Source organism: Candidatus Thiothrix sulfatifontis, assembly GCA_022828425.1.
GTDB lineage: Bacteria > Pseudomonadota > Gammaproteobacteria > Thiotrichales > Thiotrichaceae > Thiothrix > Thiothrix sulfatifontis.
This window is the reverse complement of sequence record CP094685.1, coordinates 1,718,556-1,776,226: the sequence shown is the minus strand read 5'-3', so window position 1 is coordinate 1,776,226 and position 57,671 is coordinate 1,718,556. Positions and strand designations below refer to the sequence as shown.

Genomic DNA, 57,671 nt, shown 5'->3' with positions numbered 1-57,671 from the left:
GATATTGTCACTAAAACCCGCCACGTCACGCCGGTTTTGGTCTGCTTAAATGGCGGGCGCACGACCACGTAAACACCCGACCATCCTTTACAATTAGCCATCCACGCTTGCGTTGGTAGCCAAATGACCTTGTTGAAGTTTAAGGAAAATTTGTTAGTGTTATCTTGCTCTCTCGTATGCCATTCGTAACCCAAAAATCTTGACCCTTGCCGCCGCTACCAACGCAACTGCCGAAGAGGTGTTTTCGTTGGATACCGTGGTTGTGAGTGCGTCCAAATCCGCACAAAAGCAAGGCGAAACCGACGGCACCATGAGTGTGGTCAAACAGGAAAGTATTCAGAAAAACATGGCGAATTCCGTGGATGAAGTGTTTAAGTACACCCCATCCGTGACGGTCAGCGGCTCCGGTATTCGGGGTGATTCCCCCATCAATATTCGCGGCATTACCGGCAACTAGGTACTAACCAACGTCGATGGCGTGCGCCAACCCAAGGCGCTAAGTTTTGGCTTCCTCAGCTCCAGCCGTCATTTTCTCGACCCGAATACCCTCAATGGAATCGGCTCAATGGCAGCATAACGGCGGCACACAAGCCTACCCACTGCACTGCGGGTGGGTAAATTCTGCGCAAGCGACGTGGGAAATAATTGCAGCACTGCATCAAGCTAACCAACCTTACAACCTGTTGTATCGGGGTGAAAGTTGTTACATCTTGCCACGCAAAGGACAAAGCACGGTGAGTTTACCGGACTGGCTGCAAGGCATTGGCTGGCATGAAGTGTGTGGCGTGTTTAACTTAATGGAACACCCTTCAGAACAGAGCAATAGCGCAACATTCACACACGAATTAGCGCGGCTGGCGTATTGATTCCGTTCAAGAAAAAGGGGCTTACGCCCCTAGCAAGGTTCAAAATTCCAAGAGAGGAACTAGGAGCCTGTCAGGCCAAGGTTATTTTTATCAAGGCTAACCCGACAGGTTGTACACACGTTAACTCAGGCACAATCACGCTGTGCTTGCACAGCCGTTGGTTTTGACCTGAAAGGAATAATGTCGGCGCTCGACGGACGCGGAAAAAAACTGTGGTAAATACTTTCCAATTGCTGGCTGACTTCATGCGAACAGCGAACCAATAACAAACATTTTACCAATTCGTGCTGCACCTGCTGACTAGGGTTGCATAGCTCATTCAGACAGAAATCACCTTGTTCAAGGCATTGCTGCAATTCGTGTTTGTCAAATCTGGCGACTTGTTCACCCGTCTGGCGATTGTGCAAGCTGATAAACGGATCAACCCGATCCAGCCAAGCATTTACATAAAACGTCATCACACACCTCACTATTCCTTGAAAATAAGAAATAATCTGGCTGGTGCGGAGTTACAACGTCATACACTGGCTTGACTACTTTTTGTTGCCGTTTTGAGGAGAGGGCAAAAACCTGTAAGATGGAACTAATGATAATGATTCCCGTTACTGAGTCAAGCATTTTTTTGAGAATTATTATCATTTCAAAAAATAACTGAGAAACACTTGTATTTGCAATTGATCATGATTATCATCACCGAACGTTTAAGAATGATTACTGTTTAGGTGATGCCATGTACGTTTGTATTTGCCACTCTGTGACCGACAAAGCGATCAAGAAAGCCGTTAAACACGGCCACGAGACGCTGGAAGCCATTCAACAAGAGCTGAAAGTCGGCACGTGTTGCGGGCGCTGCAAAAGTCATGCCTGTGAAGTCATCGAAGAAACCCTCAACCCTGATACTTTCCACTTTAACCTCAACCTGATGCAAGGTGCATTCGCATGATGACTGGAGCTTTGAGAATGACGGATGTCGAACCACACCGCGTCAATCTGGAAGAATTGATGCGCGGCTGCAAAAAAATTATTCTTCAGCACGGCAAGCGTCCTTATTGTTTGACCATTACCCGCCGGGGCAATTTGATCCTCACTTCGGCAGATGATGACGCAGACAAGCAACCTTCCCTTGACCGTTCCGCTGAAAAATCTGCCCAATAACGATTCATCAACACCTTTAACAGTCAAGCCAGTCAGCGTTACTGCCCCAGCCAGACGTGTTTTTTTTGGAGACTACCCATGAAAACCCTTTCCCACATCGTCTCAGCCGCCCTATTCGGTGGCGTATTATGCACCACACCCCTGTTAGTCAGCGCTGAAACCGTTACTGCCAAAGCGGTGATGGAAACCTATGTGAATATTGCCCACGCCAGTTTTAATGATTCATTCACCACCGCCAAAATCTTACAAGAAAAAGTCGATGCCTTCATTGCCAACCCCACCGCCGAAACCCAGCAAGCCGCCCAAGATGCTTGGTTAGCCGCACGTAAACCTTACAGCCAAACCGAAGCCTTCCGATTTAGCAATAAAAATGTGGACGACTGGGAAGGCCAAGTCAACGCTTGGCCGCTCGACGAGGGCTTGATTGATTACGTCAAAACTGACGCCTACGACCACGAGGAAGGCAACCAATTTGCCAGCGCCAATATCATTGCAGGCAAAGACCCAATCACGCTGGAACTGCTGAAATCGCTGCATGAAAAAGGCGGCTCCGAAGCCAACGTTGCCACCGGCTACCACGCCATCGAATTCCTGCTGTGGGGGCAAGATTTTAACGAAGACTCCAAAGATGCCGGAAAGCGCCCCCCCACCGATTACGCCAAAGGTGACGCTTGCACCAACGGCAATTGTGAACGCCGCGCCGCCTACTTGAAAGCTGCTACCGATTTATTGGTCGCCGATACGCAACAAATGGCGGATGACTGGGCAGATGGTAAAGCCGGTAACTACCGCAGCGGTTTCCTCGCACTCGATGAAAAAGAAGCGTTGCGCCGCATGTTATTCGGCATGGGCAGCCTAAGCCTCGGCGAACTCGCGGGCGAACGCATGAACGTAGCATTGTTGGCACATTCGCAGGAAGACGAACACTCCTGTTTCAGCGACAACACCCACCACGACATTGCTGAAAACGCCCGCAGCATCCAAAACATTTTCAACGGCACTTACACGCGCACCGATGGCACAACGGTAACGGGCGCAAGCCTCTCGCAACTGGTTGCCAGCAAGGATGCCAAAGCCAGCGCAACCTTGGTCAGCAAACTCGCTGATACCCAACAAAAAGCCGAAGCCATTGTGGAAGCGGCGAAAAACGGCGAAAATTTCGACCAGCAAATCAAGCCGGATAACAAAGACGGTAACAAACGCATCAAAGCCGCGATTGCTGCCTTACGCAGCCAAACCGGTGACATCGAAGCAGCGGCGAAAGCCGTGGGTATCGACAGCCTGAACCCGGAAACCAGCGACTCCTTTGGTGGATAAATGCAAGCAACTCTAGCCATTGCCCTTGGTGTGTTACTCACATCAGGGATAGCCAACAGCAGTTCCCTGAGCGTAGCCGAAGGGATACCGCAACAACACGAAGACTTCGCCATCGGTGGCGCATTCTTCCAGCAACCGTGGGTCAGTTCCCCCGCCTCCACCACTGCGCGTGATGGGCTGGGGCCGCTGTTCAAAGCCAATAGCTGCATTGCTTGTCATGTGCAGCATGGGCGCGGGCATCCGCCGCTGACGGAGACCGAAAACTTTCTATCGACCATTGTAAAGCTCAGCATCCCTGCCCACAGTGCTGCACAACAAACTGTTGTGAAAACATTGGGGATTGCCCCTGAACCGACTTACGGCGACCATTTGCAAACGCTAGGCATCAAAGGTTTACCGGGTGAAGGCACACCGCGTTTCACCTACACCGACATTCACGGGCAATTCAAAGATGGCGAAACCTACACGCTGTTACAACCGCATTTGCAGATTGACGGGCTAAACTACGGCGCATTGCACCCTGACACCCAATTCTCCGCACGGGTTGCGCCGCCACTGTTTGGCATGGGTTTGCTGGAAAGCATCCCCGAAGCAGAAATTCTTACCAATGCCGATCCTGATGACCGCAATGCTGACGGCATTTCCGGCAAACCTAATCAGGTCTGGGACATTGCCACGCAACAAACCACACTAGGGCGCTTTAGTTGGAAAGCCAATCAACCGAGTATTCTCCAGCAAACGGCGGATGCCTTCCGCAATGACATTGGCATTACTTCCACCCTCTTCCCAGAACAGCCATGTACCGCAGCACAAACAGATTGCCACGCCCTGCCAGAAGGCGGCAAGCCGGAAATTCCCGCTAATTTGCTAGAAAAAGTCGTATTTCACATTGCCCACCAACCCGTACCAACGCGCCGTGACACCGACGATACGCAAGTCATTCAAGGGCAGAAACTGTTTAATCAGGCGGGCTGTGTCGCCTGCCATATCCCAACATTTCCAGCCTTGGCAAACCAGCCACACCAACCCTATTCCGACCTGTTGCTGCATGACATGGGTGAGGGGCTGGCAGATAAGCGCCCCGACTTTGCGGCATCCGGCAACGAATGGCGCACCCCGCCCCTGTGGGGTATCGGTTTAACCGCAAAACTCAGCGGACACTCCCGTTTCCTGCATGACGGACGCGCCCGCAACCTGCTGGAAGCCATTCTCTCGCACGGTGGCGAAGCCGAAGCCGCCAAGCAACACGTATTGTCGATGCACAAATCCGAACGGGAAGCACTGTTACGTTTCCTCAACTCACTGTAATGAGAACGCTGATGTTTAAACAGATTTTTTGCTGCCTGCTCCTGCTGCCTTCGCTGTTATTTGCAGCCACACCCAATGTCGCCCCCGCCACGCCGCTGCCTGATGCCGACAAATTGCTGGCGGCTGTGGTTGATGGCGCAATCATCCCGCTGTATCGGGAATTGCAAGTCACCGCCAACACCTTAGAGCAGCGCAGCACAGCATTTTGCAGCGCCCCCACCGCCGAATCCTTCAAAGTATTGCGCGAAGGCTGGGGCGAAACCTTGTTGGCATGGCATCGCACCGACGCGCTCATGTTTGGCCCCGCGATTGCCGATCAGATAGATTTCACCATCAATTTCAATCCGCCGAAAAAAATGATCATCAGCCGCTTGCTGACCGATGACCTTCCCCTGACTCCCGACAGCATCGCAAAAGCCGGAGTGGGCGGGCAAGGCTTAAGTACGCTGGAATTCTTGCTGTTTGATCGTGACAAAAGCGAAGCCGAACAACTGGCAAGCTTCCAAGGCGATACGGGCAAACGCCGCTGTGATTACGTGCAAGCTGCCAGCACCTTGCTGCATACCCAAGTACAAACCATCGCGAATGGTTGGCTGCAAGACAGCAACGGTTACGCCAGCGCTTTCCGCGATGCGCACAAGGGCAATGCCACCTTCGCCAGCGCCCGCCAAGCGGTAGATTTGCTGGTAGGCAAGCTGTATCAGTCCGCCGAAAAGTTTTCCAAAAACCGCATCGGCAATCCCTTGGGCAAAGGCATTGACCTCAATACCGAAGGCAAGCAGGAAGTGCTGAATACCTCCAACGCTTACCAACTGGAAGCCTGGCGCAGTGGCTATTCCATCCAAATCATTCGCGCCAATGTGGAAGGGATGCAACGTATTCTGCGGGAAGGCGGTGTATTGCAATGGCTACGCGACCACAACGAACGCGAAGTGGAAAAGTTCGTCGCCGATGCCATGCAGCAACGCTTCGACAATTACCTCAAGTTACCGCTGCCCAGTGCTGACCCTTTCGAGCTAATCAAGACGGGTAAAGGTAAAGAACTCGATGGTTATTACTACCTCGGTAATGACATTCAAATGGGAATCCGCCGCCAGCTTGCCAAAGTGCTAGGCGTACAACTCGGTTTCAACGACAACGATGGGGATTAAACAATGAATCGCCGCCAGTTTTTGTTACTTGCCACTGCCGGAACGTTTGGTGCGGCATTAGGGGTCAACACCCTAATGAAACGCGCCGCAGGAACACCTGTTGAAGCAGATACCAACCTCACCCATTTATATTCCGCCAGCGACAACCCACACGGCGGACACTTTCTAACCCGCTTAGACATGGCAAGCGGGCAACTGCAATCCTGCGCTGTCCCCATGCGCGGACACGCCGTATTACCCTTAGCAAACGACACCGCCCTACTGTTCGGACGCCGCCCCGCCTTTGAATGCGCCGTCGTCATGTTCACAGAAGCTCAAAACACCCCCATTCCCGCAACAGCCGGACGACATTTCAACGGTCACGGCTGTTTATCCTCTGCGGGTGATGTGCTGTTCACCACCGAAAACGCTTACGATGAAAAACGCGGCGTACTCGGTATCCGCGACAGCAAAACTTTCCAACACCTCGGCGAATACGACACCTTCGGACTTGATCCGCACGATATACAACTCATGCCCGATGGCAAAACGCTGGTCATTGCCAACGGCGGTATTGAACAGCACCCCGATTTCGGGCGGCGTAAACTCAACATTGACACCATGCAACCTTCGCTGGTTTATCTTGATGCGCAAACCGGCAAAAAAATTGACGAATACCGCCTACCCGACCGTCATTTAAGCATTCGCCACTTAATCGCCACTGCGGATGGCAGTGTCGGCGTGGCGCTGCAATACGAAGGCAATTTATACCGCCAACAACCCGCCTCCTTGGTCGCTTGGCAGCCGCACGGCGGTGAGTTGCAATTGCTCGACATTAGCGCCGCTGATGTAGCGCTGTTCAACGGTTACATGGCGGATTTAGCCTATGACCCGCAGCAACAAATTCTGGCGGTATCCTCACCACGCGGCAATCACACTAGCTTTTGGAGTACCCGCGAACGCCGTTTTCTGCACGCGCATTCCGTACCGGAACCCAGCGGCATCGCGTTTTTGCCACAACAGCAGCAATTTTTAGTCTCGGATGCGACCGGCGGCATTCACCGTTTTCCCTCAACCCTTCAACCCGCACCAGCCAGCCTGTTGCACCAGTTTTCCGACCAACGTTGGGATAACCATCTAGTAATAACATAATGACAGACCAGCCACTGTTCCCTATCAAAATACCTGGAGTTCTAGTATGAAAAAGACCTTATTAAGCATCCTGATTGGCGCATCCTTAACCAGCCCCGCTTTTGCCGCCACCACCCTCAGCGGTGTGGTGGAAGTCGAAGCCGGTTTTGTCAGCAATGATGACGGCGATAGCAGCGACCTCACTGTACCCGCCGTCGAACTCGGCATCGACAATCAGATCAATGACAAACTCGAAGGCCACGTCTTATTCCTCTACGAACAAGGTGAAAACAACGACAATATTGCGCTGGATGAAGCCACCCTTACCTTCAAACCGCGTGAAGGGCTGGATGTCACCGCAGGGCGCATGTACGTGCCTTTCGGTAAATTCGACAGCCATATGGTGTCCGACCCACTGACGTTGGAAATGGCGGAAACACAAGAAGAAGCCGTGCAACTGGGTGTCAGTTCCGGCGATATTTCCGGCTCGGCCTACGTATTCAAAGATGACAAAGATGGCAGCAACAAAATTGATGATTACGGCGTGAATCTCGATTACAGCGCCGACAACTTCGGGGCTGGCGTGAGCTATATTTCTGATGTGAATGATAAAGCAGCGGCAGGGCTAGGTATCCATGCCTCCGCTACTGTCGGCAAAGCCAGCGTGATTGCCGAACACATTCAAGTCGATGCCATCACGCTGGAAGATGACAGCAGCGTCGAACCCAGCGCCACCAATCTCGAAATCGGTTTCGATATGGGCAACGACCGCACCGTAGCACTCGCCTACCAGCAAACCGACGCGGCTGAGTCGCTGGAACTGCCCGAAAAAGCAGCGGGTATTGCCTACAGTATGCCCGTCTACGAAAAAGCCAGTTTCGCGGCTGAATACATGAACAACGAAGCCTACGATGGCAGCAAAGAAGATGTAATCACGCTGCAAGTGGCTTACGAGTTCTAAGCACCGCAGGCGTTGCCTCACTCGTGGCGCAACGCCTCAATCGGGTCTAGCCGCGCGGCGCGTTTCGCAGGCATATACCCAAACAACACACCAATCCCCGCCGAAAACACAAACGACAGCAAGTTAATCCCCACATTGAAAACATACGGCACATTCATCACTTGCGACAAGCCGATGGATACCAGCGTTGCCAACCCAATCCCAATCAAGCCGCCGAGAGAAGCCAGCACCACCGCCTCGATCAGAAATTGCAGCAACACTTCACGTTCCAACGCCCCAATCGCCAGCCGAATACCGATTTCACGGGTACGCTCAGTCACGGACACCAGCATAATATTCATAATGCCGATCCCGCCGACCAGCAAGCTGACCGAAGCCACCGCTGCCAGTAAAGTAGTCATCACTTGCGTCGTACCAGACAAGGCTTCGGCAATCTGGCGGGTATCCTGCACGTTGAAATTGTCGTCCTTGTCATCACCCAAACGGCGGCGTTCGCGCATCAAGTTGGTCAATTGCTCTTTGACGCTGGTAATGTCGTTTTCGTCCGCGACCGACACTTGGATGCTGGAAACGTTTTGATTGCCGGTCAAACGCCGTTGCACCGCTTTGATCGGCATAATGACGGTATCATCCTGATCGCGCCCCATCGACGCTTGCCCTTTGGATACCAATATACCGATGATTTCGCAGGAAAAGTTATTCACCCGCAAGCTCTCACCCACGGGTTGTTGCGTGCCGAATAATTCACGGCGAATGGTTTCCCCGATCAAACACACGGTTTGCCCCGCCTTTTCTTCTGCTTCGCTAAAGGTGCGCCCTGATGCCAGTTTCCAGCTTCCGGCAATAAAGAAATCGTTGGTCGAACCCGTCACGCTGGTTGACCAGTTGTTGGACATGGAAACGACCGTGGCACTCTTGCTCACCTCCGGCGCAACCGCTGCCAGCCCCGTAATCTGATTGCGGATGGCTTCGACATCTTCCAGCGAAAACGGGGGTGAACCGCCCCCGCCACCACCGCCTGGCCCCATCATGCGTTGCCCGTTACGGATTTGCAGCAAGTTGCTGCCAAGGCTGGATACCTGATTTTTCACCGCTTGGGTTGCACCATTGCCCAGCGTTACCATTGTAATGACTGCGGATACGCCAATCACAATCCCCAGAATCGTCAGGAAGGAACGCAATAAATTGCGGCGGATTTCGCGCAGAGCGAGTAAAAAGCTGCTCCATAACATCAGGTGATCTCCCGTTTGCGCACGTCGCTGTCGATATTGCCGTCAACGAAGTGGATGATGCGTTTGGCGTATTCCGCCATATCAGGTTCGTGCGTCACCATTAGCACCGTAATGCCTTTGTTTTCGTTCAGGTCGGTGAGCAATGCCATGATTTCATTGCTGGTCTTGGTGTCGAGGTTGCCGGTTGGCTCATCCGCCAGCAAAATGGTCGGGTTGGTGACTAACGCCCGCGCAATGGCTACCCGTTGCTGTTGCCCGCCGGACAGTTCTGCCGGGGTATGATGCCCCCAACCTTCCAACCCCACCTGTTTCAACGCGGCTTGGGCGGCAATATGACGCGCTTCGGTGGATTCGCCCCGATACAGCAGCGGCAATTCCACATTTTCCTGTGCGGAAGTTCGCGCCAACAGGTTGAAGCCTTGGAACACGAAGCCCAGATAGTGCCGCCGCAACAAGGCGCGTTCATTGCGCGACAACTGTTCCACATGCACATCGCGGAACAAATATTCGCCACCACTGGGGACATCCAAACAGCCCAGAATATTCATCGCAGTAGATTTGCCTGAACCACTCGGCCCCATGATGGCGACAAAATCACCTTGCTCAATGGTCATATTGACCCCATCCAGCGCTTTGAAGCTCGCCTGCCCTTGCCCGTAGATTTTGGTGATACCGCGTAATTCGATTAACGCACTCATGGCTTGCCACCTGCTGTGCCGCCTGTGCTTTCGGTGATCACCGCCATACCCGCTTTCAAGTCGCCGCTGACAATTTCGGTTTGCTTGCCATCGCTAATGCCGGTTTTGACTTCGACTGCCAGGGGCGCGTTGTTGTCCAGTACCCAGATTTTTTGCATTCCATCGGTGCTGGCGACGGGTGGCGTACCGTTGGGGCGTTTTTTGGCAGTACCCATACCCGGCGGACGCGGCATCAGTTGCGAAATGAAGCTGCTATTGGCACTCGCCGCCGCAGGCGTAGCCGCCACCACGGGGGTAAAGCGCAGGGCAGTATTGGGAATGAGCAATACATTTTCCCGCGATTCGGTCTTGATGGTGGCGGTGGCGGTCATGCCGGGGCGCAAGGTCAGGTCGGTGTTTTGCACCGCCAGCACGGTGAGATAGGACACCACATTTTCAGACGTATCCGCCCCCAAACTGACGCGGGTAATTTCAGCGGGGTATTTGCGCCCCGGCCATGCGTCCACGCTGAATTCGGCTTTTTGCCCGGCTTTGACTTGCCCTACATCGGCTTCATCCACGCCGACTTCGACTTCCATTTGTGCTAAATCTTCTGCCAATGTGAACAAAGTTGGTGCGGACAAAGACGAGGCGACGGTTTGCCCCGGTTCGACGGTGCGGGTCAGCACTACGCCGTTAATCGGTGAGGTGATCGTGGCTTTGCCGAGATTGGTTTCGGAGGAGCGCAATTCGGCAGTGGCTGAGGTCACGGTAGTTTTGGCGACTTCGGCATCGGCTTGGGAACGTTCCAGCGTTGCTTCGGCGGTATCCAACTCGGATTGGGCGGGCAATTTGCCGCCGGAGGCGCTGTACAACTCGCGTAAACGGTTGAGCTTGGTACGCGCTTCTTTGACGCTGGCGGCAGATTGTTTGACTTTGGCGTGCGCGGAAGCCAGCGAGGCTTTGCCTTTGGTGATGGTGTCTTGCAACTGGGTGGTGTTGAGGCTTGCCAACTTCTGCCCTTTTTTCACCACTTCGTTGGCATCGACCAGTACCTCATCGACTGTGCCGGAGAGTTCCGTGCCAATATCGACCTGATTTTTGGGCTGCAAGTTGCCTGTCGCTGTCACCGTGACACTGAGGTTGCCGGTTTTGGCGGGAGTGGTTTTGTAGCTGGTCTGACTTTTGGTTTGGGATGACCCCATGAAGTAATAGCCTGCGCCGCCTGCGATGATCCCTGCGACCAGCAGTGCCAGCAGCCACTTGCCCTTGTTGCCTTGGGAGGTTTTTTTGCCGCCTGCTGCCAATACCGCTTTGACGGAATCGTTGGTGGTTGAATTGATTGGGTTGCTCATAAGGTTCTCCTACCAGGCGCCGCCGATGGCTTTGTAAAGGCTGATCATTGCCTGAGTGTTTTCTGCTTGTGCGGACAACTGGCTTTCTTGGGCGCTCAAGACGCTGCGTTGCGCGTCCAGCACATTTTGGAAATCGGCAGTGCCTGCGTCATAGCTGAGTTGCGCCAGATGTTCGGCGCTGCGTGCCAATGCGACGTTTTGCGCCAGTAACGGTTGGCGTTCGCGTAGCGATTGCAGGGTGGAAAAGCTGTTTGCCACGTCCTGCAATGCGCTCAGTACGGCTTTTTGGTAGCTGGCAACGGCTTGTTCACGGGCGGCATCTTTGGCTTCGACCTGTTGTTTCAGCCTGCCACCGTCAAATAAAGGTGTGCTGATGGAGGCGGCGAGGGAACGGGCGATACTGCCGGTATCCAGCAAATCCGCCAAACTCAGGCTGCTGAGGCTGAGTGATCCGCCGAGGTTGAAGCTGGGGTAGAGGTTGGCTTTAGCTTCGCCGACCCGCAATCCGGCGGCGGTGATTTTGTATTCGGCAGCGCGGATGTCGGGACGTTGGCGAATGGCATTGGCGGGGATGTTATTCAGCAATTGCCCGCCAGCGGTCGGAATCGGTTTGGCGGCGGCGAGGCGGCTATTGAGTGCGCCCGGTTCTTTGCCGGTGAGGATGGCGAGGGCGTGTTGCGATTGGGTCACGCTGTTTACCAATGCGGGGATTTGTGCTTGAGTTTGCCCCAAACTCAGGTTGGCTTGATCGGCTTCCAAGCCGCTGGCAAGCCCTGCTTGTTGTTTCAGACCAATCAGGCGCACGGTTTCATCGCGCGAGGCGAGGCTTTGGCGCGAAACGGCGAGGCGGGCTTGTGCCAGCCGTAAGTTGACGTAGCTGCTGGCAACTTCGGCGGCGAGCGAGGCTTTGACATCTTCCAAACTGGCTTGGGTGGCTTGCAAGTCGGCGGCAGAGGCTTTATCGGCTAAACGATTGCCGCCGAAAATGTCGGCTTCCCAACTGGCATCGAGGTTTGCGCCGTAGCTATCGCTGCCACCGCTGCGGCGGGCGGATGCACCACTGGAGAGGCTGGGGAGCAAACTTGCTCCGGCAATCGCACGTTGCGCACGGGCAGCTCGCAGGCTGGCTTGCGCGGTTTTGATGTCGGGGCTGGCTTGCAGGGCTTCTTGAATCAGCGCGGTCATGAGCGGGTCGTTGAAGGTTTGCCACCATGCGGCTTGGATGGGTTTGCGTGCCAGCGCATTGCTGGGCTGAATTTGAACGGTACTGGTGGGCGTGGGAGTATCGCGAATGCTGGCGGGCGTACACGCGACAGTTGCCATGCAAACAGCGAGGCTAATCAGCAGGCGTTGCGGAGTCGATGCCATGAACATAATCCTGTGAGTGATTTCCATGACAAGAGTGTGGCGCAGGCTGACGTAAAGGTGGGTAAATCGTATGTAAAGATAGGTAAAGATGCTGTATCAGCGTAATCCGGTGGAGAGATACGCCCTAAAACTCCCCGCATCCGTCCCCGCCGCACTGACCACGTAATCGTAGCCCTCGCCCCCTGCCAACACTTGCCAAGATTGCAAAGTGATGTTTAGCAGGGCGAACAAATGCAGCAAAAAATCGGTTTCCACCTGATTGTTAACATCGCCACGGCCCCCGTAACCGCTCTCAATTTTGATCAAATCACCTTGGATTTCGACAACGTTGTATACCCAAATATTGCGCGGATCGTTGCCCGTCAGATTACCCAAATAGGCATCCGCATTTGCGCTATCCATCAAAGTGTAGGGGGTATCGTTACACAAGCGGTAGCCATCGAGGGTAGTGTTTTCCAACGCCTGCGCCAATGCTGCAATACTGTCAGGGGTAACGTGCGCCAACAGCAACCAATCAGGCCCGTTACCATTCGCGGCGAGTTGCCAGCACCACGGTTTTACCTTCGTCATTCTTGTTCTCCATGTACGTCCATCGCGCAGTCAGTATACACTCTGCGCACTATTGACCCATCAGGAATCGAATCATGTTGTATTGCTACGGTGACTTATGCCCGCTACGCGCCGACTGCTATCGGCATACCCAACCGACACCGGGGCGGGACAGATTCGCCGCCCTGCCCTACGATGCCGTCAGCGGAACGTGCGACTATTTCCACAGCAATGAACCGACCGAAGCCCTGATCCGCGAAACGGCGTATTACTTGTGGCTGCGCGAAGGTTGCCCCGACAATCGCGCCAACGCACATTGGGCGCAAGCGTACCAAAATTTGTGCCTCAGCACTGGTCGTGTAAAGCCGTGTAAAAAATTGTAAAACCCCGCCCCCTCCCCACGCATTCGCCGTATGATTCCAGCCATATCATCACACTGAAACCCACACCATGAGCAAGCTATTACTGGTCGACGACGACATCGAACTTACCACCATGCTGACTGAATACTTGGAACGCGAAGGTTTCGACATCACCGCTGTGCATAACGGTGACGCGGCGGTGCGCGAAGCCCTCAACGGCGATTACGCGCTGGTGGTGTTGGATGTGATGATGCCAGGCATGAGCGGTATCGAAGCCCTCAGCCGCATCCGCACCCACAGCAAAATGCCGGTACTCATGCTCACCGCCCGTGGCGACGACATCGACCGCATTATCGGCTTGGAACTCGGCGCGGACGATTACGTCCCCAAACCGTGTATGCCGCGTGAATTGGTTGCCCGCATCCGCGCCATCCTACGCCGCACCAGCAGCGACACCACCACCACGAATCACGAACCGCTGCAAACCGGCGCACTCACCCTTTACCCCGAAAAACGCCAAACCCTATGGCACGGGCAAGCCTTGGAACTCACCAGCACCGAATTCAACCTGCTGGAAGTGTTCGCACGTCAAGCCGGGCAACCCGTCAGCAAAGCCGACCTTTCCACCCACGGTTTAGGGCGAGCATTGACCCGTTACGACCGCAGCATCGACGTACACATGAGCAGCATCCGCCACAAACTCGGCAACTTGCCGGATGGACGTTCCTGCATCCAAACCGTGCGCGGCATCGGCTACCAATTGATCGGGGAATAAGCATGGGCAGACTGTTTTGGAAAATTCTCCTCACGTTTTGGCTGACGTTGTTAATCACGGGCAGTATCACGGGCATTGCCGTTTGGCTACATCAGAACCAATCCATTTATTCCGCTCCTTCCCCCGTGATCGAAAAAATTCACCGCCCCCCACACCGCTTCCCATTTGGGCTATTGATGACAGGCGTGACTGCCAGCTTTATATCCAGCTTTCTGCTGGCGTGGTATTTTTCGCAACCGATCGGCATCTTGCGTAAAGCCTTTCATGCTGCCGCCAAAGGCGATTTGAGCCAACGCGTCACCTCAACGATGGGTTCGCGGCGTGATGAAATCGCTGATTTGGGGCGGGATTTCGACGACATGGCAACCAAACTGCAAATCCTGATGGCTTCGCAACGCCGTTTGCTGCACGACGTTTCGCACGAATTGCGCTCCCCGTTGGCACGCTTGCAAGCCAGTATCGGTCTGGCGCATCAACAGCCGGAAAAAGTGGCAAGCAGCCTTGCCCGCATTGAACACGAAGCCGGGCGGCTGGATACCTTAGTGGGCGAAGTGCTGACACTTTCGCGCCTCGAATCCGGCGTGCCGCAACCGTTGGATGAATACATCGACATTCTGGAACTTGCCGATGCGGTGATTGATGATGCGCGGTTTGAAGCAAATGCACTGTCACGCCAAGTGTTGTTTCAGTGTGATGTGGAGGGCAATCCGATCATCCAAGGGTACGGTGAATTGCTGTATCGCGCCTTGGAAAACGTGGTGCGTAATGCTATTCACCACACCCCCGAAAACACGGCAGTCACGTTGGCGATTCACCACGATATTACCGCATCGCGTTTGCATCTGACGGTGGATGATCAAGGGTCGGGCGTACCCGAAGCAGAATTGGGGAGCATTTTCGAGCCGTTCCAGCGTAGCAGTAACGCCAGCGCCAGCGCCAGCCGTAACGGTTACGGGCTGGGGTTAGCGATTGCGCGGCGGGCGATTGAGAGTCACGGTGGGACGATCCGTGCTAAAAACCTCGGCAGCGGCGGTTTGCGGGTGGAAATCTATTTACCACTCACGGTTACAATGCAACCAGGCTAGAAGCTTTCAAACTCACATTATCACTGGTGATGCTGGTGCTTTTATCCAAGAAACTGTCCAGCGGGTAGCCGAGTGCAGCGTCATACGCCGTTTTGACAATGGCGTATTTGCTGTTGATGGCGGTTTCGATTTGCGTAAACAACTGTTCAATGGTTTTACCTTTGGCTTTCAAATCACGTGCAGACAACTTTTTATTGCTTGCCAAATTCACGCCTTCAGTCAAGACACCCGCTTTCACCGTCAGCTTTAAACGCAATGCCGCACTTGTGCCAGTTTTCTGCTCCAACACATAGGTATAATTCAAGAGGTTTTGCGCACGCCACAGGTCACGGTTTTTCTTCAAATCACTCAGTAAGACCGCGTAAGGATCAACGGGTGCGGTGAAATTAACGGCTGCTTGCACAGCGGCTGCGGCATCCAACAAACCCGTGCCGCAACTGGCGCAAGGTTGCGGGAAAGCTCGCGCACTCGACTTCAGCAGACTTTCCACTTGATCCGGTGTCAGGGTGGGTTTGGCAGCTAACATCAATGCGACCACGCCGGACACATGCGGCGTTGCCATGCTCGTGCCTTGGTAATATTTGTACGTGTCGGCAAGCGCGGTTTGCGTCCCCGTATTCAGGGTGGAAACGATGCCATCGGCGGCGATACCCGTGTTCATCGAACCGCCCGGTGCGGCTAAATCGACGACCGTACCATAGTTGGAATAATAAGCACGTCCGCCGTTTTTGCCGGTCGCCGCCACGGTCACAACGCCTGCACAGTTGGCGGGTGAAAATTGGCTGGCATCGGTATTGTTATTACCCGCCGCCACCACGACCACGGCATTTTTGCCGCGTGCGGTATTGATGGCATTTTGCATGGTTGAACCGCACGCGGATGCGCCGCCCAAGCTCAAGTTAATAACACGCGCGGGATTCGGGTTCACTGGCACACCTGATACCGTGCCGCCTGCCGCCCAAATAACCCCCGCTGCGATGTCGGAAGTATAGCCACCGCACTTGCCCAATGCGCGTACCGGCAAGGCTTTGGCAGCATAAGCAACTCCAGCAATGCCTTCGGCATTATTACCAGCCGCAGCAATCGTGCCTGCTACGTGCGTGCCGTGCCAACTGCTGTTCATCGCGGTGGTGCTACCGCATTCGCCTGCCAGCACGTAGTCGCCCGCATCCGTCGCGTCACCGTCGCGCCCGTTGCCGTCATTACCGACAGCAGTATCAGCAATCATGTCGTAGCCCGCCAATAAATTAGGCAACAAATCCACATGCGGCAAGACACCCGTATCGACGACAGCCACCACACTCCCCTGACCAGCGGTGTAACCCCATGCTTGCTCGGCGTGAATACCACTGACAGCATCCAACAATGACCATTGATAACTGAGGTAGGGATCATTTGGCGTAACCGGCGCTGGCACTTCCATGCGGTTCATAATGAAGTCTGGCTCGACGTATTCCACTTCTGGTAACTGCTTCAACCAAACAGACAACTTATCCCAATCCGCTTTCTTTTTGCGCTTTTCAAAACGAAAAACATCGGCTTTATCCGCTGTAGTTTTGGCGTAAGTGAATTTTTCGCCCTTCTCAGTACGCAGACGTGACAACGCTTTATCAACAACAACTGAGCTGGCATTATCACGGAAACGAATAATCAACTGATCGGTATCAGGCTGCGCTGGTGCAGGCAACGTAACCGTTTTTTTGGTAGAAGATGGCGTATCTGGCACGTTCGCCGAGACGGTTTGCGCAAAGACAGCAGCAGAAACAGCCAATACGATGGAGCATAGGTGGAGATGCTTGGGGATTAACATCGGTCTTTATCTCATTTTATTGTATGCCCTATTCACTAATTATTATTTTTTATATGTAAGCAATACTGACAGATAACCGATGAAATGCAATCCCCAACTGATAAAAGGTAGTGACAAAGCTGAGAATTCAGGCAAACCGCAGGGTTACACGGAACAATTCACCAATTTCATCAAACGTGATCCGTTCCTGCATTAGCTTCAGCATCATTGGAATTCCCCTGCCCAAACCATCGAAGTAGCGCAGATTATCGAGGAATTTCATCAGGAAAATATTACGCGGGGCAGAGTTGCCATAGCGGATTTTATTCAACGTCAGGGTATTCGCCAACTTGCCGGGGGAGGTAATTTCGATCCGATCACTATAGACATGCACCTGTATTTTGCGCTGGCTGAGGGAATAATCGCGGTGAGCAACGGCATTCACCATCGCCTCACGCAAGACTTTGAGCGGAACCAGCACGGTTTCACTACGGCGTGTGCCTTCAATGGTGGATGGGTTTGGCAAGAAAAGCTGGAGCAAAGCCACCGTTTTGTCGATCAGTTCCGGCAATGTGCCCAGCACTTCCTTTTTGTCCAATAGGTCATCGGTGAGGTCATCGCCTTTAAAGACGGCGAACATGATGGAAGCGTGTGGTAGGCGGCGCTGAGGCTGTTTACCGAACATCAGCAGTCCACCGACGGTTGCCACTTGTTTGCCTTCGAGTTCGGTCAGGATGTCCGCATTCAACAACAGGCTTTGCTGTTCGTCGTTTGGCAAATCAATAAAGGCGGTGTCGTAGTAGGTGCGGTAGTAATGATCAACTAAGCGGAAGTCGATGCCTTCGATACTGGTATCGGCAACGGGTGCTGTATCGAAATGTACCAACCCTGCTTGCTGAAATAAACGGCTCAATTCTTCCTTGGTAGCGGTGCGATTGGTTGAACCGACCCGCAGCCAATACTTGCCATCCAACGTTTGATAGGGCTTATCCTTGCCTTTGGGGATGGTCACAGCACACACGACTTTCCCTTCGATAGCGACGTGCGTAACGTCCACACACAAGGCGGGAATGATGTTGTTACGGCTGATATTGGCAATCCATGTATCAAGATTGTCCGCGTGGATACCTGAAATTGCCTCATCATCCTCAACACCGATCAGTAACGTTCCGCCCAAAGTATTGGCAAACGCCACGATTTCCCGTGCCACAGAATCGGGGCGAACGTCAGCCGACTTGAATTCAAGCTGGGCGTTTTCACCTTGGGCGATCAGTTGTTGGATGGTATTAATCATAATAACAAACATATATTGCATTAAAGGAAAGATTATAGCACATGTATCAATAGGGAACTTCTAAAAACCTGTGGATAACCATGTTAAGTTATTGATTTTTCGTTATCGAATTTGACAATAATGTAGGTTTTTAGAGGTTCCCAATAGCTTAATGAGTCGATTGACTTTTCAGCCAAACCCATTTATCAAAACAGCTTTTGTTTCTTTTTTCATACCATTCGGAACATATAAAATATTCAGCACCATATGCCCTAATAATAGGTTTAGACCAATATCTTGAAGGTTTTTTCTCATCAGCTAATAACTTCTTCTTTAATAAAGGCATTTGGATGCCAAATATTTTTTTAGAATATTCAGCTAATTGCATTAACTCAACCTCTTCTTTTGATATTTCGTTTTCTTCAAACATCTGTATCAGTTTTTCTCGCACACGCTCACCAATTTTTCTTTGATTTTGCAGCATATCGTCACTGTTAGTGTCAATTTTTTTTGGAAGCTGACTAATACTACTTTTTTCTGAAAATATTTGATACATTTGTATGCTACGCATAAATAACTCTGAAGTATCGGCAACAGAGGATGTAACTTCGAGGACAGGCTGAAGTATTTTTGTATTAAAAGAATCATTTGCAATCAACTTAATGTTAAAATTAAGATCATTTTTTCTGAGAATTTTTTCAACCTGAATCAAACAAGAATCAAGACTTTCAATTATAAGTACTCATGCAAAAGTTTTTCGGAAAAAGCAATCTTTATAAATCAATACGTTACGTTTTTTAAGTTCCGGGAAACTTATGCCAGAGTACTTATTATAATTTATTTTAGGAGATGCAAAAATTATATCGCCTTCGGAACAATCAAAATAACCATGAACACACATTGCTGTCCTTAACAGTTTTTTTACTATTTTCATGATAGTTTCATCTTTAGGGCCATAGTTAAGCCCGGACTCATGAAAAGCAACATCTACAGCGTAAATACTCCGAAGTCCCCCTGCATATGAAACACCCATAACATCAATTTCTGCTTGCTTGATTAATTGACTAAGCGAGGTGTTTTTCTTATATATTCCGTAATCATGCTCATGCTTAAAATAATCATCAGACTCACGCATTACTTGTTCGATTACGCTTTTATTCATCAAGTCCCAAGACTCAACTGATGGCTTCCAATTCATTTGCACAAGTTGGCATTTTTTCGTATGCCTGAGCCACGATAAAACTAACGACTCTCCAATTTCTATTTTCATTGGGTGTTACATCCTTATTTCCATCAATGTCCATCCATTCTAGCAAAATATTTCATCGCATCACGGAACATATTCAGGATGAATCCGATGAATAATGCATCATATCGTAGCATTACCCCTGATCGCCTGCTTTCACAGGCCGACTCAATTCCGGTGGCAACTGCACAATCTCACAAGCACCACGATACTGCTCCGGCACATTGTCGGGGCATTCCCCACACAGTTCATTGCCTGGCACAGCGAAATCAAGCTTGCGTGGGTAGGGCAAATTCAGCCCGTTCATGATGACGACAAATGCTTCCTGCGAGGTGTTGTTGCCCACACGCGGGTTGCGACTTTTTTCCTGTCCGATGGTGGTAAGCTGCCTGCCTTCATAGTCATGTGCCGGATAGACCAAGGTTTCATTCGGCAAGGTAAAAAATTTCTCGGTAATGCTTTGGTATAATTTAACCGGATCGCCCGATTGGAAATCCGTGCGCCCGCAGGCTTCAATCAACAGCGCATCGCCGGAAAACAAGACTTTTTGCATCCCGTTATCCAGCAGGTAAGCGTGGTGATGCCCCGTATGCCCCGGTGTAAATAACGGGTGCAATTCAATTTGCCCCACCCGGAACACCTGATTTTCCTCCACCCCCAAGTCTGCGCAAGCCAGTTTATCCATCGCGGGAACCACGATTTTGCTGCCGGTGTAAGCCCGCAATTTACGCGCCCCGGTCAGGTGGTCGGCGTGCATGTGAGTTTCCAGCGTGTAGGTCAGTTTCAAGCCCAATGCCTGCAATACCGCCAGATCGCGCTCAACCGTGTCGATTACCGGGTCAATCAGCACGCACTCGCCCGTGTGTTCACAGGCCAGTAAGTAGGTGTAAGTGCTGGAGTCTTGCTCAAAAAGCTGTCTGAAAATCATTCGGTTTCTCCTATTTTGCGGCGAGGAAATTACTTTGATGATACAACACCCAAGCCCCCATTAAAATGAGAATTGCTTGCATTATCGTGCTCGCCATGGATAATGCGAATCTTTCTTATTCAACCCGAAGGCAGAACCCATGTTTAAGCAAATCGCCCTGTCATTACTGGTTGCCAGCATTGCCGCCCCCGCGCTGGCAGATAGCGAAGTCAATGTCTATTCCGCCCGCAAAGAACAACTGATCAAACCGCTGTTCGACAAATTCACCGCCGCGACGGGCATCAAGGTCAACCTCGTCACGGGCAAAGACGACGCGCTGCTGGAACGCCTCAAACTCGAAGGTGAAAACACCCCCGCCGACCTGCTAATGACTGCCGACGCTGGACGTTTGTACCGCGCGGTACAAATGGAGCTGACCCAACCGGTTGAATCCGCCACACTGAAAAAAGACATTCCTGAAAACCTGCGTGATCCCGCCAACCAGTGGTTTGGATTGACCTCCCGCGCCCGCCCAATCTTTTACGTGAAAGACAAAGTGAAACCGGAAGAGCTTTCCACCTACGAAGACTTGGCTGATTCAAAATGGAAAGGACGTATCTGCGTGCGCTCTTCCGACAATATTTACAACCAGTCAATGCTGGGTTCGATGATCGCGGTGAACGGCGCGGAAAAGGCACAGGCATGGGCTAACGGCTTGGTGAAAAACTTTGCGCGTCCACCCGAAGGCGGCGACCGTGACCAAATCAAAGCGGCTGCGGCTGGGCAATGCGACATTGCCATTTCCAACACCTACTACTACGTGCAAATGCTAACGGGTGAAGAGGCGGAAGACAAAGCCGCTGCGGAAAAAATGGCAATCTTCTGGCCTAACCAATCCGACCGTGGTACGCACATCAATATCAGCGGTGCGGCTGTCACCAAAACCGCCAAAAACAAGGATAACGCCATCAAACTGATGGAGTTCCTGGTCAACGACGAGTCGCAAAAATGGTACGCCGAAGCCAATCAGGAATACCCCGTGAAAGCCGGTATTGCGCCCAGTGCGATGCTCAAAGGTTGGGGCGAATTCAAAGCCGATAGCCTGAACCTATCCGAACTCGGCAAACACAATGCTGAAGCCGTGAAAATCATGGACAAAGCTGGGTGGAAATAAAACCCCTGCTCTGGCGTGCCGTGCTATTGGGCATGGCATTGCTGACTGCTTTGCCGATCCTCGCAGTATTCGGCTACGTGTTCGTGCCTGCGCCCGAAGTTTGGCAGCATTTACGCGAAACGGTGCTCACCGATTATTTGCTGAATACGCTGTGGCTGGTATTGGGCGTGGGGTTTGGCGTATTGCTGCTGGGGCTTCCGGCAGCATGGCTGAACAGCATGTGCGAGTTTCCGGGGCGACGCTTTTTTGAGTGGGCATTGCTGTTGCCGATGGCAATGCCTGCTTACATTATTGCCTACACCTACACGGGAATGCTGGATTTTTCGGGGCCAGTGCAAACCTTGCTGCGCGACCTCACGGGGTGGGGGTATGGCGATTATTACTTCCCGAATGTGCGCTCCCTTGGTGGCGCAATCACCATGCTTTCACTCGTGCTGTTCCCGTATGTGTATTTGTTGGCGCGGGCAGCGTTTTTGGAACAGTCGATTTGTGTGCTGGAAGTGAGCCGCACGTTGGGGTCAAACCAGTGGCAAAGTTTCTTGCGGGTGGCGTTGCCGTTGGCGCGTCCGGCGATTATTACCGGCTTGTCGTTGGCGTTAATGGAAACGTTGGCGGATTTTGGCACGGTGCAATATTTTGGCGTTTCGACCTTTACCACGGGCATTTTCCGTACTTGGTTTGGGCTGGGCGATCATGCAGCGGCTTCGCAATTGGCAGCGTTGCTGATGGGGTTTGTATTCATGCTGATCCTGTTGGAACGTTGGTCGCGGAGTCGGGCGCGGTATCACCATACCTCCAGCAAGTATTCGCGCATTCCTAAATTCCGCTTGCGTGGCTGGACGGCAGTGGCGGCGGTGTTGGCGTGCGCCCTGCCCTTGTTGCTGGGGTTTGTGATTCCGGTGGGGCAATTGCTGCATTGGAGCATTAAAGTTGCCAGCAAGGGGCTGGATAGTGATTTCATCAATCTGGTGTGGCATAGCTTGATGCTGGCAAGTTTGGCGGCAGTATTTGCGCTATTGCTGGCGTTGATTTTGGGCTATGGCAAGCGGCTAAATAATGATCCGTTGGTGAATATTGCTGCGCGGATTGCGGCGATGGGGTATGCGATTCCGGGGACGGTGATTGCGATTGGGGTGCTGATTCCGTTTGCCTGGGTGGATACGCAACTCAACCACCTGAGCAAGCAGTTTTTCGACAGCAATGTGGGCTTGTTGCTGAGTGGCACGCTGTTTACGCTGCTGTTTGCCTACAACGTGCGCTTTTTGGCGGTGTCGCTGCAAACGGTGGAAGCGGGTTTGGGCAAGATTAAACCGACGCTGGATAATGCGGGGCGTTCGTTGGGCTTGAGTCCCTTGGGCGTATTGCAGCGGCTGCATTTGCCGTTGATGAAAGGCTCGTTACTCACCGCGATTTTGCTGGTGTTTGTGGATGTGTTGAAAGAATTACCTGCCACACTGATTTTGCGCCCGTTCAATTTCAATACGCTGGCAGTGCGGGCGTATGAATTGGCTTCGGATGAACGGTTGGCAGATGCGGGTTTACCGTCGCTGATGATTGTGGCAGCGGGGATTATTCCGGTGATTTTATTGAGCCGCTCAATTAGTCGGTCGCGGGCTGGGGAACATTAATGAGCAAGTTAGTCCTGCAAAACATTCACATCGAATACGGCAACAATGCGGTGGTACACGATGTCAATCTGACGGTGGAAGATGGGAAAATCGGTTGTTTGCTAGGGCCAAGCGGCTGCGGTAAGACGACGCTGCTGCGGGCGATTGCTGGTTTCGAGCCTGTCACCCGTGGCACAATTACACTCAAAGATCAGGTGATCAGTGCGCCCAATGTGCATTTGCCACCGGAAAAACGCAATATCGGCATGGTGTTTCAGGATTACGCACTGTTTCCGCACCTGAGCATTGCTGACAATATCACCTTCGGGATTCGCAAACAGTCGGGCAAGGACAAGGTGCGGCGTGTGGCGGAATTGCTGGAATTGGTGAATTTGCCCGGTTACGAAAAGCGTTATCCGCACGAATTGTCAGGCGGGCAACAACAGCGGATTGCACTGGCACGCGCCCTTGCGCCGCAACCGCGTTTGCTGTTGCTGGATGAGCCATTTGGTAGCCAAGACGTGGAATTGCGCGAAATGCTGGCGCGGGAAGTGCGCGATATTCTCAAGCGCGAAGGCATGACCGCGATCCTGGTGACGCACGATCAGCACGAAGCGTTTGCGATGGCGGATGAAATCGGCGTATTGCAAAGCGGACGGTTGCAGCAATGGGACACGGGTTACAATTTGTATCACAAGCCGGTGAATCAGTTTGTGGCTGGGTTTATTGGGCAAGGTGCGCTGATTGCGGGGACAGTGTTGAATCACGACACCGTTTCCACCCTACTGGGCGCAATCAAGGGCGAAGTTCCGCTCGAATGCCAACCCGATTGCCCGGTTGATGTGCTGATTCGCCCCGATGATCTGAAACTGGTTGCGGATGCACCGCGTAAGGCGAAAGTTGTTTCACGGGTTTTTCGCGGGGCAGAATACCTTTATGTGCTGGGTTTAGCCGATAACAGCCAAATTCTTGCGTTAGCACCTAGCCATCAAGAGTATGCGATTGGCGAAACGGTGTGTTTCGAGTTAGATATGCAACACCTCATCATCTTAATGCGGCGTTGATTTAATACACATTATTGCGCGTATTATAACTTACTAAAAGCAGCCGCTATATCAGCCACACTTAAAGCACGCACAGGCGGGATCTCTGGAATAATTTGCGAGACGTGATAGTCATCTGGAATATGCAGCGTTAACGTCCAAGTATTGGCATTAAATGACGCTTTCTCTTTGGATAACTCCACTGCTTTAGGAAAGGTATATAGCGGTGAATAAAAGCAGATTTTATAAAAGCCTGATTGAAGTTTGATTTTGCGCAGGTTGAAAGCAGTTTCTGATGGTTCAGCAACCTGCTTAAAAGAAATTTTTCCGGTTTCACTGGTATCAAACGCCAGCCAGTCGCCCGATGCCCACCCTAATTTTCTGAACAGCCCAGCCCCAAACGACAAACACAGATTATCTCGACCACCCACATGCTCCATATCCAGGATAATATCGAAACTTCCTGAAGCAGGTTTCTTACTCATTCATTGCCTCAACTGACATCATTAAACAGACACTGTATTGCGATTTATTCACGCTTACGATTAGCCGCATTCAGCTTTTGATATTATTGGATGCACTTAACCCAAGTGTCGTCTAGGACAATACGGATTAATAGACGTAGCCGAATCAGCAGGATATTTACAGAGAGTAACAGGCATAACGAGAAAATAAAAGTCTTAACCGAAAATTCATTTAACAAGCCGTTTGCCGCAGTCCTCAGAAATGCCTATGATGTTGGCGATGATTCACTTAATGATTAATAACCATGCTGTACTTGTGTGAGAAACCTAGCCAAGCACGCGATATTGCCCGCGTGTTAGGTGCAAGCGGGCGTGGTGATGGCTGTTTACAAGGCCAAGGAATTGTCGTCACTTGGTGCTTTGGGCATTTGTTGGAGCAAGCCGAACCGGATGCTTATGGCGAGCAATACAAGCGCTGGAATTTTGCCTCACTGCCCATTTTGCCGCAGCAGTGGAAATTGGACGTGAAAAAATCCGGGGCAAAACAATTCAAAGTTATCAAAGCATTACTCGCAAAAACCCAGCACGTCGTCATTGCAACGGATGCGGATCGCGAAGGCGAAATGATTGCGCGGGAAGTGCTCGATATGTGCCGTTATCACGGGCAAATTTCACGCCTGTGGTTATCCGCCTTGGATGATGCCAGCATTCGTAAAGCCTTAGCGCAACTCAAACCCGGTGCCGCAACCGAATCCCTGTATCAGGCAGGCTTGGCGCGTAGCCGTGCCGACTGGTTAGTGGGCATGAATTTGAGCCGTGCTTATACGTTAGCCGCGCAATACAACGGGCAACTGACGGCTAACAGTGGGGCATTGAGTGTCGGGCGCGTCCAAACCCCCACGCTACGGCTGGTGGTGGATCGCGATGAACAAATTAAACATTTCGTGCCGCTGGATTATTGGGATGTGACTGCCGCGTGCTTGCCCGATGCTGCCGAACAAACCTTCAAAGCCAACTGGATTCCACAAAAAGGTCAGCAAGGCATTGACGCGGAAGGCCGTTGCCTAGACAGCCAGTTAGCCGAACACGTCGCGACAAGCTGCAAAGGGCAAGACGCCAAGGTGCTGCGCTGCGATACTGAACGCAAACGCCAGAACGCGCCGTTGCCCTACGAGCTTTCCGGTTTGCAAGTAGAAGCCTCGCGGCGTTGGGGCATGAGCGCCAAACAAGTGCTGGATGTGGCGCAAGCTTTGTACGAAACCCACAAACTCACCACCTACCCGCGTACCGATTGCGGCTATTTACCCGTGTCGCAACACGCGGATGCAGCGGCAGTCTTCCAAGCGCTCACTCAAACAGACCGTAACTTGTCCGCGCTGGTGGCGCAAGCCAACCCTAGTCGCAAAAGCAAAGCATGGGATGACAGCAAAATTACCGCCCACCACGGCATAATTCCCACCGCCGCCAAAGGCAGTATTGAGCGCTTGTCAGAAGCCGAATTTTTTATCTACGACCTGATTCGCAAACGTTATTTGGCGCAATTTTTCCCCGCTTACGAATACGATCAAAGCGTGATCGAACTGGAATGCCAGCAGTACAAATTCCGCGCATCAGGGCGCGTTGATCGGGTCGCAGGCTGGAAAATTGCCTACCAAGAACCCGGTGACACTAGCAGCGTTCCCGCTGACTTAGACGCACAAGCCTTGCCGCAATTGAATGTGGGGGATAGCGTATTGATTCAGGATACCGAATGCCTCAAACGCCAAACCAAACCGCCCGCGCCATATACCGAAGGCACATTGATACAAGCCATGAAAGGTATCGCCAAACACGTTGAAAACCCCAAACTTAAAGCGATTCTCAAAGAAAACGCCGGAATCGGCACCGAAGCCACCCGTGCGGCGATTATCGAAACACTCTTACTCCGCAAATTATTGGAGCGCGAAGGCAAAAAGAAACACCTCCGCGCCACCCCCAAAGGCGTCGCCTTGATCGGTATGTTACCCAATGCGGTGAAAGATCCCGCATTGACGGCGGCGTGGGAACAAGCGCTCGAAGCAGTAGCCAGTGGTGAAATGCTACTGGAACAATTCATGGAAAAGCAGCAAAACTGGCTGCATAAAGTGCTGGCACGCGCCAAAGCCAGCGTGGGCACAATGCCCGAAACACCAACAAAAGTACCCTCACCCCAAATGCCTATTCAAGAAGCCGTTGCCGAGAGCCAACTCTGCCCGGCTTGCGGCAAGAACATGGTCAAGCGTGAGGGTAAATACGGCGTATTTTGGGGATGCGGTGGGTTTCCACTCTGCAAAACCATCGTCAATATTCGCAATAATCACAAAGCGTGACGGCGTTACACCGTGAATGCGGGCGGGCTATGAGCCAGTAAGCGCTTAGGGATAATCACCCCGTTGACGGCTGCGCCTAAACCGATGAATTCGCCGGACTCGCTGTACAAACGCAGCAGTTCGGCATCGGCATCGTCAGTCCGTACTTTTTGCCCCTGACGCAAGCGCACAATCACCGTTTCATCCAGAGTGAGAGCCGCTAGGTGCGGTAACGCGGCATCCAGTGGCAACAACAGCGCATCCAAGGCTTGAGGATCTTGCTCCGCTAGTGCTCGCAGTTTTTCCAACGTGTGCATACCCGATGCGCCAAACGGCTCGACCGATTCACGCCGCAGCATCGAAACATACGCGCCACAACCCAGCTTTTCGCCAATATCTTCCACCAGCGTGCGGATGTACGTGCCTTTGCTGCATACCACATCCAACGTTAGCGTATCGGCGGTGCGTGACAACACTTGCAGGGAATGAATCGTCACCGCACGCGCCGCACGTTCCACTTCCACGCCTTGCCGCGCCAGCTTATAAAGCGGTTGCCCGTCTTTTTTCAACGCGGAATACATCGGGGGAATTTGGCTAATCTCGCCACGGAATTGCGCCAACACCGCTTCCAGCATCGCATCGCTAATCTCAGGAATGGGGCGCGGATTGAGCTTTTCACCTTCCGCATCACCCGTGGTACTCACATACCCCAAGGTTGCGGTGGTCAGATAACGCTTGTCGGAATCGAGCAGAAAGGCAGAAACCTTGGTGGCTTCACCAAAACAGACTGGCAACATGCCAGAAGCCAGCGGATCGAGACTGCCCGTGTGCCCGGCTTTTTCCGCTTGGAAGAGGAAACGCGCATCTTGTAAGGCTTTATTGCTGGATACGCCTAAGCCTTTATCCAACAATAAAATGCCATTCAGTTTGCGAAAACGCCGCTTACTCAAGGAGCAGCCGTGCCGTTATTAGCATCAATCACATCAGCCGCTTCCGCTTCATCTGCATCGTCATCTTCATGCCGATCAGAAGCCACGGCTTTAGCAATCAGTGCTGACAACGCATTACCCTTGGTTTGGGTGTCGTCGTAAAAGAAGTGCAATGCCGGTGTCATGCGCAATTTCAGCAAATGCCCCAGTTCACGCCGCAAGAAACCGGCAGCATGGTTTAAGGCTTCCTGCGCTTCCAACCCTTGATCGGCTTGCAAAGCGTCGAACCAGATTTTGGCGTGAGCAAAGTCTTTGGACACTTCCACATCCAGCAGTGTGATCATCCCGACTCGCGGGTCTTTCACCCGATCGCGAATCAGGATAGCCAAATCGCGGCGGATTTGTTCGCCGACCCGATCCGCACGGGCAAAACCTTGAGGGCGTGAATGATGACTGGGCATAGTTTAAATCTTCCGCGCCACTTCAATGCGTTCGTAACATTCGATGTTATCGCCTTTACGCACATCGTTGTAATCTTTGACCGCGATACCGCACTCCGTCCCCATGTGGACTTCTTTCACGTCATCACGATGACGACGTAAGGATTCCAACTCACCGTTGAAAATCACCACGTTATCACGCAACACGCGAATTGGCAGGCTACGGCGCATGGCACCATCGACCACCAAGCAACCCGCCACTTGACCCAATGCCGAGGAACGGAACACATCGCGCACTTCCGCCAAACCGACAAAGACTTCGCGCACTTCTGGCGACAACAAGCCGCTCATCACCGCTTTAATGTCATCAATGACTTCGTAGATGATGCTGTAATAACGAATCGTGACACCGTTATCCGCTGCGGTTTTACGCGCGGTAGCGTCGGTACGCACATTGAATGCGATCATCGTGGCTTTGGACGCCATCGCTAAGTCAACGTCACTGGCGCTAATGCCGCCAACACCGGATGCCACCACCCGCACTTCGACTTCATCCGTTGAAAGATTAAGCAACTCGGTGCGCAAAGCTTCCACGCTGCCTTGTACGTCAGCCTTGATCAATACGTTCACTTGCGCCCGTTCACTGGCTTTCACTTGCGTGAAGAAGTCTTCCGACTTGCTCACGAATTGTGCTGCAAAACGGGTATCGCGTTGTTTTTCACGGCGCAATTCAGCAATTTCACGCGCTTTGCGTTCGTCGTTCAACACGACGACTTCATCGCCCGCTTCAGGTGCAGCAGAAAGACCGAGTACCGCAACCGGAATGGATGGCCCTGCTTCCTTCACCGGACGACCATTTTCGTCGAACATCGCCCGCACTCTGCCGTATTCCGAGCCGCACAGCAGCAAGTCACCACGACGCAAAGTACCACTACGTACCAAAACCGTAGCAACCGCACCGCGACCTTTTTCGATGCTGGCTTCAATCACGTGACCCGTTGCTGGCGCGTCAGTAGGCGCAGTCAATTCCTGCACCTCAGCCACTAACAGCAAAGTTTCCAGCAAGGCATCAATACCCTGCCCGGTTTTCGCAGAAATCTGTACCACCGGCACATCGCCACCCCACGCTTCGGTATTGACCTCATGCTGGGAAAGTTCGCTCAGTACCCGATCAATGTCCGCGCCTTGCTTGTCGATTTTATTGATTGCCACCACCATCGGTACACCCGCCGCTTTCGCGTGCTTAATGGCTTCTTTGGTTTGTGGCATCACGCCGTCATCGGCAGCAACAATCAGGATAATAATGTCGGTAACTTTGGCACCACGTTCACGCATTTGGGTAAACGCTTGGTGTCCCGGTGTATCGAGGAAAGTGACCGTGCCGTGATCCGTGTCGACGTGGTAAGCACCAATATGCTGGGTAATACCGCCTGCTTCCCCCGCAGCTACCCGTGTTTTACGGATATAATCGAGCAAGGATGTCTTACCGTGGTCAACGTGCCCCATAATCGTCACTACTGGCGGGCGCGGCTTCGCTTCGTAATCGGTAACGTCCTGTCCGATCATCGCCGCTAACAGTGCCGCATCATCCATTTCCTGCATCGGCGTGGCTTTGTGACCCAACTCTTCTGTCACCAGAATCGCGGTCTCCTGATCGATGGCTTGGTTGATGGTCATCATCATGCCCATTTTCATCATCGCTTTGATAATGTCAGTGGCACGGATAGCCAATTTTTGTGCCAAATCAGACACCACGATCGTGGTTGGAATCTCGACTTCTTTGACCACTGGCGCAGTTGGCTTTTCAAAACCGTGTTTGGCATTGTTCTGCTGTTGGCGTGAATCCGGCTTGAAAGCATCGCGCCGCCCGCCACCATTCTTCTTTTTACCGGGGCGACTGCCACCGCCGCCATTACCGCCACCTGTTGAGGGCACGTGCAATTCTTCACGCCCGCCACGCCCAGCCACTTTCGCTTTAGACGACTTTTTGTCAATGCGCTTTTCGTCGGACACGGTTGCGGCTTCGGTGTATTTTTCAGCGACTGTATCCACAACCGCAACTTCAGCAACCACCACATCCGCAACAACCGGCGGTTCCACTTCGGGTGCACTGACCTCAACCACGGCAGGCGGAGCTGGGATTGGCTTAGGTTTCAACTTAGAAGGACGGCGCTTCAAAGCGGTTGCGGCTTCTTCGCGGGCAGCGGCAACCACAACGTCGCGTTGTTCTCTAGCAGTCAAATTTTCAGTTGCTTCGGCACTCGAAGTGCTGGGACTAACCGACACTGGCGCTTCAGGCACAGGTTCCGCCGCCTTAGCAGGCGATGCAACAGCAGGCTTAATCTTTACTTCAGGCGCGACAGCGGCACTCACCGGAGGTGTTGAAACGGTGGGAACGGCTACAGCAGGTATTACCACCGGAGTTGGCTCTGGCGCTTGTACTACTGGCGCAACCGTAACTTCAACAACGGCAACATGTGCAATCTCAGCAACTGACTGCTGTTGCTCGGCACGCTTGCTTTCTACTTGGCGGCGTTCTTGCACCGCAGATTCACGGGCTTGGCGCTCAGCAGATAACTGACGTGCTAATTCTTCCGTTCGACTCGGACGCGCACCAACCGGAGCGGGTGCATTGCTCTGGCTCAACGAGGTTTCACCAGTCACTTGTTGCTCAGTTGGCTTGGCACCGGGTGCAAACGTTTTTTTGTGTCTTACCTCGACATTCACGGTTTTGTTACGTGCGCCACCGGCACCAACACTCATTTCGCTGGTTGAGCGCCGTTTAATGGTAATTTTATTGCCGCCCGTGCTAACTGGGGCGCTGCCTTGGCGAATGTGCGCCAACAATTTGAATTTCTGCGCATCAGTAATCCAAGCATCAGGGCCATCAACATGAATACCTGCGTCCTGTAACTGCTTGAGCAGAACTTCAACGGGAGCATTGATTATCTCGGCAAGTTTTTTGACTGCTATGTCCGACATTTATTTCTTCCTCCCGCAGAATTAAGCTTCTGCTTTATCGTCCGCGAACCACGGTTCACGAGCTTTCATAATCAAACTGGCGGCACGGGCTTCATTAATGTCAGCCAATTCCGTGAGTTCATCCACGGATTGTTCTGCCAAATCTTCCATCGTGCAAATGCCTTGGGTTGCCAACTTGAAGGCTAAGGTATCATCCATGCCTTCCATGTGCAGGAGATCTGCCGCTGGCAAGTGGCTATCCTGAGAAATGGCTTGCGACAGCAGCGCGGTTTGAGCGCGGTCACGCAATTCATTAACAATCGTTTCGTCAAAGCTTTCAATCGCTAAGAACTCTTCAAGCGGCACGTAAGCGACTTCTTCGAGTGTTGAGAAGCCTTCTTCCACCAAAATCACCGCCACTTCCTCATCAACGTCCAGTTTTTCCATGAACAGGTTAATGATGGATTGTTGCTCGGCCTGAGTCTTGGCTTCGGCTTCTTCCACACTCATGACATTCAATGTCCAGCCGGTCAGCTCGCTGGCAAGGCGTACATTTTGCCCACCACGACCGATGGCTTGTGATAGCTTTTCGCCATCGACACCAATGTCCATGCTTTTGCTTTCTTCATCGACCACGATGGAAAGCACTTCAGCCGGAGCCATCGCGTTCATCACATACGTCGCAATGTCTTCGTTCCACAACACAATGTCGACACGCTCTTTGCCACCGAGTTCGTTGGTAACGGTTTGAATACGTGAACCACGCATCCCCACGCAAGCGCCGATCGGGTCAATGTTCGGCAAATTAGCCCGCACCGCAACTTTAGCGCGTGAGCCTGCATCACGAGCGGCACCCATTATATCAATCATTTCCTGACTGACTTCGGGAACTTCGAGTTTCATTAGCTCAATCAGGAAATTCACATCCGAGCGGCTGACAATAATCTGCGGACCGCGCATGTCTTGATGAATTTCTTTCAGATAACCTCTGACCCGTGCCCCAACGTGTAACATTTCGCCGGGAATGGTTTCTTCACGGGGAATGAATGCTTCTGCATTTTCGCCCATGTCCAGCACAATGCCTTTGCGATCAGCACGCTTAACCACACCCATAACCAAATGCCCGACTTTATCGCGGTAAGCGGAAACGACTTTCTCACGCTCGGCTTCACGCACCTTGGCAACGATAACTTGTTTGGCGGTTTGCGCCGCGATACGCCCAAACTCTACTGAAGGAATTGCTTCTTCAAGGTAATCGCCAATAGCAATACTGAAGCCGCGATCTTTGGCATAGCTTTCTAAAATTTGGCGCTCTGGACTTTCAAAATCGGGATCTTCATCGTCCACGACTTTCCAGCGGCGATAGGTTTCATAATCACCCGTTTGGCGATTAACCGATACCCGCGCATCAATGCCCATGCCGTAACGTTTACGGGTAGCCATTGCCAATGCCGTTTCTACTGCTTGGAAAATTAATTCCTTGCTAACATTTTTTTCATTGGAGACTGCATCAACAACGTAGAGAATTTCTTTATTCATGCGTGTTTACCGCCCTTGCGCTGAGGTCGAATATCCAAAACAACTCGCCCACGATCAATAATCTCGTAAGGAATCTCAAAGACTGTGCTGTCCACTTCCATGAAAATATGGGTGTCGTTCGCGTCCTGCAACTTCCCAACGAAGTTGCGGCGTTTCTCCACCGGCAGGCGAGTGCGCACTTTGATTTGCTGACCGACATACAGAGCATAGTGTGCGGGGATGAATAACACCCGATCAATTCCGGGCGAAGACACTTCAAGAATATAAGCAACGGGAATCAAGTCTTCCACATCCAGTGAGGCACTCAACTGGTTGCTGACACGCCCGCAATCTTCTACCGTAATGCCTTGTTCAGCGTCGATGAAGATACGTAGCAACGCACTTTCCGTTTGTGGACGGTACTCATAACCCCATAAATCATAACCGAGGCCGGTGACAGTGGTATGAATCAGTGTGTCTAGTCTTTCTTGCATTACGTCTTGGGTACCTTCTTGGGTAGCACATAATAAAAAAGGCCCTGATAGGGGCCTTCTTATAATTGGTAGCGGGGGCAGGATTTGAACCTGCGACCTTCGGGTTATGAGCCCGACGAGCTGCCAGACTGCTCCACCCCGCATCAGAGGAGCGAACTATAAAGCAAAGGGTTTCCCCTTGCAAGCCTTAATCGAAACAAAACGTGAAATTAACGCACATGACGGTAAATAAACCCCGGAAATGCGAATACCAAGAACAACGCCAAGGTAACGGCGTAAAATTCCCAGTCCTGAGGGTGTATGGTTCCCATCGCCCGCTGCTCCAGCAACAAGGCCAAGCCACCCACGATGAAGTACAGCACAAACCATTCCAGCAAACGTAACCATGCTGATTTGTGTTCACATTGCAAAATAAGAAAACAACGTTGGCTTAACCAAGGCAAATTAGCCAACACCAAGGCGAGGCCAAGAAAGCCCCACTGTAACACCAATAAACTCATAAACGACTAGCGACCATTGCTGCTGAACAAATACCCATTAAAGCGCTAGGGAACAACCCCAACAACACCATGAGCACGCCATTTACACTGATCAGCACACTAAAATCAAGTTCAGCCTGAATCGGCGCGGTTTGTTCCGGCTTATCAAAGTACATCATTTTGATGGCACGCAAGTAATAATACGCCCCAATCACCGACATCACCACCATGAATACCGCAGGCCACAAATACCCCGCCTGCATAACCGCCTGAATAATCGACAATTTTGCGTAAAAGCCCACGGTTGGCGGAATACCTGCCATCGAAAACAAGAAAACCATCATAATAAAGGCATACCAAGGGTTACGCTCGTTCAAACCTTTCAAATCATCCAACGTTTCTGCCTCAAAACCTTCGCGCCCCAACAAAATCAAGATCGCAAAACCACCCGCCGCCATCATCGCGTAAGTAATCGTGTAAAACAGCGCTGCGCTGTAACCTTCCGTTGTACCCGTCAGTGCACCCAACAGAATAAAACCCATGTGCGCAATCGTCGAATAAGCCAGCATTCGCTTCAGATTGAATTGCGCAATCGCAATCAGATTACCGAGGAAGACCGACAACAGCCCAAACACCAGCAGCAATTGCGCCCAACCGGGTTGAGCCGCTCCCATTGATTCCGCCAATACCCGCAACAACATCGCCAGCGCTGCCAATTTCGGCACACTCCCCAGAAACATCGTTACCGCCGTTGGAGCGCCCTGATACACATCGGGAACCCACATGTGGAAAGGCACTGCACCAAACTTAAACGCAATGCCCGCCACGATAAAGACCAAAGCAAACAACAGCGGAATATTTTCCAGCACACTTTGCGCATTGATATAAACCAAGACTTCAGTGAACTCCAGCTTGCCGCTCAAACCGTACAGAATCGAAATTCCATACAGCAACAAACCTGACGCAATCGCGCCGAGCACAAAATACTTCATCGCCGCTTCGGAAGAACGCCCATCGTCACGATTAAATGCCACCAGTGCGTACATCGACAACGCCAGCAATTCCAACCCCAAGTAGATAACCAGCAGATGATTGGCAGAGACCATCACCAACATACCCAGTACCGCAAACAGCGCCAGCAAGAAAAACTCACTGACCCAAATGTTTCGGTCTTTCAAATACTTGCGGGCATACACAAACACCGAAAACGTTAGCAATAAAATACTGATTTTCAGGACACCCGCCAAATCATCGCGCACGTACATGCCATTCAAGCCAATGACCTTTTCACCATCCATTGCGCCATAAGCCAATAATGCAGTCGCCAACAAAGCCACTTGGGTCAATAAGTAGGTCACCATGCGGCAATTTTCGCGCAGGAACACATCCAACAACAAAATCAGGCAGATCGTACTCAGTAGAAAAATTTCCGGCAGTGCAATGGTAATATTCATGACTAGCACCCCCCCGCAAGCCCAGAACACAACTTGCTCTGCAACGCCTGAGACAACAGATTTTCGATTGACACTTCCATCACATCCGTCAAAGGTTGAGGCCACAAGCCCAGTAACAATACCGCACCCGCCAATACTGCCAACATCCAAAACTCCCGCTGCCCAATATCCTGCAAAGCAGCGACCTCCGCATTTTTCACTTCACCAAACAGCACCCGTTTCACCAGCCATAGCGTGTACGCAGCGCCCACAATCAATGTCGTTGCCGCCGCAAACGCAATCCACGGATTCGCGCGGAAACTTGCCAAAATCACCATGAATTCACCCACGAATCCCGACGTGCCCGGCAAGCCCGTATTTGCCATCGCAAACAGCACATACAACGCCGCAAACGTCGGCATTTGATTGGCAACCCCACCGTAAGCATTAATGTCACGGGTATGCATCCGGTCATACAACACCCCGATACACAAGAACATTGCGCCAGAAATAAAGCCGTGCGACACCATTTGCACCATGCCGCCTTGGATAGCCAAAACTGCACTGCTCATCGCACCCTCAATATTCTGCGTACTCTCGGTAATGCCATAAATCACAAAAAAGCCCAAGGTCACAAAACCCATGTGCGCGATAGAGGAATAAGCCACCAGCTTTTTCATATCCTGCTGCACCAACGCCACAAAGCCAATGTACACCACCGCTGTCAGTGACATGAAAATCACCAACCAATCCAATTGCGCAGCGGCATCCGGCACAATCGGCAAAGCAAACCGCAGGAAGGCATAACCCCCGACTTTCAATGTAATCGCCGCCAAAATCACCGAACCACCCGTAGGTGCTTCAACGTGCGCATCCGGCAACCAAGTATGCACCGGCCACATGGGTACTTTTACCCCGAAAGCCAACAAAAATGACAAGAAAATTAACGTTTGCGGCACAATCTCAATCCGCAGTGTATGCAAATCTGCCACCGCGAAACTGCCACCCAATTGATACATGTAAATCAAACTGATCAGCAAAAACACCGAACCGAAAAAGGTATACAGGAAAAACTTGATCGTGGCATACACCCGGCGTGCACCACCCCAAATCCCAATGATCAAAAACAGCGGAATCAACATCGCTTCAAACAGAATATAAAACAACATGGCATCCAGCGCCGCGAATACCCCGTTGACAATCCCCGCCATGATCAAAAAAGCCGCCATGTATTGGGAAATCCGATACGTAATCACTTCCCAACCCGCAATCACCACCATCACCGTAATAAAGGTGTTCAGCAGAATCAATGGCATGGAAATGCCATCCACCCCCAGATGGTAATTAATCTTAAACGCCTCAACCCAAGGAATAAGTTCCACAAACTGCATCTCGGCAGTATTGGGTATAAAGTATGCGTACAACGGCAAACTGATCACAAACGTCAGTAACGCAATCCCCAGTGCAAACTGTTTAGCGCCAGAACGATCGCCCACAATCAACACACCCAAGCCACCGATAATCGGCAACCAGATCAACAAACTCAGTATTGGCAAATCAAGCATGTGCAATTCCAGTTAAAGCCAACGGGTTCAAGAAAATAAAAACCAAGTAAGCATCAACAAGATGCCAGCGATCATCGAAAAAGCGTAATGATACAAGTACCCGGTCTGAAGTTGACGCGTCACACCTGAAAACCATCCCACAGCTTTTGCAGCACCATTCACCACGAAACCATCAATCATCACGCGCTCACCAACAGACCACAGTCCATTGCCTAAATTGACTGAGCCTTTCGCAAATACGTTCTGGTTAAAATCATCCAAGTAATACTTATGGTCTAGCAAAGTGTGTAGCCAGCGGAATTTGTCATAAGCCCAACGTGCTAATGAATCATCTTTTAAATAAATAAACCATGCCATGCCCAAACCCGCCATTGCCAGCCAGAAAGGTGCTGCCATCAAACCGTGCAGAATAAAACCGATCACGCCATGATACCCGGCACTCAGGTGTTCAATCGACAGATGTGCTGATAGCAAACCTTTAAAACCGGGGTCAAAATTGTGCGCAGGATCATTAACAAAAATTGCATCTTTAAAAAACTCTCCAACCACCATCGGATCCAGCAAATACCCGGCAAATACCGACGGAATCGCCAACGCAATCAAAGGAACCGTCACCACCCAGGGCGACTCATGCGGTTTGCCACCGTGTCCATGCTGCCCATGATCGTCATGACCGTGCCCATGTGTATCGAAACGCTCTTTACCATGGAACACCAAAAAGAACATACGGAAACTGTAAAACGCTGTGACAAATACACCCAACAATACCAATGTATAAGCATAACCAGCCGCCCACAAATGCGACTCATGCACTGCTTCAATAATTAAGTCTTTGGAGAAGAAGCCAGAAAAACCGGGGAAACCAATCAACGCCAACGAACCAATTAAAGCAGTCCAATACGTAATGGGCATGTATTTTTTCAGCCCACCCATTTTGCGAATGTCCTGCTCATGGTGCATCGCTATAATTACCGAACCCGCCGCCAAGAAGAGCAATGCTTTAAAGAAAGCATGAGTCATTAAATGAAACACCCCAGCGGAATACGCCGAAGCGCCCAGTGCGACCGTCATATAACCAAGCTGCGACAACGTAGAATACGCCACCACCCGCTTAATATCATTCTGCACAATCCCAATCAGCCCCATAAAAAAGGCGGTGGTTGCACCAACGATTAAAATCATATTCAACGCGGTATCAGACATTTCAAAAATCGGCGACATGCGTGCCACCATAAAAATACCCGCAGTAACCATTGTTGCCGCGTGAATCAAAGCTGAAATTGGCGTCGGTCCTTCCATAGAGTCCGGTAACCACACATGCAAGGGCACTTGCGCCGATTTACCCATCGCACCGATGAATAACAGAATGGCTATTAGGGTCAGCACACTCCATTTAGAACCCTCGATAATCTCAATGTCCGCACCAGCCAAACCGGGCAAACGCGCAAACGTTTCCACATAATCCAAGGTGCCGCAATACATCAACACCACCGCAATGCCCAGCAAGAAACCAAAGTCCCCCACTCTATTAACCAAGAATGCTTTCATATTGGCGTAGATTGCAGTCTCTTTTTTGTACCAGAAACCAATCAGCAAGTACGACACCAAACCTACGGCTTCCCAGCCAAAAAACAATTGCAAAAAATTATTACTCATCACCAACATCAACATGGCGAAAGTAAATAACGAAATATAGCTAAAGAAACGCTGGTAGCCCGGATCTTCATGCATGTAGCCAATGGTATAAATATGCACCATCAGCGATACAAACGTTACCACCAACATCATCATGGTACTGAGGTTATCCAGCATGAACCCCACTTCAAAATGAAGCTTGTCAATTTCAGCCCAAGTATAAACCGTACCGTTATACGCATTACCATTGCCCATGACATCATAGGCAACATAAACCGACAGCAAAAATGCAATGGCCACACCTAAAATTGTGACCAAGTGCGCTCCCGCGCGTCCAATCGTTTTCCCAAACAAACCCGCAGCAATTGCCCCAAACAACGGTGCAAGCGGAATAGCCAGATAAATCGCTTCCATCGCTTACCCCTTCATCGCATCGAGTTGTTCCACATTGATCGTGCGCCGGTTACGGAACAAAACCACCAAAATCGCCAAGCCAATCGCTGCTTCCGCTGCCGCCACCGTGAGAATAAAAAACACGAATACTTGCCCGGCCATATCCCCCAAATAATGCGAAAATGCCACAAAATTCAGGTTCACCGCCAACAACATCATCTCAATGCACATCAACAAAATCAGTACATTTTTACGATTAATGACCATACCCGCGATACTAATAGCAAACAGTAAGGCTGCCACAATCAGGAAATGCGACAAAGGGATCATGCTTGCTCCTTGGTTTCAGATTTCATCTTCACCAGACGCACACGGTCTTCCCGCTTCACCTGCACCTGCTGACCAATGTCTTGTTTACGTGAATCCGGGCGACGTCGCAGGGTCAAAGTAATTGCAGCAATAATTGCCACCACCAAGATGACTGCCGCAATTTCAAACGGATACACATAATCCGTATACAAAATCAAACCCAGTGCTTCTGTATTATTCGTCGGCGCTGGGTTCAGCGGCGTCGCAATCTGAAACGGCGCACTTTGCAGCACCATCATCATTTCTACCGCAATCACCGCAGCGACCCCGAAGCCAACCGGCGCGTATTTCGCAAACCCTTCTTTCAACGGATCAAGGTTCAAATCCAGCATCATAATCACAAACAAGAACAACACCATCACCGCCCCGACGTACACTAACACCAGTACCAAGCCGAGAAATTCCGCCTCCAGCAACAGCCACAGCGCAGCACTGGTGAAAAAACTCAAAATCAGGCATAACGCCGCGTACACCGGGCTACGTACCGTTACCATCCCCACTGCCGCTGCCACCAATACGGCGGAAAACAGGTAAAAGATAATCTGCTCAAATGTCATGTCATCCCCTTAACGGTACGGCGCATCAGCGGCTTTCATCTTGGCAATCTCAGCTTCGTGCTTGTCACCGACTGCCAATAGTTTGTCTTTGGTTTGAATATTTTCACCACGATTTTCAAAGTGATACTCGAAAATATTGGTTTCCACAATCGCATCCACCGGGCAGGCTTCCTCACAGAAACCGCAGTAAATGCACTTAAACATATCAATGTCATAGCGCGTGGTACGGCGGGTACCATCCGGGCGCTCTTCCAAATCAATCGTGATTGCCAGTGCGGGGCAAACCGCTTCGCACAATTTGCAGGCAATGCAACGTTCCTCACCATTCGGGTAACGCCGCAAGGCATGATGCCCGCGAAAACGGTTGGAAATCGGCGTTTTTTCTTCCGGGTACTGGATAGTGACCTTACGCTCGAAGAAATACTTCCCCGTTACGCCCATGCCCTGCATCAATTCTTTCAGGCTGAACGTCTTGAAATAATGTTTCCAATTGAAACTCATGTCAGTCTCCTTACAGCCACGGTTGCCAGCCCAGCGCAATCGCCAGCCCTTCCGCAAAAATCCACACCAAGGTCACAGGGATCAGGATTTTCCAACCCAAGCGCATGATTTGGTCATAACGGTAACGCGGGAACGTGGCGCGAAACCAAAAGAACAGCAGCATAAAGAACGACGCTTTCAACAATAACCAATGAATGCCATTACCAAACAATAACCCAATCACGGGTGTATCGGTCAAAAACGTCAGCCCTTGAAACGGCGACAACCACCCGCCCAAAAACAGCAAAGAGGTCAATGCAGCAATCAACCACATGTTCGCATATTCCGCGAGAAAGAAAATCGAAAACGCCATGCCGGAATATTCCACGTGGAAACCCGCCACGATTTCCGATTCACCTTCCGCCACGTCAAACGGCGCACGATTGGTTTCTGCCACACCCGAAATAAAATACACCACGAACAAGCCAAACAACGGCCATACGAACCAGCTAAACACGCTGCCGGATTGCGCCCGCACAATGTCGCCGAGGTTCAAGCTGCCGGATGCCATCAACACCCCAACCAGCGCAAACCCCATTGCAATTTCATACGACACCATTTGCGCCCCAAGACGCATCGCACTCAGTTGGGCGTATTTGGAATTCGATGCCCAACCCGCAATAATGACCCCGTAAATTCCCAAGGAAGTCAATGCCAGCAAAAACAACAGCCCCGCATTCACATCCGCCAACACCATGCCATCGCTGAACGGAATCACCGCCCACGCCGCAAACGCCGGCCCCATTGCCAACAATGGTGCAATCAAAAACAAAAAGCGGTTGGATTTTGCCGGAACGATAATTTCCTTAAAAATCAGTTTGAACATGTCGGCAAACGGTTGCAACAAGCCTTTGAACCCAACTCGGTTGGGGCCTACCCGCGATTGCATGTAACCAATGATCTTACGTTCAGCATAAGTGGCGTAAGCAACTAACAAAATCAGCGGCAGCACAATCGCCACCACTTTTATCAAAATGAGCAGCAGCGTTACCATCCACTCAGGGAGGAATGCGCCGAAGAAATTCGCGAGTATTTCCATCATTCCCCTAACCTGCCTTTACTATCTGAAGCGTGCCGAAAGCCGCGCCCAACACGTTAGATATGTCAATGCCTGACTGCAAACCGGCGCAACCCACCGGGATACCGGCATCCAATTGTGCTGGCAAAGTGATTGTCACCGCACCTTGTGACACCTTCAGCGTATCGCCAGCCACCACACCCCTATTTGCTGCATCTTGCGGATTCAACTGCACCGCCGCCGGAGGAATCATTGCTTGCAAGGCTTGTGCACGGCGCACTAGCGGGTCAACACGGTACATTTCCACGTCACCAATACGCTGGAACGTCCCTTCTGCCGCCTTAGAGACACAAGACTTTGTGTCTCTACCCACAGTGCCAGCATAATGATTGTTGCAAGCCACTACGCCGTCGAGTTCAAGGTGCAATTCAGCCACGATTTCTTCCGTTGCCATCCAATCAAATTCAGGCACACCCGCCGCATTGCCCAACACGCGCAAAACTTTCCAAGTAGGCCGCGCCTCACCCGGTGGTACAGTGGCGCCCTTAAAGCTTTGCCACTGTCCCGCTGCATTAATAAACGTACCGGAAGTTTCCGCAAACGTCGAACCGGGCAATAACACGGTCGCGTATTTGCGCGTCGTCTCATCCGCAAACGGCGCAATCACAACCACATTTTCCGCTGCACTCAATGCCTTCATTGCTTGTTGCGGATTTGCAAAATCTGCTAACTCGGTATTCAGCAAGACAAATGTGCGGGTATTTTCACTGAGGAACTCGCCAACCGGCACACCCGCTTGTTTGAGTTCGCGTCCCGCCGATAAACGGTGCGGCACCACACCTGCCACCCACGCACCTACGCTATTAGCACTTTCCGCCAAATAGCCAAAGGTTGCGCCCGTTTGTTCAGCAATCGTAAAAGCCAAACCGCGTAATGCCGCAAAATCGGGATGCTGAACGGCGACATTGCCCAGCAATACCGTCGCGTGTTCCGCATTTTTAAGCGTTGCCATCACCGCATTATCAGGGTCATTCGCAATCGCTTGTAAGGCTTGCAGCATCTCTGCCGGAGCAACGGCTTGTTGCGCTACGTCATAGTTGAAAGCGAATGCACGCGGATTCAACGCCATCACCGCCGCGCCTTTGAGTGCTGCTTTGCGAATACGGTGATTCAGTAAGGGCTGCTCTTGGCGCACATTAGAACCGATCAGGAATACCGCGTTTTGCTGTTCCAACTGCACAATGGGCATACCCAATGACGGGCAAAGCGGTGCAGCACTTTGGTCGCTGAAATCGGTCTGGCGCACGCGGTGGTCAATGTTGCGAATATTCAAACCGCGCATCAGTCGCTGAAACAAATACAACTCTTCTACGGTAGCGGTCGCACTTGCCAATGCCCCCGTCTGTGCCGGATCAGCCGCTCGCAAAATTTCTGCGGTCGCATCCAAGGCTTGTTGCCAGCTCACTTCATGCCAGTGCCCGTCGCGCTTGAGCAGCGGCTTGATAATACGGTCAGCACTGGCAATGCCTTGATAGCTAAAACGGTCACGGTCAGAAATCCAGCATTCGTTTATCGCGTCATTTTCACGCGGCACTGCCCGCACCACTTCCTTGCGGAAGGTGTGCACCTGAAGGTGTGAGCCAACCGAATCGTGCGGGGCAATAGCATCATGCGCCATCATTTCCCACGCCCGTGCTTTGTAGCGTGACGGTTTCGCGGTCAATGCGCCCACTGGACACAGATCAATCACATTGCCGGAGAGTTCGGATTTAAGCGATTTCTCGATGTACGTGCCGATTTCGAGCCGATCACCGCGCCCTACGCCGCCCATTTCACGCATCCCAGCAATTTCATCACCGAAACGCACGCAGCGGGTGCATTGGATACAGCGGGTCATTTCGGTTTCGATCAACGGACCAATGTCTTTGTCTTGCACCACGCGCTTGATTTCAGCGTATTGCGATTTATTGCTGCCGTAACCGACTGAGACATCCTGCAATTCGCATTCACCACCTTGGTCGCAAATCGGGCAATCCAGCGGATGGTTAATCAACAGGAATTCCATGATGCCTTTCTGCGCATTCTTGGCTTTGTCAGAGCGTGTCCAGAACTTCATGCCAGCATTCACGGGCGTGGCGCAAGCGGGAACCGGCTTCCACGACTTTTCCATTTCCACCAAGCACATGCGGCAGTTAGCGGCGATGGAAAGCTTTTTGTGGTAGCAAAAACGCGGAATGGAAATGCCATTATTATCAGCCACTTCAATCAACATCGCACCTTTGCGTGCCTGAACCGGCTGATCGTTAATTTCGATGGTGACGAATTCTTCTGCCATGTGCTACCCCTGTCCCACCATGCTACGACCGTGCTTGACGTAGTATTCAAACTCCTCACGGAAGTGCTTGACGAAACTCCACACCGGCATCGCCGCCGCTTCACCCAAGGCGCAAATGGAACGGCCTTCGATATTGTGGGAAATTTCTTCGAGCCGCGTAACGTCTTCCATCTTGCCCTTGCCTTCCACAATGCGGGTCAACATACGGTATAACCAGCCAGTGCCTTCACGACACGGCGTGCATTGCCCGCACGATTCGGAGAAGTAAAAGCGTGAAATGCGTTGCAGCACCTTAACCATATCGGTGGTGTCGTCCATTACAATGACCGCGCCCGAACCAAGGTACGAACCGGCTTTGGCAATGGTGTCGTAATCCATGGTCAAGCCCATCATGACTTCACCCGGTAACACCGGAACGGACGAGCCACCCGGAATCACTGCTTTGAGTTTACGCCCACTGCGCACCCCGCCAGCCAACGCCAGCAGTTCAGGGAACGGCATTCCCATTGGAATCTCGAAATTGCCCGGATTATTCAAATGCCCGGACATGGAAAACAGCTTTTCACCGCCGGAATTCTTCACACCCAAATCGGCAAACCACTTGCTACCATTGCGCAAAATCACCGGAATGGAAGACAGCGTTTCGGTGTTATTAATCGTCGTCGGGCGACCGTATAAACCGAAACTGGCCGGAAATGGCGGCTTGAAACGCGGTTGACCTTTCTTGCCTTCCAGCGACTCCAGCAAGGCGGTTTCTTCGCCACAAACATACGCACCCGCACCGAGCGTGCCGTACAAGTCGAAATCGACCCCAGTGCCTTGAATATTTTTGCCTAGCAAACCCAGTTCGTAAGCTTCCTTCACCGCCTGCTCAAAATGGATGAACGGCTCATCCATAAATTCGCCGCGCATGTAATTGTAGCCAACGGTTGCGCCAATGCTGTATCCCGCAATCGCCATGCCTTCCACCAGCGCGTGCGGGTTGAAACGCAGAATATCGCGGTCTTTGCACGTACCCGGTTCAGACTCATCCGAATTGCACACGATGTATTTTTGTCCCGGCATATTGCGTGGCATGAAGCTCCACTTCATGCCGGTCGGAAACCCTGCCCCGCCGCGCCCGCGCAAGCCGGAATCTTTGATTTCTTCAATAATTTCTTCCGGTGGCGTCTTTTCAGCCAAAATCTTACGCCATGCTTGGTAGCCACCGACTTTGAGGTAACTTTCCAGCGTATTGGCTTGATCACCGAATTGGGTAGTAATAAAACAGACTTGATTTGCCATATACTTACTCCAGTCCGTCCAAAATCTCATCCACTTTTTCAGGGGTGAGATGGGTGTGGTAGACGTGATTGATTTGCATCATTGGCGCACTGCTGCACGCGGCAAGGCATTCTTCTTCAACTTTGAGAAAAAATTTGCCGTCCGGGGTGGATTCGCCCAACTTAACACCCAGTTTAGTTTCAAGGTGTTCCAAAATACCGTCAGAGCCACACAACATGCACGACACATTGGTACAAACCGAAATGCTGTATTTTGCCGCCGCCTTTTTATCCAGTTCATACATGGAATAAAAGCTGGCAACTTCGTACACCGCAATTTCGGGCAAGCCTAAATAATCTGCCACCGCATCCATTTTTTCGCGGGATAAATAGTGGTCTTCGTGCATCACCGCGCGTAATGCTGCCAGCAGTGCCGATTGCTTTTTATCCGCCGGATAGCGGGCTAACCAGCTATCAATGTCGTCACGCTCGTGATGGCTGAGCAAGTCGCTTTTGCGCTTGAGCATCGTAATGGGATGTTCAGTCATCAACGGTCAACCTCCCCGAAAACAATATCTTGGGTGCCGATAATCGCCACCACGTCAGCCAGCATGTGGCCTTTCACCATTTCATCCAAGCCGGACAAATGCGCAAATCCCGGTGCACGTACTTTCAACCTGTACGGTTTATTCGCACCATCTGACACAATGTAGCAGCCAAATTCACCCTTCGGATGTTCCACTGCGGCATAGGATTCACCTTCCGGCAAGCAATAGCCTTCGGTCATCAGCTTGAAGTGCTGAATCAAGGCTTCCATATCCTGCTTCATCTCAGCACGTTTCGGCGGGGCGATTTTGCTGTCTTCCAGCATCACTTCGCCGGGATTAATGCGCAACCAGTCAATGCATTGCTTTATGATGCTATTGGACTGGCGCATTTCTTCGATACGCACCAGATAACGGTCGTAGCTATCACCTTGCACCCCGACCGGGATGTCAAAATCCATTTTGTCGTAGGCGGCATACGGTTGCTTCTTACGCAAATCCCATTCCACGCCTGAACCGCGCAACATCGGCCCACTGAAACCCAGTTGCAGGGCACGTTCAGGTGACACGACACCAATCCCGACTAAACGTTGTTTCCAAATGCGGTTGTCGGTCAACAAGGTTTCGTACTCGTCGACATAACCGGGGAAACGGTTGGTGAAATCTTCCAGGAAATCCAGCAATGAACCGCCGCGATTCGCGTTTAAACGCTTAGCTTCGGCTTCAGTGCGGAAACGGTTGGATAAAAATTGCGGCATGGAATCCGGTAAATCGCGGTAAACACCGCCCGGACGGTAGTAAGTAGCGTGCAAACGCGCACCGGATACCGCTTCATACGCATCCATCAAATCTTCACGTTCGCGGAAGGCATACAAGAACATGGTCATGGCTCCCACATCCAGCGCGTGTGCGCCAATCCACAGCAAGTGGTTGAGAATACGAGTAATTTCGTCGAACATGGTGCGAATATAGAGCGCACGTTCTGGCGGGGTAATCCCCAACAGCTTCTCAATCGCCAGCACGTAACCGTGTTCATTGCACATCATCGACACGTAATCGAGGCGATCCATGTAACCGATGCTTTGGTTATACGGTTTACTTTCTGCCAGCTTTTCGGTACCACGGTGCAGCAAGCCAATGTGCGGGTCAGCACGGACGATGGTTTCACCGTCCATTTCCAACACCAGACGCAACACACCGTGCGCGGCGGGGTGAGCTGGGCCAAAGTTCAGCGTAAAATTGCGGATTTCAGGCATTAGTCATCACGCTCCACGGCTGGGGAAAAACGCTGGTCAGCGCGGATAGTGCGCGGCACCAACACCCGCGCTTCAATGGATACAGGTTCGTAAATGACGCGCTTTTGCTCCGCGTCGTAACGCATTTCAACCTGCCCGATGAGCGGGAAATCTTTGCGGAAGGGGTGTCCGACAAAACCGTAATCGGTGAGGATGCGCCGCAAATCCGGGTGTCCACTGAACATAATCCCAAACAGATCAAACGCTTCACGCTCGTACCAATTCACCGAACTCCAAATATCTACCAACGATGCCACTACCGGAAAATCGTTGTCATCGCAGCGAGTGCGCACGCGAATACGCATATTGCGGCTTAGCGATAGCAAGTGAATGACCACTGCGAAACGTTTACCGGCGAACTGAGCACCCTCTTCGTGCGCATCAAAATCAAACGGATCCGCCTCGGTAGCTTGTGCCGCACGGCTAAAGCCGCTGCGCGAGGCAGTGGTCACATCCCATTCCGCATCGCCATACGTGAGGTAATCAACCCCACACAAGTCGGTCAGTTGCGCAAAATCCAACATGGAATCGTGCCGCAGGAAACGCGCCACTTCCAGCCAATGTTCAGCGGCTACTTCCAAGGTCAACTCGCCGTGCGCCAGAACGCTGGCTGACAGCTTATCGCCGAGTCCTTCCTGAACGTAATCCTTAACAAATTCGAGTGATACAGCCATGAATTACCGCGCTATCGTGTTGGTTCGACGAATTTTATTCTGCAACTGGATAATGCCATACAGCAGGGCTTCAGCGGTTGGCGGGCAACCGGGCACGTAAATATCCACCGGCACAATCCGGTCACAGCCGCGTACCACCGCGTAGGAGTAATGGTAGTAACCGCCACCATTGGCGCAAGAACCCATCGAAATTACCCAACGCGGCTCCGCCATCTGATCATAGACCTTGCGCAACGCCGGAGCCATTTTGTTGGTCAGCGTTCCTGCCACGATCATCACATCCGATTGGCGCGGGCTGGGGCGGAACACAATACCGAAACGGTCTAAATCGTAACGTGAAGCCCCCGCGTGCATCATTTCGACCGCGCAGCACGCCAGACCAAAGGTCATCGGCCACAACGAGCCAGTACGCGCCCAGTTGATCAGGGCATCGGCTGTCGTGGTGACGAAGCCTTTCTCCAGAACCCCTTCTACTCCCATTCCAATGCCCCTTTTTTCCACTCGTAGATGAAACCAACAATCAGGATAGTCAGAAAAATGCCCATTGCCACGATACCGAACACGCCGATGGTGTCGAGCACAATGGCCCAAGGGAACAAAAAGGCAATTTCAAGGTCAAAGATAATGAAGAGGATAGCGACGAGGTAATAACGCACATCAAATTTAATGCGAGAGTCTTCAAACGCGGGAAAGCCGCACTCAAACGGTGAATCTTTTTCTGCATCCGGTCGACGCGGGCCTGCAAGCAAACCCAGACCTAGCAACACGACTGCCAAACCAAAACCGACGGCTAGAAAAACGAGAATCGGAAGGTATTCTCCTAACATACTGACTCCTGGTGCAAACCGTAGCGTTCTCTCCAAACCACTCGGTTATCCGTGATACCTGATTTCAAACTGAAGCTGTTTGTACCACTATTTGATTATACAGTCGAATATAACGGTGTGCGAACCACAGATTAATTCCCCAAAGTGGGTATTGTCAGGTTTTAGCAGAAATTAGGCATAAAAACAAAAAGCCCACCATTTTACAATGGAAGGCTTCGTTATGTATGGTACCGACGACCGGACTCGAACCGGTACAGCTTGCGCCACTACCCCCTCAAGATAGCGTGTCTACCAATTCCACCACGTCGGCAAAGCAGGCGCATATTATGCCTTATTATTTATTTTCTTGCACAGGTTTTTCTTCAGCTTTCACTGCTGGAGCGGGAGGAACATCACTGGCAGGCGCTTCTTTGGCAGCGGGTGCGGGTGGTACATCACTGCTGGACGCTGGTAGCGCCGCAGGTTCCACGGTTTTCTCTGCCGGTGCGATCGCGTCCATAATACTGATTGACTCAACCGTGCGCCCTGATGCCAAAAACGCTAACGCCAATGCCACCAAGAAAAAAACCGTCGCTAAAATTGCCGTGGTACGGCTCAAAAAATTCGCGGAACCTTGCGAACCGAATACCGTGCCGGATGCGCCACTGCCAAAAGCAGCACCCGCATCAGCACCCTTGCCCTGCTGCATCAGGATGAGAACAATCATGGCAACAGAAACAACAATTAAAATAATCAGTAAAACATTGTATAACATAGCGTTTTTAACCTTAATTACCAGCTTTGCAAATGGCTAGAAACTCTTGTGCATCCAACGCTGCACCACCGATCAAGCCGCCATCAATATCTGGCATTGCAAACAATTCAGCAGCGTTCGCACCTTTGACGCTGCCACCGTATAAAATTTGTACTCTCGCTGCAACTGACTCATTCAGTGCAGCCAATTTACCGCGAATAAATGCGTGTACATCCTGCGCTTGTTGCGGACTGGCAGTTTTACCCGTGCCAATCGCCCAGACTGGTTCGTAAGCAATTACACCGTCAGTTAGTGCCTCCACACCTTCTAACGCAATCACGGCATCCAGTTGACGCGCCACCACTGCCTCTGTAATACCCGCTTCACGTTCCATCAACGTTTCGCCTACGCACAAAATGGGTTTAAGACCGTGCTTACGCGCAGCCGCGAATTTACGCGCAGTATCATGGTCTTGTTCGCCGTAGATAGCGCGGCGCTCAGAATGACCCACAATCGCATAATCGCAGCCGAAATCTTTGAGCATCACCCCGGAAACTTCACCCGTGAAAGCGCCTGCGTCTTGATCAGCAATATCCTGGGAACCTAGACTAATACAGCTTCCCGCTACCAATGTTTGAGTCATGGGAATGTAGACATAAGGCGGGCAAACAGCCACGGCTACATTATCCATGCCTTCCAACCCAGCTAGAATACCGTTCATCAAGGACGCAATGCTCGCCTTTGACCCGTTTAGTTTCCAGTTACCTGCAACCAATTTCTGACGCATGACTCCACCTCTCTTTCAAGCAAGGGCGAAAGATTACCTGCATAAGTTGTGGAAATCAATCTTCATTCTGGGCAATTCAGGCGATGGCTCGCACTGCGCTGGCAATTTGCTCTGCCAATTCAGCGGTTTCAGTGGGATCCTCCCCCTCAACCATGACTCGAATCAGTGGCTCGGTACCGGATGCACGCAGCAACACGCGCCCACGGTTGCCTAATTGCTGCTCGACTTGACGCACCGCATCTTGGATTGTCACTGATTCGTTTAAATTAATTTTTTGCTTCGTTGGCACATTAACCAATGTTTGCGGGTATTTAGTCATCACAGTTTTCAGTTCGCGCAGAGGCTTGCCGCTGATACGCATAGCACGCAACACTTGCAGCGCCGCAATGATGCCGTCACCCGTTGTAATAAAATGACGTACAATGATGTGCCCGGATGATTCACCCCCCAAATCACAGTCATGCAGCGTCATTTGCTCAATAACATATCGGTCGCCAACTTTAGCACGGTAAAACGGCACACCCAGTGCTTGAATCGACTTTTCCAAGCCGAGATTGCTCATTAAAGTGCCCACTACTCCACCGTGCAACTTGCCTTCGCCATGACGGTGGTGTGCAATAATGGCAAGAATTTCATCACCATCGACCGTTTCACCGCGTTGATCCACCATGATCAAGCGGTCGCCATCACCATCCAAGGCAATGCCCAAATCGGCGCGGTAACGTAAGACGGCATCACACAAGCCGTCGACATGGGTTGCACCGCAGGCTTCGTTGATATTGATACCGTCAGGTGTGTTACCAATCGCAATGACTTCTGCGCCCAATTCTTTGAAAACATCGGGTGCAACGTGATAAGTCGCACCGTTCGCGCAGTCCACAACAATCCGCAGACCTTTCAGTGAAATGCTGTTCGGCAATGCGCGTTTGCAGAATTCGATGTAACGCCCCGCCGCGTCTTTAGCACGCTCAACTTTACCCAGCTCATCGGAAGACACCACTTTAAAATCCATCTCTAACCAACGCTCGATTTCTTCTTCCACCTCATCAGGCAATTTGGTGCCATCACCGGAGAAAAATTTCAGCCCGTTATCATCGTAAGGATTATGGGATGCGCTGATCACAATTCCCGCCGAAGCACGAAACGCACGGGTTAAATAAGCCACTGCCGGTGTAGGCATCGGCCCCAACAAACGGATATTCACCCCTGCTGCCACCAAGCCTGCCTGCAATGCCGACTCCAACATATAGCCAGAAATGCGGGTATCTTTGCCGATCAGCACCAACGGGTGGCCATTACTTGCCAGCACTTTCCCTGCGGCCCAACCCAATTTTAATACAAAGTCAGGCGTCATCGGATGGCACCCAATTTTGCCGCGAATCCCATCTGTACCGAAATATTTTCTTGCCATTAGCCCACCTGCCTCATCGATTATTTATTCATGACTGCTTTGACGATCTTGAGCGCATCAACGGTTGCGCCCACGTCGTGTACGCGCACAATGTTCGCGCCGTGCATTGCAGCGATTACCGCGCCAGCCACGCTGCCATGCAAACGCCCTTCTAACGAGCGGTTATCTAGCAAAGTGCCGATCATGGATTTGCGTGAAAGCCCTACGAGTATAGGCAATTCCAAGTCAGAAAATGCCGTCAATCTGCGCAATAAGTCCACATTATGCGACAAAGTTTTGCCAAATCCAAACCCTGGATCAAGAATTAAGTGTTGTCGCACTATTCCGGCCGCTAAACAAGCGGCGATGCGTTCTTGAAAGAACTGCGAAATATCCTGCACCACATCGTCATAGTCAGGCGCTTGCTGCATGGTGCGCGGCTGCCCTTGCATGTGCATCAAGCACACCGGCACAAGTAACCCAGCGCAAGTTGCCAATGCACCCGGCTGCTGTAATGCACACACGTCATTGATTAAATCCGCACCTGCGCTCACCGCCGCCCGCATCACATCAGGTTTACTGGTATCCACCGACAGTGCCACATCAAAGCGTTCACGAATCGCCGTAATCACCGGAATAACCCGATCCAACTCCTCCTGAACGGGAACGGAAGCCGCGCCAGGACGCGTAGACTCCCCGCCCACATCAATAATATCCGCCCCTTCTGAAAGCATTTGCTCAACATGCTGCAAAGCCTTGTCGCTCGCATGAAATCGCCCACCGTCCGAAAAAGAATCCGGGGTGACATTCAGAATACCCATTACCTGCACAGAGAACTTAGTGACTTGCCATGCCATTGAATGATTCCATAAACAAAAGGCGCGAGTGAAATGCTCGCGCCTTGGCTTAATAACAGTTTTACCGAAAATTCTTAATGCGAACTAGCGGCTCCGCCAATCACACTACCATCCGTTTTATTGCCTTCAACCGGGCGTGATTTAATTGGAGTGCCTTTACCACCTGAAGAATCGTCGTCTGTCCAGTCAGCAGGTGGTGGTGGCTGTTCGCCACGCATCAGCGCATCCACTTGTCCACGGTCAATGGTTTCATACTTCATCAAAGCTTGCGCCATGGCGTGCAGCACGCTCATCTTGTCGGTGAGAATTTGTTTAGCGCGGGTGTAATTGCGATCAATTACTTCACGTATCTCACCATCAATCGCATGAGCTGTTTCATCGGAGACATGCTTGTGTTGCGTAACTGAACGCCCTAAAAACACTTCGCCTTCATCCTCTGAATAAGCCAATGGCCCCATGCGGTTAGATAAACCCCATTTAGTTACCATGTTGCGTGCAATACTGGTTGCGCGTTCAATGTCGTTAGACGCACCAGTGGTGACGCCCTCCACACCATAGATCAATTCTTCAGCAATGCGGCCGCCGTACAAGCTAGAAATTTGACTTTCCAAACGCTGCTTGCTGGCGCTGTAACGGTCTTCTTCTGGCAAATACATAGTCACACCCAGTGCGCGACCACGCGGAATAATACTGACCTTATAAACAGGATCGTGCTCAGGAACACTTAAACCAACGATGGCATGACCGGCTTCGTGATAAGCCGTTGCCAGCTTTTCCTCTTCCTTCATGACCATTGATTTGCGTTCAGCGCCCATCATAATCTTATCTTTGGCTTTCTCAAATTCGTGCATATCAACCGTGCGCTTGTTAGAACGTGCCGCAAACAACGCAGCTTCGTTCACCAAGTTCGCCAAATCCGCACCAGAAAACCCCGGCGTACCACGCGCAATCAGGGATGGTCTAACGTCATCGCCCAATGGAACTTTGCGCATGTGAACCTTGAGGATTTGCTCGCGCCCTCTTACATCCGGCAACGGCACAACAACTTGACGGTCAAAACGTCCCGGACGCAATAAAGCCGCATCCAAAACATCAGGACGGTTAGTCGCAGCAATCACAATAATGCCTTCGCTGCCTTCAAAACCGTCCATCTCAACCAACAACTGGTTAAGCGTTTGCTCACGTTCGTCGTGACCGCCGCCCAAACCTGCGCCACGCTGACGGCCTACCGCATCAATTTCATCGATGAAAATAATACACGGCGCGTGTTTCTTGGCTTGCTCAAACATGTCACGTACACGGGATGCACCCACACCCACAAACATTTCCACGAAATCAGAACCGGAAATGCTGAAAAACGGCACTTTAGCCTCGCCTGCAATCGCCTTCGCTAATAGTGTCTTACCAGTACCTGGTGAGCCTACCATCAATACGCCGCGCGGAATTTTGCCACCAAGCTTCTGGAATTTACCCGGATCACGCAAAAATTCAACCAGTTCCGCCACTTCGTCTTTAGCTTCTTCGCAACCAGCCACATCGTTAAAATTAATTTTAACTTGATCCTCGGTCATCATGCGGGCGCGACTCTTGCCGAAGGACATTGCCCCACGACCACCGCCACCGCCTTGCATTTGGCGCATGATGTAAACCCACAGACCAATGATGAGTAAGAACGGTACCCAGCTAATAATAATATCCCACAACACCGAACGCTCTTCTGGCGGTGATGCTTGGAACTTAACTTTATTTGCAACCAAATCATCCACCAATTTGGCATCATTTGGCGGGCTATACGTCACAAAACGGGCATTGTTACTGTCCATTCCGATGATTTTCTGGCCTCTAATCTCAACCTCTTTGACCCCACCGCTGCGAACATTCGTTAAGAAATCCGAGTACGGTACGGCAGCAGCGGGTTGAGCTGGCACACTGAATTTACTGAATACTGCAATCAAGACGAAAGCAATAACAGCCCAGATCAACAAATTTTTGGTTAAATCGTTCAAGTGACTTCTCCACTATCAACTGGTGTTATCCACGCGTAACACTCATTACCGTAATATTACAACACAAAACCTTGCGCTAATATATAAACCTCCCGACTGCGTGGTCTTGATGCAGCCGGTTTCCTTACTTTTACTGTTTTAAAGCTACTGCGCACCTCACGCAAGAAATCTTCTGAGCCATCACCTTGAAACAGTTTCACCACAAAAGTCCCACTTGGCTTTAATACCTGTCGCGCCATGTCCAATGCAAGTTCACACAGATGAATGGAGCGTGGCTGGTCGACCGCATCGACACCACTTATGTTGGGGGCCATATCTGAAATAACAAGGTCAGCTTTATCGCCACCGAGTAAATTCAGTATCTCCATCAGTACAGACTCTTCACGAAAATCGCCCACTACAAACTCCACAAAGGGCAGCGGATCAATCGGCAAAATATCACTGGCGACAATCCGACCTTTTTGCCCAACAAACTTGGTCGCGTACTGACTCCATCCCCCCGGTGCTGCACCCAAATCCACCACTTTCATGCCGGGCTGTAAAATGCGGTCTTTCTCTTGAATTTCTTGCAACTTGTATACCGCTCGTGAACGATACCCTTCATGTTGGGCTTTTTTAACGTATTCGTCACTAAAATGTTCACCCAACCACCGTTGACTGCTTTTGCTTCTTGCCATGCCGTGTTATCACTCATTACACTTCATCAATTTACAGAAGCGTATCACGGAAATGATCGGAACATTGACAGAAACTCAAAAAAAGCACCTGCGAAGTCGCGCTCACGCCCTTAATCCTGTTGTCTTAATTGGTCAGCATGGACTAAAACCCACCGTCTTAGAGGAAATCACGGGAGCACTTGATTACCATCAACTCATTAAAATTAAATTGAGCGTCGGGGATCGTGATCTACGCGATGAAATGATCGAACAAATCGCCCAATATAGCCAGTCTCAACTGATTCAACGGATAGGAAATGTCGCCGTACTGTACCGTCACAACCCTGAACGCCCTGACATTCTGAAAGAACAGGTGCCCTAAGTGAAACCGACCACACGAGCTGGGCAAATTGACTGCATTATTCAACAGCTTTCTCATGAAGAGCTGCAAGCATTTGTTCGGGAGAAAGCCACACAAGATGCTGATTTTCGTGACACGCTACTCATCTGCTTTGCAGACTTGTTAAGCAGCAACGCCTCAAGCGAACTCAAATATCAGCAAATGCTGACGGATATGACCCAACGTCACGCAAATGTTGACGGCTATATTCACGCGACTGGCGCTGCCCACCTAACAGTCGCTATGCAAAATTTACTCAATGTTGCAAGCAAAGCTACCACCCCGACACGTGAAACCTTGGATTTGTGTTTAGCCGTGATTAGTTACTTGCCTGCATTAGCAAGCAAAATGGAAGACCCCGACGAATACCTTTATCGCCTCATGCAAACGTCATGCACCATTTTGTGGGAATGTTATAGCGTGTTGCCGAATGAACGCCAACAAGCACTCTTCGAGCGCATTCTGCTTGAACACGCCAAACCGCTGTATCTCGATTTAGACTTGGACAGTCATTTACTCGCCCTACTGAAAGATTGGTCTAAGCACGATCAGAAACGTCAAAGTGCTTGTTTACACCAATTGGAAACTTTACTCAAAGCAACCGCAGAAGATCACTGGCGTAAGCAATATTTGTTAGCACAAACCCAATCATTATTGAGTTACTGGAAACCCTGAAACTGTAGGTCTGCCAAGGTATTCATGGGCGCTTGAATTAATAACGGGTTAGCTGGCAATTTCAACCAAACCTGTAGCTCTAACGAAGGCGAACAGGTCGTTAGCGTCAGGTAAAGCAACAAACATAGAAAAACCGGCGCGAAGCCGGTTTTTCTATAATACAAATGAGTGATCACTGTTAATTGTGTGGCTCAACTACTGCATCAGATAACGAATCGGGTAAGAAACGCAATACTTTCACGCCGACAGTCACCATAACCAATGCCAGTGCTACGCCACCCAAACCAAGCATTAGTTCCCAGACGCTTGGAACATACGCATTAACAACGCCATCGAAATAGTCACTGGAAACGTCAGCGCCCGGAAATAACATCAGTGGATACGCTTGCCCACCCACTAAAATCACATACAACTGCGCGAAACCGCCCAAAACAGTAAAAAACGCGGCAAACAACAGTGCAATACGATTACTTCCCAATTTACGGCAGAAAATCAATGATAAAGGCAATAAACTACCCAACATGATTTGTCCTACCCAAAATAACTGAGTGTAGATTCCACCCTCAAACAGTATGAAGTTTTCCACACCGGCTTTTTGCGCAATGTACAAACCCGTGAAATGGCGGGCGCCTTCTAGCAACAATACACCACCAATAAACACTGCCAACAAATAACGCAATCGATTCATTACAGCATCACCCAGCGGACGACCTGTCCAACTGTAAGCAAAGTGCAATACCAAGATAAATACCGCTAATCCCATCGCAAATGACATCACAATGAATAATGGCGCCATAATCGCTGAATTGTAGAAGTCACGTGCAACCAAGAAGCCAAAGATTGAACCAGTACCTGTGGTTAAAATCAAGCGCCAAGTGAAAGCTGCAACCCCTGCCAACTTATAAAATGGTTTAGCTTTGCGATCCATCATTGTCCAAATGTACACTGCGGACAATGCCAAAAAACCATTGTAAAGAATAATATTCCAAGCAAAGATTGACTTAAAATTGTAGGTCGTCATAGCGATAATAAGGCGATCAGGATGCCCCAAATCTAACACCAGTACAATCAAACCACCGATCAACAGTGAAATCGCTAACAAAGCCGACAACCGCCCCATTGGTTGATAAATTTTCTTACCAAATACCGTACCAATCGAACCGACGTTCAAAGCGCCAGAAGCCGCAACAATTAAGCCAATGGCGAAAACGTGTGGCAAGCCCCAAACGACTTGATTGGTCATGCCGGTGACGTAATGCCCGTGATGTTCGGCATGGAAAAACGCCAATGCACCGAGCGCAAGGAATGCACCTAAAATCACCAACAGAAAATAAAAGCCTTTGCTTTCTCTGGTTTCGCGGAAAATAATTGCTTGACTAGCCATTGCTGTTTACATCCTTTCCGTTAAATGCCGTGATAACGCACGCCAGTATTCAAACCGAGATCAGCACGAATCTGCTTACCACCAACCGTTTTCATCGCTTGACTGACTGCACTGTTAGGGTCATTCAGATCACCAAAGATAACGGCATCGGGAGCCGCTTCCACACACGCTGGCAATCTGCCTTCGTCAATGCGGTGAACACACATATTACAAGACTCTACGGTGCCCATGCCGCGTGGAGAATGCGGTTTTTGATCCTGTAACGGCTCGTGCACAAAGCTACGCGCCTTGTAAGGACAAGCCATCATGCAATAACGGCAACCAATGCAAATGTGCTTATTAACTTGTACAATTCCATCCGCACGCTTCATGGATGCACCTGTCGGGCAAACATCAACGCATGGCGGTTTTTC

The 57,671-nt window shown here is 51.2% G+C and carries 59 protein-coding genes and 2 tRNA genes (2 of these 61 cut by a window edge); 19 read left to right on the top strand and 42 right to left on the bottom strand.

What is annotated here, in order from left to right; translation table 11 throughout:
* The 3 genes from L3K52_09205 to L3K52_09195 all read left to right on the top strand — a co-directional run.
* Positions 1–72 carry the 3' end of a hypothetical protein gene (locus tag L3K52_09205; GenBank protein UOG93881.1) on the top strand. Its footprint begins 171 nt before the window's first position, so only the last 72 of its 243 coding nucleotides appear in the window; the start codon falls outside the window, past its left edge; its stop codon occupies positions 70–72.
* 127 nt (positions 73–199) lie between these two features.
* On the top strand, positions 200–457 hold the full coding sequence (locus tag L3K52_09200; protein UOG93880.1) for a TonB-dependent receptor plug domain-containing protein: 258 nt from the start codon (positions 200–202) through the stop codon (positions 455–457).
* 94 nt (positions 458–551) lie between these two features.
* Positions 552–866, top strand: coding sequence for a hypothetical protein (locus L3K52_09195; protein ID UOG93879.1), 315 nt, complete (start codon positions 552–554; stop codon positions 864–866).
* Positions 867–991: 125 nt separating this feature from the next.
* On the opposite strand, the gene L3K52_09190 is transcribed toward L3K52_09195, so the two are convergent.
* Positions 992–1,324: a hypothetical protein gene (locus L3K52_09190; protein UOG93878.1), complete on the bottom strand. Its 333-nt coding sequence runs from the start codon at positions 1,322–1,324 to the stop codon at positions 992–994.
* Positions 1,325–1,596: 272 nt separating this feature from the next.
* On the opposite strand from L3K52_09190, the gene L3K52_09185 reads away from it, so the two are divergent.
* The 7 genes from L3K52_09185 to L3K52_09155 all read left to right on the top strand — a co-directional run bounded on the left by L3K52_09185 (position 1,597) and on the right by L3K52_09155 (position 7,868).
* Positions 1,597–1,809 (top strand): (2Fe-2S)-binding protein, encoded by a 213-nt coding sequence (locus L3K52_09185; GenBank protein ID UOG93877.1) that lies wholly within the window; start codon positions 1,597–1,599, stop codon positions 1,807–1,809.
* Positions 1,810–1,826: 17 nt separating this feature from the next.
* Positions 1,827–2,021, top strand: a complete 195-nt coding sequence (locus tag L3K52_09180) for a hemin uptake protein HemP (protein ID UOG93876.1) — start codon at positions 1,827–1,829, stop codon at positions 2,019–2,021.
* Between the two features lie 78 nt (positions 2,022–2,099).
* Entirely contained in the window at positions 2,100–3,338 is a 1,239-nt protein-coding gene (locus tag L3K52_09175) for a peptidase (GenBank protein ID UOG93875.1), read from the top strand.
* A complete protein-coding gene (locus L3K52_09170) occupies positions 3,339–4,646 on the top strand; it encodes a c-type cytochrome (GenBank protein UOG93874.1) in 1,308 nt (435 codons plus the stop codon). It begins immediately after the preceding gene.
* A gap of 11 nt (positions 4,647–4,657) precedes the next feature.
* A complete protein-coding gene (locus L3K52_09165) occupies positions 4,658–5,797 on the top strand; it encodes an imelysin family protein (protein UOG93873.1) in 1,140 nt (379 codons plus the stop codon).
* Between the two features lie 3 nt (positions 5,798–5,800).
* Positions 5,801–6,928 (top strand): DUF1513 domain-containing protein, encoded by a 1,128-nt coding sequence (locus L3K52_09160; GenBank protein UOG93872.1) that lies wholly within the window; start codon positions 5,801–5,803, stop codon positions 6,926–6,928.
* A gap of 46 nt (positions 6,929–6,974) precedes the next feature.
* Positions 6,975–7,868 carry an LbtU family siderophore porin gene (locus L3K52_09155; GenBank protein UOG93871.1) on the top strand — a complete coding sequence of 298 codons (894 nt, stop codon included), beginning with the start codon at positions 6,975–6,977 and terminating at the stop codon, positions 7,866–7,868.
* A gap of 17 nt (positions 7,869–7,885) precedes the next feature.
* Here the strand turns inward: L3K52_09155 and L3K52_09150 are convergent, their stop codons facing one another.
* From L3K52_09150 to L3K52_09130, 5 genes are all read right to left on the bottom strand, one after another.
* On the bottom strand, positions 7,886–9,100 hold the full coding sequence (locus L3K52_09150) for an ABC transporter permease (GenBank protein ID UOG93870.1): 1,215 nt from the start codon (positions 9,098–9,100) through the stop codon (positions 7,886–7,888).
* Entirely contained in the window at positions 9,100–9,798 is a 699-nt protein-coding gene (locus tag L3K52_09145) for an ABC transporter ATP-binding protein (GenBank protein ID UOG93869.1), read from the bottom strand. The genes L3K52_09150 and L3K52_09145 overlap by 1 nt, the downstream gene beginning before the upstream one ends.
* Positions 9,795–11,132: an efflux RND transporter periplasmic adaptor subunit gene (locus L3K52_09140; protein UOG93868.1), complete on the bottom strand. Its 1,338-nt coding sequence runs from the start codon at positions 11,130–11,132 to the stop codon at positions 9,795–9,797. The genes L3K52_09145 and L3K52_09140 overlap by 4 nt, the downstream gene beginning before the upstream one ends.
* A gap of 9 nt (positions 11,133–11,141) precedes the next feature.
* Entirely contained in the window at positions 11,142–12,500 is a 1,359-nt protein-coding gene (locus tag L3K52_09135) for an efflux transporter outer membrane subunit (protein ID UOG93867.1), read from the bottom strand.
* Between the two features lie 96 nt (positions 12,501–12,596).
* Entirely contained in the window at positions 12,597–13,070 is a 474-nt protein-coding gene (locus tag L3K52_09130) for a hypothetical protein (GenBank protein UOG93866.1), read from the bottom strand.
* A 74-nt stretch (positions 13,071–13,144) separates the two neighbouring features.
* On the opposite strand from L3K52_09130, the gene L3K52_09125 reads away from it, so the two are divergent.
* From L3K52_09125 to L3K52_09115, 3 genes are all read left to right on the top strand, one after another.
* Positions 13,145–13,432 carry a DUF2934 domain-containing protein gene (locus tag L3K52_09125; protein ID UOG93865.1) on the top strand — a complete coding sequence of 96 codons (288 nt, stop codon included), beginning with the start codon at positions 13,145–13,147 and terminating at the stop codon, positions 13,430–13,432.
* Between the two features lie 67 nt (positions 13,433–13,499).
* Entirely contained in the window at positions 13,500–14,186 is a 687-nt protein-coding gene (locus L3K52_09120) for a response regulator transcription factor (protein UOG93864.1), read from the top strand.
* 2 nt (positions 14,187–14,188) lie between these two features.
* Positions 14,189–15,271 carry an ATP-binding protein gene (locus L3K52_09115; protein UOG93863.1) on the top strand — a complete coding sequence of 361 codons (1,083 nt, stop codon included), beginning with the start codon at positions 14,189–14,191 and terminating at the stop codon, positions 15,269–15,271.
* On the opposite strand, the gene L3K52_09110 is transcribed toward L3K52_09115, so the two are convergent.
* From L3K52_09110 to L3K52_09090, 5 genes are all read right to left on the bottom strand, one after another.
* Positions 15,252–17,081, bottom strand: coding sequence for a S8 family serine peptidase (locus L3K52_09110; protein ID UOG93862.1), 1,830 nt, complete (start codon positions 17,079–17,081; stop codon positions 15,252–15,254). The two genes, L3K52_09115 and L3K52_09110, sit on opposite strands and share 20 nt — an antisense overlap.
* A 127-nt stretch (positions 17,082–17,208) precedes the next feature.
* Positions 17,209–18,354 (bottom strand): putative DNA binding domain-containing protein, encoded by a 1,146-nt coding sequence (locus L3K52_09105; GenBank protein ID UOG93861.1) that lies wholly within the window; start codon positions 18,352–18,354, stop codon positions 17,209–17,211.
* A gap of 148 nt (positions 18,355–18,502) precedes the next feature.
* Positions 18,503–19,045, bottom strand: a complete 543-nt coding sequence (locus tag L3K52_09100; protein ID UOG93860.1) for a hypothetical protein — start codon at positions 19,043–19,045, stop codon at positions 18,503–18,505.
* A 30-nt stretch (positions 19,046–19,075) separates the two neighbouring features.
* Entirely contained in the window at positions 19,076–19,603 is a 528-nt protein-coding gene (locus tag L3K52_09095) for a hypothetical protein (protein UOG93859.1), read from the bottom strand.
* A 112-nt stretch (positions 19,604–19,715) separates the two neighbouring features.
* Positions 19,716–20,507 (bottom strand): MBL fold metallo-hydrolase, encoded by a 792-nt coding sequence (locus L3K52_09090; GenBank protein ID UOG93858.1) that lies wholly within the window; start codon positions 20,505–20,507, stop codon positions 19,716–19,718.
* 139 nt (positions 20,508–20,646) lie between these two features.
* Between L3K52_09090 and L3K52_09085 the strand changes: the two genes are divergently transcribed.
* From L3K52_09085 to L3K52_09075, 3 genes are read left to right on the top strand one after another with little or no spacing between them, the layout of a single operon-like run.
* Positions 20,647–21,660: a Fe(3+) ABC transporter substrate-binding protein gene (locus L3K52_09085; GenBank protein ID UOG93857.1), complete on the top strand. Its 1,014-nt coding sequence runs from the start codon at positions 20,647–20,649 to the stop codon at positions 21,658–21,660.
* 32 nt (positions 21,661–21,692) lie between these two features.
* Entirely contained in the window at positions 21,693–23,288 is a 1,596-nt protein-coding gene (locus L3K52_09080) for an iron ABC transporter permease (protein UOG93987.1), read from the top strand.
* Positions 23,288–24,331 carry an ABC transporter ATP-binding protein gene (locus tag L3K52_09075; protein ID UOG93856.1) on the top strand — a complete coding sequence of 348 codons (1,044 nt, stop codon included), beginning with the start codon at positions 23,288–23,290 and terminating at the stop codon, positions 24,329–24,331. Before L3K52_09080 ends, L3K52_09075 begins: the two co-directional genes overlap by 1 nt.
* A gap of 23 nt (positions 24,332–24,354) precedes the next feature.
* Here L3K52_09075 and L3K52_09070 read toward each other — a convergent pair whose 3' ends face one another.
* Positions 24,355–24,795, bottom strand: a complete 441-nt coding sequence (locus L3K52_09070; GenBank protein ID UOG93855.1) for a hypothetical protein — start codon at positions 24,793–24,795, stop codon at positions 24,355–24,357.
* A 284-nt stretch (positions 24,796–25,079) separates the two neighbouring features.
* On the opposite strand from L3K52_09070, the gene L3K52_09065 reads away from it, so the two are divergent.
* On the top strand, positions 25,080–27,122 hold the full coding sequence (locus tag L3K52_09065; protein UOG93854.1) for a DNA topoisomerase III: 2,043 nt from the start codon (positions 25,080–25,082) through the stop codon (positions 27,120–27,122).
* Positions 27,123–27,127: 5 nt separating this feature from the next.
* On the opposite strand, the gene truB is transcribed toward L3K52_09065, so the two are convergent.
* From truB to rlmE, 28 genes are all read right to left on the bottom strand, one after another.
* On the bottom strand, positions 27,128–28,051 hold the full coding sequence (gene truB / locus L3K52_09060) for a tRNA pseudouridine(55) synthase TruB (GenBank protein UOG93853.1): 924 nt from the start codon (positions 28,049–28,051) through the stop codon (positions 27,128–27,130).
* Positions 28,048–28,491, bottom strand: coding sequence for a 30S ribosome-binding factor RbfA (gene rbfA, locus L3K52_09055; GenBank protein UOG93852.1), 444 nt, complete (start codon positions 28,489–28,491; stop codon positions 28,048–28,050). Before rbfA ends, truB begins: the two co-directional genes overlap by 4 nt.
* Positions 28,492–28,494: 3 nt before the next feature.
* On the bottom strand, positions 28,495–31,452 hold the full coding sequence (gene infB / locus L3K52_09050; GenBank protein ID UOG93851.1) for a translation initiation factor IF-2: 2,958 nt from the start codon (positions 31,450–31,452) through the stop codon (positions 28,495–28,497).
* A 21-nt stretch (positions 31,453–31,473) separates the two neighbouring features.
* Entirely contained in the window at positions 31,474–32,970 is a 1,497-nt protein-coding gene (nusA, locus tag L3K52_09045; protein UOG93850.1) for a transcription termination factor NusA, read from the bottom strand.
* Positions 32,967–33,443, bottom strand: a complete 477-nt coding sequence (locus L3K52_09040) for a ribosome maturation factor RimP (protein ID UOG93849.1) — start codon at positions 33,441–33,443, stop codon at positions 32,967–32,969. Before L3K52_09040 ends, nusA begins: the two co-directional genes overlap by 4 nt.
* A 66-nt stretch (positions 33,444–33,509) precedes the next feature.
* Positions 33,510–33,586, bottom strand: a tRNA-Met gene (locus L3K52_09035).
* Positions 33,587–33,652: 66 nt separating this feature from the next.
* A complete protein-coding gene (locus L3K52_09030; GenBank protein ID UOG93848.1) occupies positions 33,653–33,943 on the bottom strand; it encodes a DUF2818 family protein in 291 nt (96 codons plus the stop codon).
* The gene (gene nuoN / locus L3K52_09025) at positions 33,940–35,376 is read right to left on the bottom strand and encodes an NADH-quinone oxidoreductase subunit NuoN (protein UOG93847.1); all 1,437 of its coding nucleotides are present in this window, start codon (positions 35,374–35,376) and stop codon (positions 33,940–33,942) included. Before nuoN ends, L3K52_09030 begins: the two co-directional genes overlap by 4 nt.
* A 2-nt stretch (positions 35,377–35,378) precedes the next feature.
* Positions 35,379–36,920 (bottom strand): NADH-quinone oxidoreductase subunit M, encoded by a 1,542-nt coding sequence (locus L3K52_09020; protein UOG93846.1) that lies wholly within the window; start codon positions 36,918–36,920, stop codon positions 35,379–35,381.
* 27 nt (positions 36,921–36,947) lie between these two features.
* The gene (gene nuoL / locus L3K52_09015) at positions 36,948–38,969 is read right to left on the bottom strand and encodes an NADH-quinone oxidoreductase subunit L (GenBank protein ID UOG93845.1); all 2,022 of its coding nucleotides are present in this window, start codon (positions 38,967–38,969) and stop codon (positions 36,948–36,950) included.
* Between the two features lie 3 nt (positions 38,970–38,972).
* A complete protein-coding gene (gene nuoK, locus L3K52_09010) occupies positions 38,973–39,278 on the bottom strand; it encodes an NADH-quinone oxidoreductase subunit NuoK (protein ID UOG93844.1) in 306 nt (101 codons plus the stop codon).
* Positions 39,275–39,874: an NADH-quinone oxidoreductase subunit J gene (locus L3K52_09005; GenBank protein ID UOG93843.1), complete on the bottom strand. Its 600-nt coding sequence runs from the start codon at positions 39,872–39,874 to the stop codon at positions 39,275–39,277. The genes nuoK and L3K52_09005 overlap by 4 nt, the downstream gene beginning before the upstream one ends.
* A 9-nt stretch (positions 39,875–39,883) precedes the next feature.
* Positions 39,884–40,375, bottom strand: coding sequence for an NADH-quinone oxidoreductase subunit NuoI (gene nuoI, locus L3K52_09000; GenBank protein UOG93842.1), 492 nt, complete (start codon positions 40,373–40,375; stop codon positions 39,884–39,886).
* Between the two features lie 10 nt (positions 40,376–40,385).
* Positions 40,386–41,456, bottom strand: a complete 1,071-nt coding sequence (gene nuoH / locus L3K52_08995; GenBank protein ID UOG93841.1) for an NADH-quinone oxidoreductase subunit NuoH — start codon at positions 41,454–41,456, stop codon at positions 40,386–40,388.
* A gap of 4 nt (positions 41,457–41,460) precedes the next feature.
* Complete coding sequence (gene nuoG / locus L3K52_08990) at positions 41,461–43,767, bottom strand: NADH-quinone oxidoreductase subunit NuoG (GenBank protein ID UOG93840.1); 2,307 nt, start codon at positions 43,765–43,767, stop codon at positions 41,461–41,463.
* Positions 43,768–43,770: 3 nt separating this feature from the next.
* The gene (nuoF, locus tag L3K52_08985) at positions 43,771–45,051 is read right to left on the bottom strand and encodes an NADH-quinone oxidoreductase subunit NuoF (protein ID UOG93839.1); all 1,281 of its coding nucleotides are present in this window, start codon (positions 45,049–45,051) and stop codon (positions 43,771–43,773) included.
* Between the two features lie 4 nt (positions 45,052–45,055).
* Positions 45,056–45,577, bottom strand: coding sequence for an NADH-quinone oxidoreductase subunit NuoE (nuoE, locus tag L3K52_08980; GenBank protein UOG93838.1), 522 nt, complete (start codon positions 45,575–45,577; stop codon positions 45,056–45,058).
* Positions 45,577–46,830 (bottom strand): NADH-quinone oxidoreductase subunit D, encoded by a 1,254-nt coding sequence (locus L3K52_08975; GenBank protein UOG93837.1) that lies wholly within the window; start codon positions 46,828–46,830, stop codon positions 45,577–45,579. Before L3K52_08975 ends, nuoE begins: the two co-directional genes overlap by 1 nt.
* Complete coding sequence (locus tag L3K52_08970) at positions 46,830–47,543, bottom strand: NADH-quinone oxidoreductase subunit C (GenBank protein UOG93836.1); 714 nt, start codon at positions 47,541–47,543, stop codon at positions 46,830–46,832. The genes L3K52_08975 and L3K52_08970 overlap by 1 nt, the downstream gene beginning before the upstream one ends.
* Before the next feature lie 3 nt (positions 47,544–47,546).
* Complete coding sequence (locus tag L3K52_08965; protein UOG93835.1) at positions 47,547–48,023, bottom strand: NADH-quinone oxidoreductase subunit B; 477 nt, start codon at positions 48,021–48,023, stop codon at positions 47,547–47,549.
* On the bottom strand, positions 48,014–48,370 hold the full coding sequence (gene ndhC / locus L3K52_08960; GenBank protein ID UOG93834.1) for an NADH-quinone oxidoreductase subunit A: 357 nt from the start codon (positions 48,368–48,370) through the stop codon (positions 48,014–48,016). Before ndhC ends, L3K52_08965 begins: the two co-directional genes overlap by 10 nt.
* Before the next feature lie 225 nt (positions 48,371–48,595).
* Positions 48,596–48,680, bottom strand: a tRNA-Leu gene (locus tag L3K52_08955).
* Between the two features lie 24 nt (positions 48,681–48,704).
* Positions 48,705–49,124, bottom strand: a complete 420-nt coding sequence (gene secG / locus L3K52_08950) for a preprotein translocase subunit SecG (protein UOG93833.1) — start codon at positions 49,122–49,124, stop codon at positions 48,705–48,707.
* A 13-nt stretch (positions 49,125–49,137) separates the two neighbouring features.
* Entirely contained in the window at positions 49,138–49,890 is a 753-nt protein-coding gene (gene tpiA / locus L3K52_08945; GenBank protein ID UOG93832.1) for a triose-phosphate isomerase, read from the bottom strand.
* Positions 49,891–49,966: 76 nt separating this feature from the next.
* Positions 49,967–51,301, bottom strand: coding sequence for a phosphoglucosamine mutase (gene glmM / locus L3K52_08940; GenBank protein ID UOG93831.1), 1,335 nt, complete (start codon positions 51,299–51,301; stop codon positions 49,967–49,969).
* 20 nt (positions 51,302–51,321) lie between these two features.
* Positions 51,322–52,137 carry a dihydropteroate synthase gene (folP, locus tag L3K52_08935; protein UOG93830.1) on the bottom strand — a complete coding sequence of 272 codons (816 nt, stop codon included), beginning with the start codon at positions 52,135–52,137 and terminating at the stop codon, positions 51,322–51,324.
* Between the two features lie 74 nt (positions 52,138–52,211).
* The gene (gene ftsH, locus L3K52_08930) at positions 52,212–54,143 is read right to left on the bottom strand and encodes an ATP-dependent zinc metalloprotease FtsH (GenBank protein UOG93829.1); all 1,932 of its coding nucleotides are present in this window, start codon (positions 54,141–54,143) and stop codon (positions 52,212–52,214) included.
* 56 nt (positions 54,144–54,199) lie between these two features.
* Entirely contained in the window at positions 54,200–54,820 is a 621-nt protein-coding gene (gene rlmE / locus L3K52_08925) for a 23S rRNA (uridine(2552)-2'-O)-methyltransferase RlmE (protein UOG93828.1), read from the bottom strand.
* A gap of 52 nt (positions 54,821–54,872) precedes the next feature.
* Here rlmE and yhbY point away from each other — a divergent pair, with 52 nt between their 5' ends.
* Both yhbY and L3K52_08915 read left to right on the top strand, forming a co-directional pair.
* Positions 54,873–55,181 carry a ribosome assembly RNA-binding protein YhbY gene (gene yhbY, locus L3K52_08920; GenBank protein UOG93827.1) on the top strand — a complete coding sequence of 103 codons (309 nt, stop codon included), beginning with the start codon at positions 54,873–54,875 and terminating at the stop codon, positions 55,179–55,181.
* On the top strand, positions 55,182–55,874 hold the full coding sequence (locus L3K52_08915; GenBank protein ID UOG93826.1) for a hypothetical protein: 693 nt from the start codon (positions 55,182–55,184) through the stop codon (positions 55,872–55,874).
* Positions 55,875–56,052: 178 nt separating this feature from the next.
* Here L3K52_08915 and nrfD read toward each other — a convergent pair whose 3' ends face one another.
* On the bottom strand, positions 56,053–57,258 hold the full coding sequence (gene nrfD, locus L3K52_08910) for a polysulfide reductase NrfD (GenBank protein UOG93825.1): 1,206 nt from the start codon (positions 57,256–57,258) through the stop codon (positions 56,053–56,055).
* A gap of 20 nt (positions 57,259–57,278) precedes the next feature.
* On the bottom strand, positions 57,279–57,671 hold the 3' portion of the coding sequence (locus L3K52_08905; protein UOG93824.1) for a 4Fe-4S dicluster domain-containing protein. 360 nt of this gene lie beyond the right edge of the window; 393 of the gene's 753 nt are visible here — the last part of the coding sequence; its start codon lies off the right edge, out of view; the stop codon is at positions 57,279–57,281.

Coding starts and splice junctions, on each gene's coding strand:
- nuoF (UOG93839.1), bottom strand. CDS start 45,051: ATGGCAAATCAAGTCTGTTTTATTACTACCCAATTCGGTGATCAAGCC.
- L3K52_09005 (UOG93843.1), bottom strand. CDS start 39,874: ATGACATTTGAGCAGATTATCTTTTACCTGTTTTCCGCCGTATTGGTG.
- L3K52_09155 (UOG93871.1), top strand. CDS start 6,975: ATGAAAAAGACCTTATTAAGCATCCTGATTGGCGCATCCTTAACCAGC.
- L3K52_09030 (UOG93848.1), bottom strand. CDS start 33,943: ATGAGTTTATTGGTGTTACAGTGGGGCTTTCTTGGCCTCGCCTTGGTG.
- L3K52_08975 (UOG93837.1), bottom strand. CDS start 46,830: ATGCCTGAAATCCGCAATTTTACGCTGAACTTTGGCCCAGCTCACCCC.
- L3K52_09160 (UOG93872.1), top strand. CDS start 5,801: ATGAATCGCCGCCAGTTTTTGTTACTTGCCACTGCCGGAACGTTTGGT.
- L3K52_09140 (UOG93868.1), bottom strand. CDS start 11,132: ATGAGCAACCCAATCAATTCAACCACCAACGATTCCGTCAAAGCGGTA.
- L3K52_09090 (UOG93858.1), bottom strand. CDS start 20,507: ATGATTTTCAGACAGCTTTTTGAGCAAGACTCCAGCACTTACACCTAC.
- L3K52_09075 (UOG93856.1), top strand. CDS start 23,288: ATGAGCAAGTTAGTCCTGCAAAACATTCACATCGAATACGGCAACAAT.
- nuoN (UOG93847.1), bottom strand. CDS start 35,376: ATGAATATTACCATTGCACTGCCGGAAATTTTTCTACTGAGTACGATC.
- secG (UOG93833.1), bottom strand. CDS start 49,124: ATGTTATACAATGTTTTACTGATTATTTTAATTGTTGTTTCTGTTGCC.
- L3K52_09170 (UOG93874.1), top strand. CDS start 3,339: ATGCAAGCAACTCTAGCCATTGCCCTTGGTGTGTTACTCACATCAGGG.
- L3K52_09120 (UOG93864.1), top strand. CDS start 13,500: ATGAGCAAGCTATTACTGGTCGACGACGACATCGAACTTACCACCATG.
- nuoH (UOG93841.1), bottom strand. CDS start 41,456: ATGATGGAAATACTCGCGAATTTCTTCGGCGCATTCCTCCCTGAGTGG.
- L3K52_09165 (UOG93873.1), top strand. CDS start 4,658: ATGTTTAAACAGATTTTTTGCTGCCTGCTCCTGCTGCCTTCGCTGTTA.
- L3K52_09175 (UOG93875.1), top strand. CDS start 2,100: ATGAAAACCCTTTCCCACATCGTCTCAGCCGCCCTATTCGGTGGCGTA.
- L3K52_08965 (UOG93835.1), bottom strand. CDS start 48,023: ATGGGAGTAGAAGGGGTTCTGGAGAAAGGCTTCGTCACCACGACAGCC.
- rbfA (UOG93852.1), bottom strand. CDS start 28,491: ATGCCCAGTCATCATTCACGCCCTCAAGGTTTTGCCCGTGCGGATCGG.
- L3K52_09105 (UOG93861.1), bottom strand. CDS start 18,354: ATGATTAATACCATCCAACAACTGATCGCCCAAGGTGAAAACGCCCAG.
- tpiA (UOG93832.1), bottom strand. CDS start 49,890: ATGCGTCAGAAATTGGTTGCAGGTAACTGGAAACTAAACGGGTCAAAG.
- L3K52_09190 (UOG93878.1), bottom strand. CDS start 1,324: ATGACGTTTTATGTAAATGCTTGGCTGGATCGGGTTGATCCGTTTATC.
- L3K52_09115 (UOG93863.1), top strand. CDS start 14,189: ATGGGCAGACTGTTTTGGAAAATTCTCCTCACGTTTTGGCTGACGTTG.
- L3K52_09180 (UOG93876.1), top strand. CDS start 1,827: ATGACGGATGTCGAACCACACCGCGTCAATCTGGAAGAATTGATGCGC.
- L3K52_09130 (UOG93866.1), bottom strand. CDS start 13,070: ATGACGAAGGTAAAACCGTGGTGCTGGCAACTCGCCGCGAATGGTAAC.
- nuoK (UOG93844.1), bottom strand. CDS start 39,278: ATGATCCCTTTGTCGCATTTCCTGATTGTGGCAGCCTTACTGTTTGCT.
- L3K52_09070 (UOG93855.1), bottom strand. CDS start 24,795: ATGAGTAAGAAACCTGCTTCAGGAAGTTTCGATATTATCCTGGATATG.
- L3K52_09150 (UOG93870.1), bottom strand. CDS start 9,100: ATGTTATGGAGCAGCTTTTTACTCGCTCTGCGCGAAATCCGCCGCAAT.
- L3K52_09020 (UOG93846.1), bottom strand. CDS start 36,920: ATGCTTGATTTGCCAATACTGAGTTTGTTGATCTGGTTGCCGATTATC.
- folP (UOG93830.1), bottom strand. CDS start 52,137: ATGGCATGGCAAGTCACTAAGTTCTCTGTGCAGGTAATGGGTATTCTG.
- L3K52_09145 (UOG93869.1), bottom strand. CDS start 9,798: ATGAGTGCGTTAATCGAATTACGCGGTATCACCAAAATCTACGGGCAA.
- glmM (UOG93831.1), bottom strand. CDS start 51,301: ATGGCAAGAAAATATTTCGGTACAGATGGGATTCGCGGCAAAATTGGG.
- L3K52_09040 (UOG93849.1), bottom strand. CDS start 33,443: ATGCAAGAAAGACTAGACACACTGATTCATACCACTGTCACCGGCCTC.
- infB (UOG93851.1), bottom strand. CDS start 31,452: ATGTCGGACATAGCAGTCAAAAAACTTGCCGAGATAATCAATGCTCCC.
- L3K52_09095 (UOG93859.1), bottom strand. CDS start 19,603: ATGAAAATAGAAATTGGAGAGTCGTTAGTTTTATCGTGGCTCAGGCAT.
- L3K52_09080 (UOG93987.1), top strand. CDS start 21,693: ATGGCATTGCTGACTGCTTTGCCGATCCTCGCAGTATTCGGCTACGTG.
- L3K52_09185 (UOG93877.1), top strand. CDS start 1,597: ATGTACGTTTGTATTTGCCACTCTGTGACCGACAAAGCGATCAAGAAA.
- nuoI (UOG93842.1), bottom strand. CDS start 40,375: ATGAGTTTCAATTGGAAACATTATTTCAAGACGTTCAGCCTGAAAGAA.
- nuoG (UOG93840.1), bottom strand. CDS start 43,767: ATGGCAGAAGAATTCGTCACCATCGAAATTAACGATCAGCCGGTTCAG.
- L3K52_09110 (UOG93862.1), bottom strand. CDS start 17,081: ATGTTAATCCCCAAGCATCTCCACCTATGCTCCATCGTATTGGCTGTT.
- L3K52_09065 (UOG93854.1), top strand. CDS start 25,080: ATGCTGTACTTGTGTGAGAAACCTAGCCAAGCACGCGATATTGCCCGC.
- nuoE (UOG93838.1), bottom strand. CDS start 45,577: ATGACTGAACATCCCATTACGATGCTCAAGCGCAAAAGCGACTTGCTC.
- nuoL (UOG93845.1), bottom strand. CDS start 38,969: ATGGAAGCGATTTATCTGGCTATTCCGCTTGCACCGTTGTTTGGGGCA.
- yhbY (UOG93827.1), top strand. CDS start 54,873: ATGATCGGAACATTGACAGAAACTCAAAAAAAGCACCTGCGAAGTCGC.
- nrfD (UOG93825.1), bottom strand. CDS start 57,258: ATGGCTAGTCAAGCAATTATTTTCCGCGAAACCAGAGAAAGCAAAGGC.
- rlmE (UOG93828.1), bottom strand. CDS start 54,820: ATGGCAAGAAGCAAAAGCAGTCAACGGTGGTTGGGTGAACATTTTAGT.
- L3K52_09085 (UOG93857.1), top strand. CDS start 20,647: ATGTTTAAGCAAATCGCCCTGTCATTACTGGTTGCCAGCATTGCCGCC.
- L3K52_09135 (UOG93867.1), bottom strand. CDS start 12,500: ATGGCATCGACTCCGCAACGCCTGCTGATTAGCCTCGCTGTTTGCATG.
- L3K52_08970 (UOG93836.1), bottom strand. CDS start 47,543: ATGGCTGTATCACTCGAATTTGTTAAGGATTACGTTCAGGAAGGACTC.
- nusA (UOG93850.1), bottom strand. CDS start 32,970: ATGAATAAAGAAATTCTCTACGTTGTTGATGCAGTCTCCAATGAAAAA.
- ndhC (UOG93834.1), bottom strand. CDS start 48,370: ATGTTAGGAGAATACCTTCCGATTCTCGTTTTTCTAGCCGTCGGTTTT.
- L3K52_09195 (UOG93879.1), top strand. CDS start 552: ATGGAATCGGCTCAATGGCAGCATAACGGCGGCACACAAGCCTACCCA.
- L3K52_09125 (UOG93865.1), top strand. CDS start 13,145: ATGTTGTATTGCTACGGTGACTTATGCCCGCTACGCGCCGACTGCTAT.